The sequence below is a fragment of the Trichocoleus sp. FACHB-6 genome (assembly GCF_014695815.1).
Lineage (GTDB): Bacteria > Cyanobacteriota > Cyanobacteriia > Cyanobacteriales > FACHB-T130 > Funiculus > Funiculus sociatus.
In genome coordinates this window covers 57,672-115,342 of sequence record NZ_JACJOY010000010.1, presented here as the reverse complement: position 1 = coordinate 115,342, position 57,671 = coordinate 57,672, and the positions used below count along the sequence as shown (strand labels likewise).

The 57,671-nt window shown below is 45.2% G+C and carries 48 protein-coding genes, 1 pseudogene and 1 riboswitch (2 of these 50 cut by a window edge); of the genes and pseudogenes, 20 read left to right on the top strand and 29 right to left on the bottom strand.

The window, feature by feature from the left end:
• Positions 1-1,123, bottom strand: the 5' portion of a protein-coding gene (locus H6F66_RS01340) for a hypothetical protein (RefSeq protein WP_199295219.1). Its footprint begins 374 nt before the window's first position; the window shows 1,123 of its 1,497 coding nt (coding positions 1-1,123); its start codon is at positions 1,121-1,123; the stop codon falls past the left edge of the window.
• Positions 1,124-2,059: 936 nt separating this feature from the next.
• Positions 2,060-3,373, bottom strand: coding sequence for a ribulose bisphosphate carboxylase small subunit (locus H6F66_RS01335; RefSeq protein WP_190417474.1), 1,314 nt, complete (start codon positions 3,371-3,373; stop codon positions 2,060-2,062).
• Between H6F66_RS01335 and H6F66_RS27475 the strand changes: the two genes are divergently transcribed.
• On the top strand, positions 3,367-3,696 hold the full coding sequence (locus tag H6F66_RS27475; RefSeq protein WP_199295218.1) for a hypothetical protein: 330 nt from the start codon (positions 3,367-3,369) through the stop codon (positions 3,694-3,696). The genes H6F66_RS01335 and H6F66_RS27475 overlap by 7 nt on opposite strands.
• Before the next feature lie 181 nt (positions 3,697-3,877).
• Here the strand turns inward: H6F66_RS27475 and H6F66_RS01325 are convergent, their stop codons facing one another.
• The 7 genes and pseudogenes from H6F66_RS01325 to H6F66_RS01295 all read right to left on the bottom strand — a co-directional run bounded on the left by H6F66_RS01325 (position 3,878) and on the right by H6F66_RS01295 (position 11,097).
• Positions 3,878-5,146: a hypothetical protein gene (locus H6F66_RS01325; protein ID WP_190417472.1), complete on the bottom strand. Its 1,269-nt coding sequence runs from the start codon at positions 5,144-5,146 to the stop codon at positions 3,878-3,880.
• 10 nt (positions 5,147-5,156) lie between these two features.
• A complete protein-coding gene (locus tag H6F66_RS01320) occupies positions 5,157-6,167 on the bottom strand; it encodes a hypothetical protein (protein ID WP_190417471.1) in 1,011 nt (336 codons plus the stop codon).
• Between the two features lie 317 nt (positions 6,168-6,484).
• Positions 6,485-7,234, bottom strand: a pseudogene (locus H6F66_RS01315) (Uma2 family endonuclease).
• A 96-nt stretch (positions 7,235-7,330) separates the two neighbouring features.
• Entirely contained in the window at positions 7,331-8,437 is a 1,107-nt protein-coding gene (locus tag H6F66_RS01310; RefSeq protein WP_190417470.1) for an IS630 family transposase, read from the bottom strand.
• Positions 8,438-8,772: 335 nt separating this feature from the next.
• Positions 8,773-9,108 carry a ribulose bisphosphate carboxylase small subunit gene (locus H6F66_RS01305; protein ID WP_190417469.1) on the bottom strand — a complete coding sequence of 112 codons (336 nt, stop codon included), beginning with the start codon at positions 9,106-9,108 and terminating at the stop codon, positions 8,773-8,775.
• Positions 9,109-9,172: 64 nt separating this feature from the next.
• Positions 9,173-9,571, bottom strand: coding sequence for a chaperonin family protein RbcX (locus H6F66_RS01300; RefSeq protein WP_190417468.1), 399 nt, complete (start codon positions 9,569-9,571; stop codon positions 9,173-9,175).
• A gap of 95 nt (positions 9,572-9,666) precedes the next feature.
• The gene (locus H6F66_RS01295; RefSeq protein WP_190417467.1) at positions 9,667-11,097 is read right to left on the bottom strand and encodes a form I ribulose bisphosphate carboxylase large subunit; all 1,431 of its coding nucleotides are present in this window, start codon (positions 11,095-11,097) and stop codon (positions 9,667-9,669) included.
• Between the two features lie 400 nt (positions 11,098-11,497).
• Here H6F66_RS01295 and H6F66_RS01290 point away from each other — a divergent pair, with 400 nt between their 5' ends.
• From H6F66_RS01290 to panB, 3 genes are all read left to right on the top strand, one after another.
• Complete coding sequence (locus tag H6F66_RS01290) at positions 11,498-12,628, top strand: two-component regulator propeller domain-containing protein (RefSeq protein WP_190417506.1); 1,131 nt, start codon at positions 11,498-11,500, stop codon at positions 12,626-12,628.
• Positions 12,629-12,701: 73 nt separating this feature from the next.
• Positions 12,702-13,250, top strand: a complete 549-nt coding sequence (locus H6F66_RS01285; protein ID WP_190417466.1) for a hypothetical protein — start codon at positions 12,702-12,704, stop codon at positions 13,248-13,250.
• Positions 13,251-13,366: 116 nt separating this feature from the next.
• Complete coding sequence (gene panB, locus H6F66_RS01280) at positions 13,367-14,152, top strand: 3-methyl-2-oxobutanoate hydroxymethyltransferase (RefSeq protein ID WP_190417465.1); 786 nt, start codon at positions 13,367-13,369, stop codon at positions 14,150-14,152.
• Between the two features lie 79 nt (positions 14,153-14,231).
• Here panB and H6F66_RS01275 read toward each other — a convergent pair whose 3' ends face one another.
• The 4 genes from H6F66_RS01275 to H6F66_RS01260 form a co-directional block, all read right to left on the bottom strand.
• Complete coding sequence (locus H6F66_RS01275; protein WP_190417463.1) at positions 14,232-14,609, bottom strand: hypothetical protein; 378 nt, start codon at positions 14,607-14,609, stop codon at positions 14,232-14,234.
• 155 nt (positions 14,610-14,764) lie between these two features.
• On the bottom strand, positions 14,765-15,133 hold the full coding sequence (locus H6F66_RS01270) for a hypothetical protein (protein ID WP_190417461.1): 369 nt from the start codon (positions 15,131-15,133) through the stop codon (positions 14,765-14,767).
• A gap of 91 nt (positions 15,134-15,224) precedes the next feature.
• Complete coding sequence (locus H6F66_RS01265; protein WP_190417504.1) at positions 15,225-15,494, bottom strand: hypothetical protein; 270 nt, start codon at positions 15,492-15,494, stop codon at positions 15,225-15,227.
• A gap of 240 nt (positions 15,495-15,734) precedes the next feature.
• On the bottom strand, positions 15,735-17,390 hold the full coding sequence (locus H6F66_RS01260; RefSeq protein ID WP_190417459.1) for a mechanosensitive ion channel family protein: 1,656 nt from the start codon (positions 17,388-17,390) through the stop codon (positions 15,735-15,737).
• Between the two features lie 261 nt (positions 17,391-17,651).
• Between H6F66_RS01260 and ahcY the strand changes: the two genes are divergently transcribed.
• The 8 genes from ahcY (at position 17,652) to H6F66_RS01215 (ending at position 30,686) form a co-directional block, all read left to right on the top strand.
• Positions 17,652-18,929, top strand: coding sequence for an adenosylhomocysteinase (gene ahcY / locus H6F66_RS01255; RefSeq protein ID WP_190417457.1), 1,278 nt, complete (start codon positions 17,652-17,654; stop codon positions 18,927-18,929).
• 150 nt (positions 18,930-19,079) lie between these two features.
• Complete coding sequence (locus H6F66_RS01250; protein ID WP_190417455.1) at positions 19,080-19,685, top strand: DedA family protein; 606 nt, start codon at positions 19,080-19,082, stop codon at positions 19,683-19,685.
• Positions 19,686-19,935: 250 nt separating this feature from the next.
• Positions 19,936-21,309, top strand: a complete 1,374-nt coding sequence (locus tag H6F66_RS01245) for a DUF3370 domain-containing protein (protein WP_190417452.1) — start codon at positions 19,936-19,938, stop codon at positions 21,307-21,309.
• Between the two features lie 244 nt (positions 21,310-21,553).
• Entirely contained in the window at positions 21,554-26,971 is a 5,418-nt protein-coding gene (locus H6F66_RS27470) for a CHAT domain-containing protein (protein WP_199295216.1), read from the top strand.
• A 102-nt stretch (positions 26,972-27,073) separates the two neighbouring features.
• Positions 27,074-27,556, top strand: a complete 483-nt coding sequence (sufU, locus tag H6F66_RS01230) for a Fe-S cluster assembly sulfur transfer protein SufU (protein WP_190417450.1) — start codon at positions 27,074-27,076, stop codon at positions 27,554-27,556.
• A 6-nt stretch (positions 27,557-27,562) separates the two neighbouring features.
• Entirely contained in the window at positions 27,563-28,081 is a 519-nt protein-coding gene (locus H6F66_RS01225; protein ID WP_190417448.1) for a Ycf51 family protein, read from the top strand.
• A gap of 140 nt (positions 28,082-28,221) precedes the next feature.
• Positions 28,222-29,364 (top strand): iron-containing alcohol dehydrogenase family protein, encoded by a 1,143-nt coding sequence (locus H6F66_RS01220; RefSeq protein ID WP_190417445.1) that lies wholly within the window; start codon positions 28,222-28,224, stop codon positions 29,362-29,364.
• Positions 29,365-29,498: 134 nt separating this feature from the next.
• The gene (locus tag H6F66_RS01215) at positions 29,499-30,686 is read left to right on the top strand and encodes an aspartate aminotransferase (RefSeq protein ID WP_190417443.1); all 1,188 of its coding nucleotides are present in this window, start codon (positions 29,499-29,501) and stop codon (positions 30,684-30,686) included.
• Between the two features lie 97 nt (positions 30,687-30,783).
• On the opposite strand, the gene H6F66_RS01210 is transcribed toward H6F66_RS01215, so the two are convergent.
• The 8 genes from H6F66_RS01210 to H6F66_RS01175 form a co-directional block, all read right to left on the bottom strand.
• Positions 30,784-31,554: an ABC transporter ATP-binding protein gene (locus tag H6F66_RS01210; RefSeq protein ID WP_190417441.1), complete on the bottom strand. Its 771-nt coding sequence runs from the start codon at positions 31,552-31,554 to the stop codon at positions 30,784-30,786.
• A 64-nt stretch (positions 31,555-31,618) separates the two neighbouring features.
• Positions 31,619-32,464, bottom strand: coding sequence for an ABC transporter permease (locus H6F66_RS01205; RefSeq protein WP_190417438.1), 846 nt, complete (start codon positions 32,462-32,464; stop codon positions 31,619-31,621).
• A 151-nt stretch (positions 32,465-32,615) separates the two neighbouring features.
• A complete protein-coding gene (locus H6F66_RS01200; protein ID WP_190417436.1) occupies positions 32,616-33,677 on the bottom strand; it encodes an ABC transporter substrate-binding protein in 1,062 nt (353 codons plus the stop codon).
• Positions 33,678-33,710: 33 nt separating this feature from the next.
• Positions 33,711-34,421, bottom strand: coding sequence for a hydrogenase nickel incorporation protein HypB (hypB, locus tag H6F66_RS01195; RefSeq protein ID WP_190417435.1), 711 nt, complete (start codon positions 34,419-34,421; stop codon positions 33,711-33,713).
• Positions 34,405-34,791, bottom strand: coding sequence for a hydrogenase maturation nickel metallochaperone HypA (hypA, locus tag H6F66_RS01190; RefSeq protein WP_190417433.1), 387 nt, complete (start codon positions 34,789-34,791; stop codon positions 34,405-34,407). The genes hypB and hypA overlap by 17 nt, the downstream gene beginning before the upstream one ends.
• 3 nt (positions 34,792-34,794) lie before the next feature.
• Positions 34,795-36,000, bottom strand: a complete 1,206-nt coding sequence (speB, locus tag H6F66_RS01185) for an agmatinase (protein WP_190417431.1) — start codon at positions 35,998-36,000, stop codon at positions 34,795-34,797.
• An 88-nt stretch (positions 36,001-36,088) separates the two neighbouring features.
• Positions 36,089-36,204, bottom strand: a riboswitch (guanidine-I (ykkC/yxkD leader).
• A 210-nt stretch (positions 36,205-36,414) separates the two neighbouring features.
• Complete coding sequence (locus tag H6F66_RS01180; protein WP_190417429.1) at positions 36,415-37,845, bottom strand: DUF3370 domain-containing protein; 1,431 nt, start codon at positions 37,843-37,845, stop codon at positions 36,415-36,417.
• A 41-nt stretch (positions 37,846-37,886) separates the two neighbouring features.
• Positions 37,887-38,399: a peptidase C15 gene (locus H6F66_RS01175; RefSeq protein WP_190417427.1), complete on the bottom strand. Its 513-nt coding sequence runs from the start codon at positions 38,397-38,399 to the stop codon at positions 37,887-37,889.
• A 196-nt stretch (positions 38,400-38,595) separates the two neighbouring features.
• Here H6F66_RS01175 and hisH point away from each other — a divergent pair, with 196 nt between their 5' ends.
• Together hisH and rsmD are read left to right on the top strand one after the other, a co-directional pair.
• Positions 38,596-39,231 carry an imidazole glycerol phosphate synthase subunit HisH gene (gene hisH / locus H6F66_RS01170; protein ID WP_190417425.1) on the top strand — a complete coding sequence of 212 codons (636 nt, stop codon included), beginning with the start codon at positions 38,596-38,598 and terminating at the stop codon, positions 39,229-39,231.
• A gap of 185 nt (positions 39,232-39,416) precedes the next feature.
• The gene (gene rsmD / locus H6F66_RS01165; RefSeq protein WP_190417423.1) at positions 39,417-39,971 is read left to right on the top strand and encodes a 16S rRNA (guanine(966)-N(2))-methyltransferase RsmD; all 555 of its coding nucleotides are present in this window, start codon (positions 39,417-39,419) and stop codon (positions 39,969-39,971) included.
• Between the two features lie 36 nt (positions 39,972-40,007).
• Here the strand turns inward: rsmD and petG are convergent, their stop codons facing one another.
• Positions 40,008-40,121 carry a cytochrome b6-f complex subunit V gene (petG, locus tag H6F66_RS01160; protein WP_190417421.1) on the bottom strand — a complete coding sequence of 38 codons (114 nt, stop codon included), beginning with the start codon at positions 40,119-40,121 and terminating at the stop codon, positions 40,008-40,010.
• 288 nt (positions 40,122-40,409) lie between these two features.
• Here petG and H6F66_RS01155 point away from each other — a divergent pair, with 288 nt between their 5' ends.
• A complete protein-coding gene (locus tag H6F66_RS01155) occupies positions 40,410-40,784 on the top strand; it encodes a cytochrome c (protein WP_190417419.1) in 375 nt (124 codons plus the stop codon).
• Between the two features lie 79 nt (positions 40,785-40,863).
• Here the strand turns inward: H6F66_RS01155 and H6F66_RS01150 are convergent, their stop codons facing one another.
• From H6F66_RS01150 to H6F66_RS01140, 3 genes are read right to left on the bottom strand one after another with little or no spacing between them, the layout of a single operon-like run.
• Positions 40,864-42,633 (bottom strand): ABC transporter ATP-binding protein, encoded by a 1,770-nt coding sequence (locus tag H6F66_RS01150; RefSeq protein ID WP_190417417.1) that lies wholly within the window; start codon positions 42,631-42,633, stop codon positions 40,864-40,866.
• A gap of 39 nt (positions 42,634-42,672) precedes the next feature.
• Complete coding sequence (locus tag H6F66_RS01145) at positions 42,673-42,819, bottom strand: hypothetical protein (protein WP_190417415.1); 147 nt, start codon at positions 42,817-42,819, stop codon at positions 42,673-42,675.
• A complete protein-coding gene (locus H6F66_RS01140; protein WP_190417413.1) occupies positions 42,809-44,758 on the bottom strand; it encodes a patatin-like phospholipase family protein in 1,950 nt (649 codons plus the stop codon). The genes H6F66_RS01145 and H6F66_RS01140 overlap by 11 nt, the downstream gene beginning before the upstream one ends.
• Before the next feature lie 800 nt (positions 44,759-45,558).
• Here H6F66_RS01140 and H6F66_RS01135 point away from each other — a divergent pair.
• A complete protein-coding gene (locus H6F66_RS01135; RefSeq protein ID WP_190417412.1) occupies positions 45,559-46,569 on the top strand; it encodes a 1-acyl-sn-glycerol-3-phosphate acyltransferase in 1,011 nt (336 codons plus the stop codon).
• A 253-nt stretch (positions 46,570-46,822) separates the two neighbouring features.
• Here H6F66_RS01135 and mtnA read toward each other — a convergent pair whose 3' ends face one another.
• On the bottom strand, positions 46,823-47,881 hold the full coding sequence (mtnA, locus tag H6F66_RS01130) for an S-methyl-5-thioribose-1-phosphate isomerase (protein ID WP_190417411.1): 1,059 nt from the start codon (positions 47,879-47,881) through the stop codon (positions 46,823-46,825).
• A 127-nt stretch (positions 47,882-48,008) separates the two neighbouring features.
• On the bottom strand, positions 48,009-49,916 hold the full coding sequence (gene dxs / locus H6F66_RS01125; protein ID WP_190417410.1) for a 1-deoxy-D-xylulose-5-phosphate synthase: 1,908 nt from the start codon (positions 49,914-49,916) through the stop codon (positions 48,009-48,011).
• Positions 49,917-50,471: 555 nt separating this feature from the next.
• Between dxs and H6F66_RS29145 the strand changes: the two genes are divergently transcribed.
• From H6F66_RS29145 to H6F66_RS01105, 4 genes are all read left to right on the top strand, one after another.
• Positions 50,472-53,195 carry an ATP-binding protein gene (locus H6F66_RS29145; protein WP_190417409.1) on the top strand — a complete coding sequence of 908 codons (2,724 nt, stop codon included), beginning with the start codon at positions 50,472-50,474 and terminating at the stop codon, positions 53,193-53,195.
• Positions 53,196-53,356: 161 nt separating this feature from the next.
• Positions 53,357-54,808 carry an ATPase domain-containing protein gene (locus tag H6F66_RS01115; protein WP_190417408.1) on the top strand — a complete coding sequence of 484 codons (1,452 nt, stop codon included), beginning with the start codon at positions 53,357-53,359 and terminating at the stop codon, positions 54,806-54,808.
• A gap of 72 nt (positions 54,809-54,880) precedes the next feature.
• Complete coding sequence (locus H6F66_RS27465; RefSeq protein ID WP_199295215.1) at positions 54,881-55,039, top strand: hypothetical protein; 159 nt, start codon at positions 54,881-54,883, stop codon at positions 55,037-55,039.
• 21 nt (positions 55,040-55,060) lie between these two features.
• Entirely contained in the window at positions 55,061-56,659 is a 1,599-nt protein-coding gene (locus H6F66_RS01105) for an ATP-binding protein (protein ID WP_190417407.1), read from the top strand.
• A gap of 17 nt (positions 56,660-56,676) precedes the next feature.
• Here H6F66_RS01105 and H6F66_RS01100 read toward each other — a convergent pair whose 3' ends face one another.
• Both H6F66_RS01100 and H6F66_RS01095 read right to left on the bottom strand, forming a co-directional pair.
• Entirely contained in the window at positions 56,677-57,159 is a 483-nt protein-coding gene (locus H6F66_RS01100) for a cupin domain-containing protein (protein WP_190417405.1), read from the bottom strand.
• Positions 57,160-57,265: 106 nt separating this feature from the next.
• A protein-coding gene (locus tag H6F66_RS01095; protein WP_190417403.1) for a hypothetical protein crosses the window boundary here: on the bottom strand, positions 57,266-57,671 show its 3' portion. The gene runs 203 nt beyond the window's last position; 406 of the gene's 609 nt are visible here — the last part of the coding sequence; the start codon falls outside the window, past its right edge; it ends in the stop codon at positions 57,266-57,268.

Here is a 57,671-nt window from a genome sequence, read left to right as displayed (position 1 = left end):
AACCTTGTTGGTCTGTCTGAACGACAACCAAATCTTGGAAAAGCTTTTCCCTAGCGCCGCCAGATGTAGTGCTACTAAGATTGAGTTGTGCGAGAGTATCTTCAGCTATGGGTCGTCCCAAAATAGCCTGACTTCGTTGTGTTAGGGCAACTTTTGCTGCGTCTCGTCTGGCTCGTTCTCTAACTACTGTAGGATTGGCTGGCAAGAACTTTGATTCTAAAACAACGAGGGCAGAATTGGCTTCATTATAGGTTTGCAGATATTGCTGAAATAGCTGATCCGATTGCAGGGCAAAAGCATCAGCGGCTTGCCGAGATGATAGATTTAAATTGTTTGATAGCTGTTGCAGACGAGCATTAGCTTGCTGCTGTTGAGAGATGATTTCAGCTCGTTGCTTACGAAGCTGTTCAATGTTATTTGCAAGGCTTGTAACTTGATCGTTACCGCTCAAGCCTGAACGAGCTTTGTAGGCGGAAAGTTGCGTCTGAGCAGCATCCAGTTTTTTCCGGGATGCTGTTAGGGAGTCTTGAAAGCCTACATCTCGTTGAGAAATTTCTTGATTTCTCAACTGTTGGAGTCTTCCTTGAAGGGCTTGATAAATAGCTAAGTTTTTCTTTTGAGCTTCTTCGGCAGTGTCACCATTAAATTCAAACATCATCAGAGTGGTGTTTTGCACTAGCTTAATTCGAGGGGTGCCAAATTCTTCTAATGGTACACCGATTTTTTTAGCCGCAGATTTTACTACAATATCGCTGGAAGCAATAACTTTGTAAACTTCTCTTGGATCTGCAATAGAACTATTTGCGTAGGGTGACTGATTTTCATATGAAGCTGAGCCCAGAGTTGGTAAGGAAACTCTGGCATCTGACCCCGCTCCTGGTAAAGTAAGAGTCATCTCACTAGCATACTTGGGCTGGGCAACTTTTAAGTAAAATAAAACGGCTGCCCAAAGAGCTACATTGGTTGCTAAACCGACGATACCTAAGACTAAGTAATATCTCCAAGCTCCTTTACGTACTGCTGATTGAGGTACTGTTGTCTTGGAAGGGGCTGGGGATTTGGAGATGGTTAAAGAACCGTTTTTCTCAAAATCCTCATTTGTCGGGAAAAGGGAGCGTTTCATATGTCTTAGGCTTAGAAGTTACGCTATTGTCATCCAGATTATTTTGCCTTGTAATTACTGATTTTAAAATCAAGAAGGCAAGGCAAATTGCAGCTTATAGAACACTTTATCTGTTGGATATGTAAATGTTGGTGTCACAGATTGTTGTAGTCGGGCATACCAACAAAGTTGAGCTTTAAGGACAAATTTAACGGACAACGCTTTTAAGTACGACAGTAGCAGGTCTCGCTCGGCAATAAGTTGCAACTGGTAAAGAGGAATATTCTGAGGAAGATTATACCAGGTAGAAAGTTATTTGCCATTAGGCGATCGCAAACTTTCCTGCATTTTATCTTTTGAATCTTAAGTTCGCCTACTTGTTCCACTTACCGCCTTTTTCACAAAAAACTACTTGGGAAAAGCTTACCTTTTTGTTGGAGCTAGGAACTTTTTTGCTTCGGTGAATTGACTATTTACATCCTTTTGGTAATTATTGTACTTTTGTTCACCCAGTTTAATATATCAAACTGAGCTGTATATCAGTCTTGAGGATGATTAAATTAATTGTCAATTCTGAGAGAGGTCAGCAGCTTATTTAAATAGAGATTTTAGTAATCTGGTATACATCAATTGGGACAAGGGTTTCAGCTCTAGAGTGTTCTGTTTTAGAGGTTGATATTTTGATGTAGTGTGTGCTAATAAATGCCCAAATATATAAGTAGAGTATTGGCGTAGAAGCGATCGCAACCCAGAAAATTTCACGAAAAATTTGTACAATTAGTGGGCAACTTTACCGAAAATTCACAATAGATAAGTGTTTTTGTGAATAGTATAAACACTTGCTTTTTAATAGCGATCGCTTCAGCGCAAATGCGTGACAGCCAAGACAGCAATAATAACAAAAAGCGATCGCCTTTTTGAAGCGATCGCATACCAGCCAATATTCCACTATAGCCTTTAACTATTCGGTCGTTGTAGGATTGTCTCCGCAACGCGCCGCTTGGCTTTGGGGTCTATGCCAATCAGACGCACGTACTCCCCAGTATGCTCAGCTAAGCATTCTTCTAAAGCAGCGATCGCATCCGTCGCCTCAGTAGCCTGAATTGGGGCGCAACTTTGCCAAGATTGGGTAGAAAAGCGTCGCTTATCCGCATATTCTGCACCAATGCGATACCCTTGTGCGAGTATCTGGCGTACCTGCTGCTGAGTATCTGAACTTAGTTTGCTACTTTGTAGACCGTTGCTGGTGTGACCATTACCCAAATTAGACCCATGAGAGTGCGTTGGTTCGTTCGCTAACTCATTACGGACGACTGCCTTCCAGTTTTCTTTGGGTAGAGTTGTCACCTTATTAGCATCTGCAACCTCTTGATTAACCGGATTAGGCGATCGCCGCCCGGTATTGTACTCTTCTACCAAGCGCGTATTCTGCACTCGCTGCTGTTCGTTAACCATCACGTTGCCAAATTCGATTAAGCGAGACAGGCGGAAATCAGGTTTTATAAACGTTGGTGGCCCCTCAACGCTGTTCACCACCCTAGAGGAAACGCGGCTAATCCCTGTTTGGTGAATGAACTGGCGAATTTGTTCGTCGTAAATGCGCGATCGCACTGCGCTAAAAAAGTCAATCGATTGATGGGGAAAGCTATCTACTAACTGTTCTATCTCACTACGAGACAATCCATCTTTCTCAAAAATGCCGCCGATGATACCAATCTTGTCGTCTCGGTCGGGTTCCCAGTAGAATTTGTCCATTCTACCATCCCGAATCAACGGCGCGTATAGCGTAGATAAGTCATTGCCTGTGACAATTATGGGTACGCGGTGCAGGGGTGTTGAGTCATAACTCCCTGGAAGTTGCACATCTGTAGGGTTATCAGCAATATTCATCAAGGTGCCATTCACCAACTGCGTATTCACAGTATATTGGGTGCCTTGGTCGAAGCGTCCCGCCCCTGCATCAAGATCGTTGATCATCAGTACGCACATTTTACCGCGCACTTTAATGAATTCTGCTGCTTCCCGATAGCGCAAGCGAATTAAACGTCCGGGATCTCCAGCATCAGGACTTTCCAATTCTCCAGCTGACATATGGACAGCATCGATGCCCATCTGCTCGAATACTAACTCGCATTGAAAAGATTTGCCTTCTCCCTTGCGTCCATGAATTCCCAGAATTAGAGGAACTCGTACTCCAGGGAGGTCAAGATAATTTTTGGTGATGTGAACCGCAAGTTTATCTAAAAAGCGGGGAGAAATGTAGTATGTCATCGGTCTGTTGTTGGCGATCGCGCAAGATGCTTATTGTTAAAATTTTATTACAAAAGCTCGTTTATAAACGGGCGATCGCCTTTAAATTTGAACGACTTCCAGTTAATGGAACTAAGGCATTGAAATGGCGGGAAGATGCTGTACAAGAAGAATGGCGAGAGATGACGGAGAACCTGCTCATCGTTCGATGGGGTTCGCTGGATGAGGAACTAAGTAGCCCGATCGCGCTAATGTTACAGTTACCCATAGAAGAATTGACTCATCTGTTGCTGACTCTTTCTCGCGAGGAGTTATTGGAACCGTTTGGCGGAGGTTCTAATTAGTCGGTGAATGTGATCGCGTTTATTGAACCGCATTAGCGTTAGCCCTTTAGCCATGCGCGTTAGCCCTTTAGACGCTAAGGACGCGAAGGAAGAAGGGTAAAGGCTAAGACTTAAAATACTCAAAATAGATAGTCGAGTCACACTCTAATCTATCAAATCGCCCGATGGGAAGACTTTTAATTTATTCCCACTCTCGATGTATTTTATTGCGGTTACGAACAATTATTTCTGGTATTTTATCTTTAGTAATTGCCTGAGTTATCTTTACGCTTTCCTTAAGAAAAAGCATCCATTGAGACAGATTAATTGCTAAAGGATTACCAGAGTAAGTGAAAACTTTCATAGCGTTTCCGCTTGCTGCTATGGCATGAGCTAGAAATAACATTTTGTGAAGCTTGAGATTAGACTTAATTTGATATAGTTCTTTACTTGACACAGAAGTATGCAGAAGATATTGAAGTTCTTCTGCATTATCTAAAGATGAAAGGTAGTGATAGCCCCGCACTATAATCTCGATTACAGCAACAGGAATAGACATGGTAGCAAAGTGTCTGAAGTCATAACCATTTAGATACATCCATCTAGATATATCTGCAATAGTCAGATTGCTTGAACCAAAGGAACCAAATTGCATTAGTTGAAGAAATGCCCACCCAGGTATAGGAACTCCCATCTTAGTACACATATCTGAAACAATATGCCCTAACCAGATTAAAGGAGCGAAAACTTTGTCTGTTGATGAGACATCAAAGGTCTTCAGGATTTTGATATTTCCATCAATATCAAAAGCAGTCATTGACCCATTAAAGATATCTAGTGTCCCAAATATAAGACCAAATAATGGATCGTGACCAAGGCTCAACAATCGATGTATTTTAGGGTTAAACCCCGCAATGTTGGAGTTAATACTTTGATCGTAAGGAACTTTACAAACTTCCTCACACCACTTTAAAAAAGGATTTAGTTTGCCCCCATTTTCAACCCCAAGTGTTCTCAGCCAGCCAGTAAAGTTACTTCCTCCTTGCTGATATTTTCCCAAGTAGCTAATATCTTTAGGAATCTTTACTACTAAAAAATCAAGAACAGAAGCAACTAATCCGGCAATACCAACTATTCCATAATCTAAACCCGACAAGTGAGGAAGAGTATCCGGGTTTCTAAAAACCTTTTCTTTGACTCTAGCCTGAATAAGAGGATTATTGCTGAGGAAAAAATCGTCATCCCATTTTAACTTACTTGATTGAGTAAATAGTCCAGAATCCGCCTCTAATGTGTTTTCTAAAGAGACTCCTGTATCCTTAGCTAAATTGAGTAGCTCATAATGTAGCTGTCTTAATCTGTCTGAGCCTTGCTCCTGCTCTTTACAAATTATTTCAGAGCTTAAACAAATTTCTTTAATTCTGTGAGATGATTCTGATAGTTCCTCATTCCAAGCGGGTAATTCAGACATATTAGCCACCTCATTGATTAGATAAATCTTGATTTCTCTTCAAAGCGTTCCTTAAAAACTCAATTGACTTCTCAAGATTTTCTATTTCTTTATTATTTTTATCGTGGTTACGAGACAACTCATCTAACTTATCTTCAAGAGAGCGAATTGCTTGTCTCTGCTCTTTAATAATTTCTTGGGCTAAACGGATGTCTTTTTGAATGTAAACAATCTCCTTCATAATGACTTCTAGTTTAGCTGCTTGTGTTAGAGCCATATCTGGGGATTGAGCAAATAAATTACCGACTCCAACACCAGCGCCAGCGCCAAGAATTGCACCACCAGCAACAATTACTGCAAAACCGCCAGCCATCCCAAAGCCTCCTGCTGCGATCGCGCCTCCCCCAAGAGCAGCTAAAACGGCTGATACTGCTGCTGCTCCAGATAAACCTGGTGCTAGAATCGGTGCGAGTAAAGCAGCTATAGCAGGAGTGAAAAATGCTGCTACTACCACCAGCAGCACTGCTCCAACTACGCCTAATATCCAAGGATTGAAACCTCCTTTAATGCCTTCAATTGCTTCCTTGTAGTTAGACTGAAATCGTCCAACAACGTCTGGGTCTATATCTAGTGTTTTAGCAAAAAATCTTAGCTTTTTTTTAAGCTTTTCTTCATCATAAATTCTCAAGTCTTTGAATACTTCCGTGTTATCACCAAGCGAATAATAAGGTTTAAAAAGTGTTAACTCTAATAAAACAAGATATAAAGTTAATTTATTGGCTTTCACAACTGTCAGTTCTTTAACTGATTTTTTGAGCTGATCGAAATCTGTAAGTAAGTGAAAGGAAATATTAGTAACGGTATCTTGATCAATTTGGCTTTTTAGAAAAAGTTCTGTTGAATCTTTCCACTTAGACAACCATTTGCGCTTAAGTGATTTTTTATCAAGATTGGTTTCACACTCAATATCGGCTAGTACCAAGTGGTACTGATAGCTAAACATGATTCTAGTTTCTTCGAGAGTTAAACCAAATTCTTTCATGTTGGTGTTCCTAGAGAATAATTACGATAGCCCGTCAGTATGAGATAAGCTAAATTAAGTACAGTCTAAACGAACACATGAAGGCTGAGAAGGGTAATTATACTGAAACGAGAAAGATAGATTGCCCCTGATTTTTTAGCCGTAACATCTTCAAAAGCGCGATCGCACTTTTATAATCACTCCAAGGCGATCGCATCTTCACTCCACAACTTAAAAATAATAATATTGGGATGCGATCGCTCTCATCTTCTCATCAATAAAAAGAGCGATCGCCTCTATTTTTTTCTTGTTTAAATAAGGAATATCATCCCTATTATTTAACTCAATTGATCTGGATCAATACCCAATTCGCGTAGTTTTGCTGCTAGCAGTTCCGCTTTAGCTTGGGCGGCGGCGGCTTCAGCTTGGGCGGCTGCAAAAGAAGCGATCGCATCCTCTTCTGGAGTTAGAATCATCTCGCCGGACTGTGTAAACCAGCGCAACCAAACGCGGTTGATGCGTTCGTAACTACCTTCCCACAAACCTAAACTTAGACCTAGTTCTGGAACCGAAAAGCGATCGCTTTCTGGGGTCATGGATTCGTAGTGGCCCCCAACTAGATGAAAAGCTTGAACTTCATTCGTGTAGCGACTGAAAACAAAGTAATAAGGAACGCGGAGAATTTGTTCGTAAACTTGCCATTTAGTCGGCGGTTTTCCTGTTTGGGAAACTGTCCTACCCAAGTCTATAGCCCTTTGGGCATACGCTTCGCGATCATCTTCCGTACCGGGGGACAATAATTCAACTACGACAAACGGACTGACTTACTCTTGCGACATAACGTAACTCATCCGCAAATCGCGACCTTCGTAGAGTCGAGAAACTCCCACAACAGCAAACCAGTCGGGACGTTTGTACCAGTTGGGATGATGCCAGTCATAGTATAAGTTTAGGTCAGCACCAACAAAAACCTCCTCCGGATCGTAGTTAGACGGCTGGAAGGTTTGGCGCAGCATCGGGGGCTGAAATTCGTGATATTCGTCAGGCAAACCAGGTTCCTCTGGGTCTTCGCTAGGCAGATCGTACATCGTCGGCAAAGTTTGCCGGGGTGAAAGAGGCGGATCAGATTGAGCTATGGAGCGAGGAAAGCTAGTCACGGCTGATAAGCTGCTACGCAGCTAAATTTAATAAACAGCATTACCTTTATTTTTAATTTTTCGTTCCCATTTAATAATAAGACCTCCTTCATTTAGCAATTTATTCAGCAATCCTTCTAGCTGTTCTACTGACTCAAATAGTCTATGAGCTATATATTCTTTAGCTGAATGCCAAACTAATTCAATTAGATTATAATCTGGACTATAAGGCGGCAAAAACTCTAAGATAATGTTTGGCATCTCTGCTTCAATTTTCCCGAAAATATCTTTTCTTTTGTGGAAGCTAGCATTATCTAAAATAATGATTATTTTAGCCGAACATTTTGTGAAGCTTTCGGCTTCATTTCCTGCTTCTATCCATTCTTGTAGTAGGAAAAGATTCAAAAGTTTTATTTGTTCGTAAAAAACATCCGCCTTCCCTTTTTTAATGACAAAATTTATTCTCTTTTTATCGTGATAGCGCAATCCTCCCATAATATTTACTCTCCCTCTTCTTCTTTGTCCTGTCACTTTCTTTCTGTGACCTTTCCTTCCCCATGTTTTTCTTCTTATCACCGTTAAGCTAAAACCGCTCTCGTCCCAAAACCATACCTGTAAACGTTCTGGGTTCGTTTTAGTAATTTTTAGATATTCTGATAATTTTTCTTTAAATACCTTCCGTTTCTCAGGATTTTGTTTGTCCTCCAGGCTGTATTTTGCCCAAAGGTAAACGTACTTTTTTTTCTCTAATCTTCTCCTCACTTGAGAGCCGCTTAACTTAATTCCTGTTGCTTGTTCAAGATAGGTTGCTAGTCTTGCTGCTGTCCATCGCCCAAACTCATATCCATAGTCTGCTGGCTCTTTTTCAACAACTTCTAATAATAGGTCTTCATATTCCTGGGTGACTTTACGAAAATTACCTTCTCTTCTTCCATCTAAAAAACTATCTATATTATCTGGGTCGCCATGAACCGCCCAATATGCTACTGTTGGATATGCAATCTCTAAAAACGAACTGATTTCTTGATAAGTTTTTCCATCGTTTAATAACAATAAGATCAACACTTTCTCTCTTACATAAGGATTTTCATGCTCCTTTAGCGTTTTTAGTAGCCGCTCTCTCTGCTTTTGAGAAAGATGATTCTTTGCTGGCATGTGTAGTTTGAAATAGCTTATTTAATTATTTTAATATTATACAATCAAGCTGCGTAACAGCTTATCTGGCGCTACGCATACTTTACAGGGTATCAACTGTTGGAAGTGGGCGCGATCGCAATACGGTTTCTTATAAGATAATGCAGCCTACCCAACATATTTGTAGGGAGTCAATTCCCACAAACAACCCAAAACCCTTATATTGGAGCGCACTCCCCAATTTCCAACAAAAAGGAGAGGTAAATTTCTCTACCTCTCCTTTTCTGAATAATTTACGATCGCATTGCAAAAGCAAAAATCTAAAATGATTTTTTGCCTTTTACATGATTGCCGTATTAATAGCCTCTTTGGTTGGGCTTGGAAACGATGAAGCTGAGAACTTGGCACTGCTTCACGTTATCAAAACCTACTACTCGGATGTAGCCAGCGGAATACTCAGAACGGCAAGCTTTTACTTCATTGAGAACTTCTTGTGTGGAGCCTGCATTAAACAGAGGCAGTTTCCACAGCGTCCAGTAGTGCTGTTCTGGGTTAGACTCTTCGCTGAATTCTACTGCTGGGATATACCCTTGGTCGAGAATGTATTGAACTTGTCTGCTAATTTGGGCATCGCTGAGCGGTGGCAAGTAAGAGAGGGTTTCGTAACGACGCTCTTTAGGTAAAGTTCTCATGGTTGGTGTAAATAGTTTCCTTGTGTTTATTTCTGCTGAAAGTTCTGTCAGCTAACAATCGAGGTTATCCAGGCTCGCCTGGTGCATCGGTTTGCGGTTCGGGCTGGGAAATGGGGTCAGGTAAATTGAATTGCGTACTTCGCTCCAAATGCTGACGCCGATATTCCACATTGGACTGCTGAATGCCAGCACGAACCATCTCAGGCAAAAAGTCTGCTACTTCTTCTGCTAGATGCTGACGCACGGTCAGAATCCGCAATGCGATGTCTGGTTTCTCCCGGATTAATTCCAGTAGGTAAGCTTCTCCATCTTGGATTTTGCCCGTTGAGGAAAAGTTACTCAGCCAGATTGCCGAAGGAGGATTTGTTTCGCTCAACTGAGCGACAGTAATTTTCACTGCTTGATAAGTCAAGTAGCTAATCAGCGTCTTAGCAGTGTCTTTGGCAACTTGTTTGAGATCCATTTTTGACCCCAGCCACAGCAATTTTAGATTTTAGATTTTGGATTTTGGATTCTATTAGGTTAATCCAAAATCCAAAATCCCTAATCCAAAATTGATTACAGAGTGTCCATTGCCTCGAACTCGAACTTGATTTCCTTCCACAGTTCGCAAGCAACAGCCAACTCAGGACTCCACTTGCAAGCTTCGCGGATCACGTCGCCGCCTTCGCGCATCAAGTTGCGTCCTTCGTTACGAGCTTGGACACAAGCTTCCAAGGCAACACGGTTGGCAGTAGCGCCAGGAGCATTACCCCAAGGGTGTCCCAAGGTGCCGCCGCCGAATTGCAGGCAGGAGTCATCGCCGAAGATTTCAACCAGCGCAGGCATATGCCATACGTGGATACCACCGGAAGCTACGGGCATCACACCAGGCATAGAAGCCCAGTCTTGAGTGAAGAAGATACCCCGTGCGCGGTCTTGTTCGATGTGGTCTTCGCGCATCAAGTCTACGAAGCCCATCGTGATGCCTTTTTCGCCTTCCAGTTTACCGACAACGGTACCGGAGTGGAGGTGGTCGCCACCAGACATCCGCAAGCACTTAGCCAATACGCGGAAGTGGATACCGTGGTTCTTCTGACGGTCGATCACGGCGTGCATGGCGCGGTGAATGTGCAGCAGAATACCGTTACGGCGGCACCATTTGGCGAGGGTGGTGTTAGCGGTGAAGCCACCCGTCAGGTAGTCGTGCATGATGATCGGTGTGCCGATTTCCTTAGCGAATTCAGCCCGTTCCATCATTTCTTCGCAGGTGGGAGCAGTCACGTTTAGGTAGTGACCTTTGATTTCACCTGTTTCAGCTTGAGCTTTTTCAATGGCTTCTTGTACAAACAGGAAGCGATCGCGCCAGCGCATGAAAGGCTGGGAGTTAATGTTTTCGTCGTCTTTGGTGAAGTCCAAACCACCGCGCAGGACTTCATAGACGGCACGACCGTAGTTCTTAGCTGATAAACCGAGCTTCGGCTTAATCGTACAACCCAGCAAAGGACGACCGTACTTGTTCAGTTTGTCGCGCTCAACGGTAATCCCGTGAGGAGGGCCTTGGAAGGTTTTGAGGTACGCAACAGGAATTCTTAAGTCTTCCAAGCGCAGCGCACGTAAGGCTTTGAAACCAAACACGTTGCCCACCAGAGAGGTCAACAAGTTGGTAACAGAACCTTCTTCAAACAAATCCAGGGGATAAGCAATATAGCAAATATACTGGTTGTCTTCGCCTGGTACTGGTTCGATGTCGTAGCAACGACCTTTGTATCTATCCAGGTCTGTCAGCAGGTCTGTCCATACTGTTGTCCAGGTACCTGTGGAAGATTCAGCAGCAACAGCAGCTCCAGCTTCTTCTGGAGGAACACCAGGCTGAGGCGTAACCCGGAAAGCCGCCAAGACATCAGTATCTTTGGGGGTATAGTCTGGGGTGTAATAGGTGAGTTTGTAATCTTGAACTCCGGCCTTATACCCAGTCTTCGTCTGAGTTTTTGTTTGAGAGTAAGCCATGTCTTCCTTCCTGAGGGAATTCTGAAGGTAGTTACGGGTTTTGAGCGATCCCGTACATCTTTCTTTATTGTTTTTTAACTATACCAGGAAGGTAATAAGTTGAAATTCCAATCTTTTTCTGACTTCCATAACTTTTATTTATTAAAACAAATCGTAATATTTTTTTACACAGAAATCCTTGACATATTGGCTAAATTAATAATCTCAATATTTTTTGTGAAACAAGCGATCGCGCACCAAATATTGTATATTAACAAACTTTATTTAAAATAACCATGCTCAAAAGAGCTGAAGCATAGACACTTATCGGAACTAAAGCAAGCATTGTGTAGCTGAGGCAAGATTAAATAGAGTAAATTCAATCCTGTATATCAGCCAAATGAAGAGAGGCGCGATCGCAATGGCATTCTTGAGTAGGCGTATTGGTTTGTTTATCAGTGCCACACTGCTTTCTGTGAGCCTGCCACTGTGGGGAATCATCCAATCACAGCACACCGATAATAGCCGCGTACTGGCTCAACAACCCGTCGAGATAGACCGGGGAGACGACCTCCGCACCTATCCACCATCATCAGCACCACCTGGACGCAGACCCTTGCCCCCGGAACGCCGACGACAAGAAGCAACCCCAATGCCTGCCGATTTTCGCATCACTGCCTTGCAGCCTGGGTATACTGGCAGTCTCTGGGTTGGTTCCTGGCAGAGTTTAACGCGGATTAATCCCAGCACTGGCAACATTTTGGCGCGAATTAGTCTGCCCAACTACACCATCGGCGCGATCGCCCAAGACCGAGTAGGACGAGTTTGGGTAGGAACCTATGAAGGGCTGGTACGGGTAGACCCTCGTAGTAATGAAGTGACAGCGCAAAATTTCACCTTACCTTCTAATCGAGTATTGTCGCTGTTAATTGACCGTCGGGGCTATTTGTGGGTAGGAAGCGATCGCGGTCTTGCCATGATCAGTCCTGACCAGGGATTACTGATGACAACGTTACAAAAGTTACCTGGAGTATCTGCTAACGCCCTCACCCTAGATCGAGAAGGTCATCTGTGGGTAGGAACACTTGAAGGGTTAGTGCGAATAAATACCGCTAACGCCTTTATCCTCAAGCGAGTGAAAGATATCCCAGGCACCACAGTACAAGCCCTCACCCTAGATTCCGACGGGAAAATTTGGGCAGGAACACCCAACAGTTTGTTAGTCATTGACCCCAAAACAGGTGATGTGTTGCGTTCTGTAACCCCACTGCGGGGGCGCAACGTTACCTCTGTGCGCTTTGCACAAGATCGCAGTGTTTGGGTAGGTACAGAGAACGGTCTGCTGAGATTGAATCCCACTACTGGGGCTGTCTTGGATCAAGTTGCCAACCTGCCTTCTAGCCGGATTCTTTCCCTAGCAGCTGATGTCAGTAATAAGTTGTGGGTAGGAACCAGCGAAGGACTGGCTTGGATCAGCTTGACAACCGGGCGCGTCACACCACATTTAGCCTTTGTTCGTGGCGAGGACAACGAGCAAGTGTTCACTCCGTAGCTATACGGAATAATTCAGCAGGAAGTTGAAGTTTAATACCGATGACTTCTAGTTAATTAAGGTTGACACTTCCATGCTGAAAAAACTTGCCAAAACAATTGCCAGTGTTGCTATTGCTGCTGGTGCTGTATCTACTATCGGTCAAAGCGCGATCGCACAGGCTACCAATCCCGGAGACATTGCAATTAATACCATCCGCATCGAAAGCACCCTTGATGCCAGTGCTAGAGTGCGCCAAGGTTATTTTGAAGTTCCTAACCGAAATACTACCATTTCTGCCTTCGGTGGTCGGATGCGCCTGTATGATGCTCACATGGCGCGGATGATTGCCTTGAGTCATCAATTTTACTGCCAGCAACCCTACTCTGGTGGAATTGAAAAGGTAATGGTGTGGGACTACCGCGCCAACAACGGTAGAATCAACATGGGTACTTTTAATATGCCCTGCACGTTGGTAGAGCAGACAGTAAGCGCCTATGGTCTTGGTAGATCAGTACCAATGGAAGTAGAGCTTCCGGACGGATCTATAGGGGTTTTCAACGTGCGTACCCTAGATATTCAAGACGGCAGAGAAACTAGAGATTTCCTGAGATTTGTGCAAAGTATTAGACCAGAGCGCTGAAATAGTTTTTAGTTAGTAGTTAAGTAGGGCGGGTCATACCCACCCTACTATTAGCTAACAACATCAAACCTCAAGACGCTATAAATCGCGTCTAGAACAAAACTCCTAACTTGTTTATGGCAATCACCACCCAGCAATTAATCCAGTGGAAACAGCAACAGCGTCCAATTGTGACGCTGACAGCTTGGGATTATGCGATCGCGCAACTATTAGACGCAGCTGGGGTGGATATCATCCTAGTGGGAGATTCGCTGGGGATGGTGGCGCTAGGATATGAAACAACGCTCCCATTAACGCTAGATGAGATGATACACCATGCCTCAGCGGTGTGTCGCGGTGTCAACCGGGCGTTAGTAATGTGCGATTTACCGTTTTTGACTTATCAAGAAAGTTCCCAACAAGCGATTCACTCAGCGGGAAGAATTTTGAAGGAAACGGGCGCTCAAGCGGTGAAAATGGAGGGAGGATATCCGGCAATGGTAGAAACTATTGCTAGAGTCGTGCAAGCTGGTATTCCGGTGATGGCTCATGTAGGTTTAACGCCGCAATCGGTACATCAGCTAGGCTACCGACAACAAGGGAAAACACCAGAAGCAGGTGAGAAGATTTTACTTGAAGCGATCGCTCTTGAACAAGCTGGTGCCTTTGCCGTTTTGTTGGAACATATCCCCGCCCAGTTAGCGTTGCAGATTACTCAAAAGTTGTCGATTCCTACCATTGGGATTGGTGCTGGTGTTCACTGCGATGGACAGGTACTCGTCACCGCCGATTTATTAGGGCTTTCCTCTCGACAGCCGCCTTTTGCCAAATCTTACGCCAATCTGCAAGAAACAATTACCCAGGCAGTACAAGAGTTTAGCGGTGAAGTGCGATCGCGTCAATTTCCATCGCAGCAACCTTAAACGTAGAGTTAGGCAAAATAAAACTTTGCGTAACTTTGGACTATTCTTGGCGTTCTTTGCGTTTAAAAATAAATTTGGATCATAATAACGGGTCAAGAGGCTCGCAAAAATTGTTCACACCAAGCTGACCCACATACATCAAAACGGGCGTTACTAGGAGACTTGGGCAAAGTTTTGTTGCTGCTAAATGTCCCATCATTAAGGCAAATTGTTCATTTACCAGATCGTCGCGAAATTCTTCCTGACAGATAACAGCACGGCATTTTTTAGCTAAACCTGCGAACCATTCTGCATTAGCTATATCTGGTTGCTGTCCGACTCGAATTGCCAGCACCATCGCCGCATCTTCTAAATCTCCTTCACAGTCTTCTATCACATCCAGAGATATTAGAGCATCGGGATAATCTGCCAAATCAGAGCGAAATTTTGCAATGTCTTCGGATGTAACTGTAGTCATGGGATTGTTCTTAAAAGTAGTCTAGCTAAAACTCAGCTAGGCAATTACAACCATTGTGCCTCACCCAAAGAAAAAGGTGGGCTTTTGCCCACCTTTGTTGTTTGTAGAAACACCGATTTATTCCATCTTCTGGCAATCGGTGAAGCTTTTAGCGGTTAGACACCCACTAATTCAAGGGCTTCGGAACCAGCAAGCTGACGTGCGATCGCCATCCGCGTTTCCAGCTTGGCAACGCTAAACTGGTTGCGGAGATACTCTAGATGAGCCACGGCGTTAGCCCGTTCAGCAGTTAAGCGCATCACCGTATTCAGTGCGTGTTGGTACTCCAGATTCACCATTAACAATTCAAAGCGGCGACCTTTGCGTTGATTATCGTTTTTCAAATCAGGCTCGAATGCTACGCTTTTATCAGCACTCGCTTCCATCCGGTTAACTACCATTTCCGCTGCGGTAAGCTGAGAATCAATCTCATTAACAGTTTGTGCAGCTTGAGCGATCAGAGCTGGATATTGACTCAGTTTCATTTGCATCTTAAGCGACAAGAATACTTGTATAGAAAATTCTGTACTAGCCCGCCTGCGCGGGCTAGAGTTCGTTCGCCCTTGACTTTTGTCGTCAAGGCTTCGCCACTAATTCCTTCCGTTGCGACTTTTGCGTTGCTGACACATCCACGGAAACCCTCTCTGGCTGGGCAATGGGGGCTTTCTCCAAAACCTGAACTTCGATATGGACAGCAACCAGGTAAGAACCAGCCTCCTCTCCCACTGCATCGGCAATCAAGGCCGCCAAGTCAGGCCGTTCAGCAGTGATCGGGTTCCTCAAGGTGCAACGATCCCATTCATGCTGCGCGGAAGGATTGAGGTTGAGAATGTAGTGCTTGGTCATGGGATAAAAACTTGACTCCATATGGGGTTCAGGCATTTGCTCGACTTGATTAGCCCACCTCTTTATTATAGTATATTTGTACTAAATGTGGCTGTTATAGGGTCGATTTCTACCCATTTTTTTATGTGCTGCTACAAACAGATACCCCCTTGCCTGATCATGATTAAAGGGGCAAGGGGGTATCTGTGAAATGCTTGAGTAATCAAGAGTTGAGCGTCATGAACCAGCAATTATCAGCAACTACCGGATTAGCATTTTAGACTCGTGTCCATCCATCTGAGCTTTGGCTGGTAAAGATTGGTTAAACCAAATCTCCTGCTGAGGTAACGGAATCGGCACGCCAGCCTCATCAAAAGCTACTTTCAGGCGGCGGCGAAACTCCCGCGCTACGTCCCATTGCTTCAAAGGCTGGGTTTTAATCCAGACGCGGATAATTACGCCCCGTTCTCCAAAATTATCAACTCCCAGCACTTGGGGTGCCTCCAAAATTTGCTGTAGCCAAATCGGGTCGCGGCTCATTTGTTGGGCAACATCATCAATCAGCTTCAACGCCTGATCCACATTAGTGTCGTAAGCAACAGGAATATTTAAGTCAGCCCGCGACCAGTTGCTGGAAAGGTTGGCAACGATTTTGATTTCGCTGTTGGGAATCGTGATCAATCGCCCTTCAGCATCGCGGACTTGGGTAATTCGCAGATTGATGTATTCCACTAAGCCGCCGACATCTCCTACAGCGATCACATCGCCGACTGCATACTGATCTTCTACGATGATTAAAAAGCCGTTAATCGCATCTTTAATCAGGTTTTGGGAGGCAAGAGACACGGCAACGCCAACTAAGCCAGCACCAGCCAGCAAGGGGGCAATATTCACTCCCAACGCAGTCAGGGCAACCAAGATGCCAATCCCGATGCAGCCGAGGGTGGTAATGCTTTTGGTGACGGCAGAAATGGTAGAAACTCGCAGTTGGACGCGGCGGGAGGCTTCTGGGGTGAGTAAATAACTACTGGCTAAAGCAGCGGCGAATCGGTCAGTCAGGACGTAGGATAGACGAATTACCACGTAAGTACCCAGTCCGACAATTCCCACCAGCAAAGGAACTTGTAGGGCAGAGAGGGCTAAAACCTGGACTATACGGGTGTAGGGAAACAAACCCAGGATAATCAGCCCTCCACCACCCCAAATGCCGCCTTGAGCCAGTTGATACAGACGGCGCTGAACTTCTTGTAAATTTCCCTTTTGCTGTTGAGTCAGTTGGGTGGTAACTGGATGACCTGTTGGGGGACTAGCGGATGCTGCTAACCGTATTTGCGATCGCTTGCGCCAACGTTCTAGGCTCCAGCTAGCCACCACCATCCCCAAAATCAAACTACCAGCGATCGCGCTAGATCGAGTTATAAACTGGGGTTCTCGTTCCTGTTTCGCCCGAATCAAACCCTCTTGCAGCGATTCTCTCACCTTTTGGGCCCGTGTATCCAAATCTGCCCCTTGCAGGTTCGCATCCGGTTGTGTAACCGTCAGCACAGGTTGATCGTTGACAACAATAACTGGCAAATTATTTTGCTTTGCGATCTCAACTTGCAGTTTAGCGGCATCATCCTGCATATATTGGTTGCTAATATTTTCCAATCTCTGCTGAATATCTTGAATCCGCGCTGGTAGCTCCGATTTTGGTGCTGCGACTTGAAACAGACAGCGACCATCCAAACGGATGCAACCAGCAACTACATTGCTTTGCGAGTCATTCAGCGGCCAGCTGGGAATGGGCAGTTGCAAATTCTGCGGCAGTGGGGTTTGTGCCTGAACTGGAGATACTACCCACCCAGCGAGCAGAATTGATCCAGCTAGACTTGCCAATGCCTTTGGGCGATTCGCCCAATCAGATTTAGAACGCATTTCCAACCTCCGGAATATGCTTTTGAACACAAGTACACCAGTCTGAAGCAGACTAAGTACAGCTGCCTATGTTAGTCACGCATCTCCAGATGCGTGTGATTTTGAGTCTGAGTTTTGAATTTTCAATCAAGAAGTTCTTTTACATTCAACATTTAAAAGCATTTAGGACTTCCATCTGAGGACTGAGGCTACCGTTTTACCTGCTGAGTCGAGTAATCTAGTGAGAACTGCAAGTTTAATTTTTGTTGAGAAGCCAATCTAATGACTGCAACTGTTACTCAGCCCAAGCACGAAGTCAAAGACCTCTCCCTCGCGCCCTCTGGCAAACAACGCATTGAATGGGCAGGTAGAGAGATGCCCGTGTTGAAGCAAATACGCGATCGCTTCGCCCAAGAAAAGCCCCTCGCAGGTATTCGTTTAGTCGCCTGCTGTCACGTCACGACCGAAACAGCGCATCTAGCGATCGCCCTCAAAGCCGCTGGTGCTGATGCCCTGCTCATTGCCAGCAATCCCCTCTCCACTCAGGATGACGTGGCTGCCAGCCTCGTCGCCGATCATGGCATCCCCGTATTTGCCATGAAAGGTGAAGATGCCGAGACTTACACTCGCCACGTGCAAATCGCCCTCGACCACAAACCCAACATCATCATTGACGATGGTAGCGATGTGGTTGCTACCCTGATTCAGGAACGTCAACACCAGATTGCCGATTTGATTGGCACCACTGAAGAAACCACAACGGGCATTGTCCGCCTCCGCGCCATGTTCAAAGATGGCGTTCTCACTTTCCCCGCCATCAATGTCAACGACGCTGACACCAAGCACTTCTTCGATAACCGTTACGGCACCGGGCAATCCACCCTGGATGGCATTATCCGCGCCACCAACGTTCTCTTAGCTGGTAAAACGATTGTCGTTGCTGGCTACGGCTGGTGCGGCAAAGGCACGGCACTCCGCGCGCGGGGAATGGGTGGTAACGTGATTGTTACCGAGATTGACCCCACCAAAGCGATTGAAGCGGTGATGGATGGTTTCCGAGTGCTGCCAATGGCAGAGGCCGCCCCTGTAGGCGATTTGTTTATTACTGTCACTGGCAACAAGCACGTCATTCGCGCCGAGCATTTCGATGTCATGAAAGACGGGGCGATGGTTTGCAACTCCGGTCACTTCGACATCGAAATCGACCTAAAGTCATTGGGTGCCAAAGCGACTGAAGTCAAGGAAGCGCGGAACTTCACCCAAGAATACCGTCTCCAGAATGGTAAATCTGTTATTGTGCTAGGCGAAGGGCGTTTAATTAACCTGGCGGCTGCGGAAGGACATCCCAGCGCAGTCATGGATATGAGCTTTGCCAACCAAGCTTTAGCTTGCGAACACCTCGTCAAAAACAAAGGCAAGCTGGAACCTGGTTTGCACTCCATTCCAGTCGAGATTGACAAAGAAATTGCACGGCTGAAGTTGCAAGCAATGGGCGTTCAAATTGATAGCCTCACCCCAGATCAAATCGAGTACATTAACTCTTGGACTTCAGGCACATAAAAAGTAGTCAGTAGTCATTAGTTATTTGGGAGCCAGAGCCTGCTTTCCTTCGTTCCCAGGTTCAGCCTGGGAACGAAGATATAGAGGCTCTGCCTCAGTTTTTAGTGCAGTATCTCAGTAATAACGCCATTAATCAAAGGAATTCACTCAATGGTTGAATGGATAACCAACACAATGCAATCTCTGGGCTATGTCGGAATAGGACTGCTGATGTTTTTGGAGAACCTATTCCCTCCTATTCCCTCAGAATTGATCATGCCGCTAGCAGGTTTTACGGTGGCAAAAGGGAACATGAACTTTGTGCTGGCGGTTACAGCCGGAGTGATAGGAACTATGTTGGGCGCACTGCCCTGGTACTATGTGGGCAAACTCGTAGGCGAGGAAAATTTAAAGCGATTAGCCAACAAGTATGGCAAGTGGATTGGGCTATCCAGCAAGGATATCGATAAGGCAGATAATTGGTTTGATAAGCACGGCGGTAAAGCAGTGTTTTACGGCCGCTTGGTTCCGGGAGTTCGCACTTTAATTTCGCTTCCGGCAGGCATCAGTGGTATGCCGTTGGTGCCTTTTTTACTGTACTCAACCCTTGGCACTACATTATGGGTGGGTTTGCTGACCTATGCCGGATACGCCCTGGGAGACAACTATGAGCTTGTGGAGCAGTATCTTGGCCCGGTTTCTAAAATTGTGTTTGTGGTTCTAGTTGTTGCCTTTGTTATCTGGCTTGTGATGAAACGGAAGAAGAAACAAACTTAGAGATATAGAGGCGTTTGAAATTGAATTAAACCGGATTTTATCCTCCTAATAATATTAATTAGGAAAATGTTAAATGCTTTTTAATTTACCGTATTTGGTTTATAATACCTATGCGGTAAAAGGTAAATACTGACTTCTGATAAACTGAAATGCACCATTGTAAACAATCGAGAGGCAGAGTCTCGATTTGATAAAAATGCAAAATTTCAGTTTATAAAAAGTCGTAAATTTAATCTGTGTCGAGGTAAAATTGCTGCCATTTTTACTACTTTTTCTTCTTGCCCAAGAACCAACACCTGCACCAAAAGAAGTGGTGCAACCTCAAGAGGTTTTCCCACTACCAGGGAACCTGGATAAGGTTCCAGTTTTTAATAGCAATAGCCCGGAATTGGTGCAGACAGAGGGAATTTTGTTGTCTACATTTCCCCCTACTGGCAAAATTCCAAATGCTCACTTAAATTTGCCACTCCAGGGACGCTTTGATGTGTTTGCCCACCACATCGCTAAGGTGGCGACTCCAGAAGACTTGCGGACTCTTTATCTGGGGATAATCGTGCATAATCCCGGTACGAAGGCGGTGACGGTAGATATCTTGCAGGCGGCGAGTTATCTGAGTCAGCCGGATGCGCCCTTTGTACCGATGCCTTCTGTGCAGGAGAATCCCTTGGGTAGAGTTTACGCTGGCCCAGGCGATCGCGTAAGTAATGACATTTTGCGGGGCATTCGTCAGGCAGGTTTTCCCGCCCAGTTAGTCATTCCACCAGGGCAAAGTAAACTGTTGTTCAATCAGCCGATTCCGGTGAAGACGCTAACGCCGCCGTTGAATGGTCGCTCTACGTTGATGCGGCTGCACAGCGACGCGGATGTGTATATTGCTAGTTTAGGGATGTATGCGCGGCAAAATCCTGATGGCAGTGAAAGAGCACCAACGTTGTCAGAATGGCAGACGCTGTTAAATAGTGGTAGTTTAGCAGGGCCGCGCGATCGCGCTCCCACACCACCAGAACAAAGCAACGGTCAATTTCTCTACGGTCGTGTTGCTGGTGTTGCCCAAGGTTCTGTTTGGAAAGCTAGGCTGGTGGAAGTTCCATCTGCCCAGCATCGCAGCATTCCCCCGCGAGGATCGGCGTTTTCCTATGCTTTAAATACCCTGCCTCGTGGCACGCTAGGCACCTACCAGAGTCAAAGTGCGCCCATGAAGGTGCGTTATCCAGACACCGCCTATCGCGCTCACGGCAACTACGGCATTCAATACAGCCTGAGTTTACCGTTAATCAATGACACCAGCGATACCCAAACTGTGACTGTGGCTATCCAAACACCGATTAAACAGGATCAGCTGCAAGGGGGACTGCGTTTTTTGGAACCACCCGCACCGCAAGTCTTTTTCCGGGGTACTGTCCAGCTCCGCTACAACAATGACCGAGGTCTACCGCAAATTCGTTACGTGCATTTAGTACAGCGTCGTGGTCAACAGGGAGAACCTTTGGTAACTTTGAAGATGCCACCAGGAGATACACGTTTGGTGCAAGTAGACTTTCTCTATCCCCCAGATGCTACCCCGCCCCAGGTTTTGACTGTGAGAACGCAAGCAAATTCGTCGGAAGATGCTCTTGTTAAATGAAGCAGAACTAAACATTTACAACAAATTTAATATAATTCTTATGGGAATTTAACCATAAGTTAATTAAATTACGTATAAGTATAAGTATTGCTCGAAAAAAAGAATAAGTTTATATAAAATACTAAAAAAGTAAGAGAAAAATAGATGCAAGCTGCACAAACCCAAATTAGAGAAAAAACTTCAGGGTAATTATTGCAGCGAGAAAGGGTTTGAGTTCGGCAATAATAATTTTGGCGAGAGTTATATGAATAATTCTGAGAAAAGCCTGCGTTGTCTGCTGGTAGTTTTTCCGTTATTAGGAGTTATCAGCAGTAAATCGGTACAGGCTCAAACGTCTATTGTTCCAGCGGCTGACGGCACTGGCACTGATGTTGTGCAAAATAGCGAGCGCTTCGACATCAGCGGCGGACAGAAATCTGGGGCGAATCTTTTCCACAGCTTTGAGAAATTCGGACTCAACTCAAACCAAATTGCCAACTTTCTCTCCCAACCAGGTATTGAAAATATTTTGGGGCGCGTCGTTGGTGGCGATGCCTCGATTATTAACGGTTTGATTCAAGTTACAAATGGGAAGTCTAACCTCTTCCTGATGAATCCAGCAGGCATTGTATTTGGCGCTGGAAGCAGTCTCAACGTACCTGCTTCCTTCACAGCGACTACAGCCACCAGCATTGGCATCGGTTCGCACTGGTTCAACGCACTGGGTGACAATAACTACGCAGCACTGACGGGCAATCCCAACGCTTTTGCTTTCGCCGTCAGTCAACCTGGAGCGATTGTCAACGCTGGCAACCTCAGCGTAAGGCAGGGAAAAAACTTAACCTTACTAGGCGGCACAGTTGTCAGTACAGGGCAACTAAAGGCACCAGGAGGTAACATCACTGTAGCAGCCGTACCTGGCGATCGCGTAGCCCGCATCACTCAGCAAGGACTGCTGCTAGGTTTGGAAATCCAACCGCTGGCAACGACGGACACTGAACCTGGAAGCTGGACTTTGCCGATTCCCACATTACCCCAATTGCTGACTGGCGGGGATGCAGGCAATGCTACTGGAGTGACAGTTAACAACAACGGACAGATAGAACTCACCGGATCTGGCATTGCGGTGGAAAACGGGGATATAGTCGCTAAGAAAGTGACAGCCGAGGTAACAACGCTATCTGCCAACAACAATCTGACCTTAGTAGAAAGCCAGCTAGAGACGACAGGAAATATGCAATTGCTGGCGCAGGACACAGTACGAGTCCGAGACACCCAGGCGAATCCTGCTTTACTTCAGGCAGGGGGGGATCTACTAATTCAAGGCAATTTAGGAGTTGATATCTTTGCCTTAAATCATCCGGCAAGTGGTGTGGTTTCTGGTAAAAATACACTGTTGCGCTCTCCTAACCCAGTTATCGGTGACGCTCACTTCACAACAGGTGGCAGCTTCAAAATTGAGCAATTGGATGGAAGCGTGGGGAATCTATCGAGTCCTAACGACCCGATTATTCTGGCAGCTGGAGATGTGACTCTAGGAGACTATGAGGGAGCTTCACTCCATATTTTGGCTGGAGGTAGCGTCACGCTGGGCAGTGTCACGATTACTGGTACAGACTCAATAACAAATACGATTAATCCTAATAATCCCGATCCTTTCCTTGCCAGTTTGGCAAATGTCAAATTGTCCAATGGGACGACGGTAACAATTGATGGCAGCGCTAAACCTACGTTAGATATTCGAGCTGGGATCAATTGGGAGTTGTTAGGTGGGACACCAACAAATAGTGTTATTCCACCTTCTGCATTCGATCCATCTACAACCTCTAATTCTCAACCCGTTTTCGCTGGAACAAAAACAGATGCGAGTATTGTAATCGCTGGAGACATTAAGATGATAACTCAGCCAGATGGAGTTATTCTTTTAACAAATCGCTATGTCCCTAACACTTCATCCAGCGGAAAAATTCAAGTTAACGGTTTTATTAATAATAATGGATACTTCGGTCCTTTCGCTAAAGTTGGTGCAGTTTTACTTGACTCTCGAACCACCATATTAACGAAAGACATCAATACTGATGGTGATTCCGTAAATCTGTCTGCCATAGGAAACATAACATCAGGACATATCTTCACGGGTGGGCTGAGTGGATCTGCTAATAGTGCTGTCGTTTTGTCTTCTACAGCAGGAAATATTGTAGTTAATAGTATTGATACGGGTAGTGGTGGAATTGACATTACAGCAGCTGGTCTTTTCCAAGCTAAGAGTTATACTATTCCTGCATCTCTTTTACAAGCGCAGGTTAAACTCAAAGACGATCCAGAATTATTGAGTTTTCTTCAAAGCGAAAATCCTGCGGTTGATCCTGAAAAAGTAGTAACAGTATATAGACAAAATTTTCCATCTAGTCTGCATGCTAGACCGAATAGCAGTAAAAAGGATGGGGAAATCAATGCCCCGATTAGTATTCGGTATGGAGGTGGAGGTGCAACTACACCACTTGTATCAAAAGAGTTTAATATTAATAGTACCAAAGGTAGCATTCTGATCCGAGGTGGAGACGGAGGTTTTAATGTGGGACCAGCGATCGCAATTAATGGCGAACTTTTCACTGGTTTCACTAAAAATGAAATCTACACACCGCTTGTTTATGGTTCAAATAACTTCCCCAATAACGTTAGCGGTACGGTAGCAGCTATCACCGTAGGAGCTGGAAATAACATTTCGTTTTATGGGTCTACTCAAAATATCCCTTTTCCCCCAAGCGTCCAAAACCCCAACCCTACTACAAATCCTGGGACTAATCCTAACCCTAATCCGAATCCGGGCACTGGTATTAACACGAATACTGGGAGTGGCACTAACACAAATATTGGTACTAATATCGGCACTAACACAAATACTGACACGAACATCGTTGCCAACACGAATGCTGGCACTAATATCGGCACCAACACGAATGCTGGCACTAATATCGGCACCAACACAAATACTGGCACCAACACTAATACGAATACTAGCAATGGCACCAGCACGAATAGTAACAGCGATACGGCTACGGATAAAGCTGACAGACCAACAACAACAGATATACAGCTGATTGCGCTGAGAGATAGTGCTTCTGCCTCGCGGGAATCCGATGGTAATGATATTCTTGCCTTCGATAACAGCCTCAAAAGCAGCTCAGATGCACCTCATGCGAACCAGGTGACACGGAACAGCGACGGAACGCTGAAATTGTCAACGGCTGAAGCATCTGCTGTGTGCGCTGCACAACTGCAAGATCCGCGATCGCAAAATCTGCAACTACGAGATCCGCGTTGTTTGCAAGAACAACCCGCCGCACCAGTAGCATCAGCGTCAGCTCAAAATAGTCGTAAACTGGCGGCAGATCGACTGTTACAGCAAGGTTTTGAACAGTATCAGCCGAATAAGGTTGAATCTGCTGTCCAGTCTTGGCAACAGGCATTAAGAATTTACCAGGAACTCAAAGACGTTCCGGGGGAAGCTGCTGCTAGAGGTGTTCTGGGTGCGGCTTCTCTGGTTCAGGAAAACTACAGGGATGCGATCGCGCTCTTAGAGCCATTTTTGACTATGGGGCGGGAAAATGGCAATTCTAGTGACCGAGGACAAGCACTCTCAAATCTGGGAATTGCTTACAAAGCTTTGGGAAATTATGCAAACGCGATCGCATCCCATCAGCAAGCTTTGGCAATTATGCAGGAAACCAAAGACCGTCAGGGAGAAAGTCAGATTTTAGTAAATTTAGGTAATACTTATGAAGCTTTGGGTGAATATGACAAAGCAATTAAATCTTATCAGCAGAGTTTAACTATTGTACGGGAAATTAAAGATCGCCAAGGGGAAGGGACAGCATTAGGAAATTTGGGAGCTATTTACGCTAATTTGGGCAAGTATGAGGAAGCAGTTAAATCTTACGAACAGAGTTTAGCGATCGCCCGAAAAATTAACCACAAGGAAGGACAAGCAAGTTCCCTAAACAATCTCGGATCTGCTTACCACGTTCAAAGCGCTCATGTCAAAGCACTAGGATACTATCAGCAGAGTTTAGCGATCGCTCTCACAACTAGCAATCGCCAGTTGCAGCAGAAAGCGTTAGGAAATTTAGGAATTGCTTACGAAGATTCAGGTGACTACGCCAAAGCAATTGAACATCACGAGAAAAGTTTAGATATCGCGCGATCGCTTGGTGACAGACGCGGCGAGGGAATGGCTTTGAATAATCTAGGACATACCCTATTTACCTCTGGCAAACTCCCAGAAGCAGAAAAAAAACTCCGCGATGCAGTTGAAGTTTTGGAATCTCTGCGACCGGGATTAAATGATATCCACAATGTCTCACTTTTTGATACGCAAGTTCTTACCTACAACCTGCTGCAACAAATCCTCATCGCTCAGAAGAAAGAAGATTCTGCTTTAGAAATTTCCGAACGGGGACGAGCGCGTGCTTTTGTACAGTTACTGCAACAGCGGTTATCTCCTGAATCATCTGCTCGATCTAAAACTAATTTAAACCCTCCAACAATCGCGCAAATCAAAAAAATTGCTAAAGAACAAAATGCCACGCTGATTGAATATTCAATTGTTCCTGAAGAAGAATTCAAAGTACAAGGTAAACTCCGAGGTAAAGCCTCTGAACTCTTTATTTGGGTAGTTCAGCCTACAGGTAAAGTGGCGTTTCGCTCAGTTGACCTTAAACAGCTACGGCGGCAAAAAAATTCATTTGAAGATTTGCTGGCTAACAGTCGTATTTTACACCGCCCTAATCTTGGCCAAGGAGAAGCTGCTAGAGAGCAACTTCATCAAGTGTTGATTCAGCCGATTGCTGAATTCCTGCCCAAAGACCCAAATTCCCACGTAATATTTATTCCGCAAGGCAGGTTGTTCCTACTGCCTTTCCCGGCGCTAAAAGCTCGCAATGGCAAATACTTAGTCGAGCAACACACAATCCTAACAGCTCCATCTATTGAGGTGCTAGACTTAACGCGCCAGCAACAGCAACGTATAGAAACGTTGCATAGAACGTCTCAACATAGCAAAGATGTGCTAGTGGTGGGCAATCCGACAATGCCGACAATGCCCGCAAAACAGTCTGGGCAAACGCCTAAGCAACTAGACCCATTACCGGGTGCCGAACAGGAAGCACAGATGATTGCTAAACTTTTGAACACCACGGCGATTATAGGCGACAAGGCAACTAAGGTTGATATTGTGCCGCAGATGTCCAAGGCGCGGCTGATTCATCTAGCAACGCACGGATTACTTGATGATATTCAAGAATTAGGCGTTCCTGGCGCGATCGCTCTGGCTCCATCCAAGAATGATAATGGATTCCTCACTTCAGGAGAAATCTTTGACTTGAAGCTAAATGCTGAACTTGTGGTATTGAGTGCCTGTAATACGGGACGCGGTGAAATTACTGGAGATGGTGTCATCGGGCTATCGCGATCGCTGATTTCAGCAGGGGTACCCAGCGCGATCGTATCCTTGTGGGCGGTGCCTGACGAGGCGACTAACCTTCTAATGACAGAATTTTATCGAACTCTACAAACAAACCCTAATAAAGCCCAAGCATTGCGAAGCGCAATGTTAGCGACGATGAAACAGTATCCAGAACCGTTAGACTGGGCAGCATTTACCCTAATTGGGGAAGCCCAGTAGAAATAAGGATACATATCTGGGAGTGAGGTTTACCAGCCCTGCCAAAATGAGAGACACTGATAGGATCGAGAAGGATTCATAAATTTTAATACTTATCCACTCATGACTCTGGGCAACCTGCGGGACCTTTATCAACAGGTCATTCTCGAACACTACAAGAAGCCACGGCACAAAGGCAAAACTAATCCGGTGCATCGGTATCAGAAAGGACATAATCCTTCCTGTGGCGATACGATTGAGCTGACGTTGCATCTAAACGATGCGGGCAACACCATAGAAGAAGTAAAGTTTGAAGGAGAAGGCTGCGCGATCGCTATGGCTTCTGCTGACTTGATGGCGGATGCCTTACGAGGAAAGAGTGTAGGCGAAGCGCTGGAAATGGTTGAACGCTTCCAAAACATGATGAAAGGGCAAGCTGAGTTTCCTAAAGAACAGCGAAAGCTAAACGTCATGCAAGGCGTTTCTCAGTTCCCAGTCAGAATCAAATGCGCTAACCTTACCTGGCATACTTTAAAAGCTGCCCTGGAATTGCCCAATGGCAATTCAGGGAATGGCTTTATCAGTAATGAAAAAGAAGACGCTTGATCTGCCATGCTAACGACTGCTGCTTTTTTAAACTATGCCAAGTGGGCGGGTATCCTCACCCTAGCCTGCGGTGTTTTGGCAGGGCTGGGGTTCATTTTGCAATGGGGTATCCGGTTTCGCCTAGTCGGTGTCACTGGCTTTATGGGCGTACTGACTGGTGGTTTATTTGCCTTGGGTTTGGTGCCGTTAACCCACGCGGTGGTTCCGGGTGCGGTGCGCTATAAGCTGGTTTATGACACTGGGGGCGCGCAGACAGTAATCAAGGTTCCCCCAGAAATTACCGAAACACAATTGGACGCAACCCTGCGTCAAGCCGCCAGCAACTTGTTTTCTTATGGTCGTTTAGGTCAGATAAACAATCAACTCACTATTCGCGCACGCACCGTCATCCATCCAGAACTAGGGGTTTCTAAACCGCTTTACTTGGGTGAGGTGAAGCGGAGTCTCGTCACCCGCGATGATGACCAGTTGGCTATTAAAGTTTATCCGGAAAATATCGCCCAACTGCCAAAACCCAACGCTTGAGCGTTTGTCATTATGAAATCGAGGCGGTTGCTTCCTGATACTGGAAGCAACCGCCTCCGGAAAATTCTATTTATTCGCTGTAAATTTTTTCAAGAAAAATCTTGAGAGATACCGCTATTTAGAATAAAATAGTTCGTTCTATGCCCAACCAATCTTTGCCAGATTTGTCTACTCAAACCGCTAGTTCGTTGTTTTCACTCTGTGTGGCTCCCGGTCGGGTGCTGCGGGGTCAGAAGGCGCTCTCGCAAGCGGGAGAAGCGATCGCGCGTTTGGGGCATCGTCCCTTAATTGTGGGAGGCGATCGCACCCTTGCCGTCACACTACCCCAATTGCAAGCCGTTTTAGAGCAATTAAGCTTTGCCACAGCATCTTATAGTCCAGATTGTAGCGAAGCCAGCCTGGGATCTCTGCGACAAGCAGCCACAGATTCTCAAGCGGATCTGATTATCGGCATCGGCGGCGGAAAAGCATTAGATACCGCCAAATTACTCGCTCATCAGTGTGGGTTGCCAGTAGTCACGATTCCTACCTCAGCAGCTACCTGCGCTGCTTGGACAGCCCTATCCAACGTTTATTCTGACACCGGAGCTTTTCTGTACGATGTCAGCCTCGACCGCTGTCCAGATTTGCTGGTGCTGGATTACGATTTGATTCAGACGGCGCCGCAACGCACCCTGGTAGCTGGTATTGGAGACGCTTTGGCAAAGTGGTACGAAGCTTCTGTGAGTAGCGGTCATTCTGAGCAAAGTTTGCTAATTGCCGCAGTCCAACAGGCGAGAGTCTTGCGGGATATCTTGTTTCAAAAGAGTGCGGCCGCCCTCCTTGAACCAGGTAGTGAAGTCTGGCGCGATGTTGTCGATGCCACAATTTTACTAGCTGGGGTAATTGGTGGATTGGGCGGCGCTCAATGTCGTACAGTAGCAGCTCATGCAGTACACAATGGTTTGACTCACATCCCGGCAGCTCATGGTGCCATACATGGGGAAAAAGTCGCTTATGGTATTCTCGCACAGCTGCGTTTGGAAGAAATGGTACAAGGCAACCAATTAGCTGCTACAGCCAGACAACAGTTATTAAAGTTTTACGCTGAGATTGGACTTCCTCAAACTTTGGAGGATCTGGGTTTGGGTGACATCACTTTAGCTCAGTTGCGGCAAGCGGCTGAAATTGCCTGCGCTGCTAATTCTGATATCCATCGGCTACCCTTTAAAGTTGTGCCTGACGAACTGATGGCGGCAATGGTTTCTACGACAATTGGTCATTTGTCAATAGCTAATGGCTAATGGCTGGCGATTAATTAGCTATCTTTTAAAAATGTTTTGATTGAGTTACGAGGTGGCATTTCATGTTCCAATTCCTAATAAGGATTTAGAGCGCTGCCTCGCTGAAAATATACACCAGTTTACGGATAGGTCTGATGACGTTAGATTGGATTAGCCCAGCCGACAGGCTGCAAGCCCTGCCGCCCTATGTATTTGCCCGCCTGGATGAACTGAAAGCTAGGGCGCGGGAGCAGGGGTTGGATTTAATTGATTTGGGAATGGGGAATCCAGATGGGCCTGCACCGCAGCCAGTGATAGAGGCAGCGATCGCAGCTTTGCACAACCCCGCCAATCACGGCTATCCCCCGTTTGAAGGTACTGGCAGTTTCCGTCGCGCTATCACTAACTGGTATCGTCGTCGTTATGATGTTGACCTCGATCCGGATAGCGAAGCTTTGCCGCTATTGGGTTCTAAGGAAGGGTTGACTCATTTGGCGCTTGCTTATATCAATCCGGGAGATTTGGTTTTAGTACCTTCTCCGGCTTATCCGGCTCATTTTCGGGGGCCAGCGATCGCCGGCGGCAAAATTCACCAGCTGATTTTGAAACCAGAAAATGACTGGGTAATCGATATCGGTGCGATTCCAGATTCTGTAGCAGAACAAGCTAAGATTCTCTATTTCAATTATCCCAGTAACCCCACTGGCGCAACAGCACCCCGTGAATTTTTCAAAGATATTGTTGCCTTTGCTAAAAAGTACGAAATTTTACTCGTGCATGACTTGTGCTATGCAGAGTTAGCCTTTGATGGTTATCAGCCGACTAGCTTGTTAGAAATTCCCGGCGGCAAAGATATCGGTGTCGAGTTTCACACCATGTCAAAAACTTACAATATGGCTGGCTGGCGCGTGGGTTTTGTGGTTGGAAATAGACACATTATTCAAGGCTTACGGACGCTGAAAACTAATCTGGATTATGGCATTTTTGCCGCTTTGCAAACTGCTGCCCAAACAGCGTTGGAATTGCCAGATGAATATGTCAATCAGGTATGCGATCGCTATCGTCGTCGCCGCGATTTTCTAATTCAAGGTTTAGGCGAATTGGGTTGGAATATTCCCAAACCAAAAGCCACAATGTATCTCTGGGTTCCTTGTCCGGTGGGGATGGGTTCCACAGATTTTGCTTTGTCAGTGTTGCAGCAAACTGGTGTGGTTGTAACGCCGGGGAATGCTTTTGGTGCTGGCGGTGAAGGTTATGTGAGAGTAAGTTTGATTGCGGAATGCGATCGCTTGGGTGAAGCCTTGCGCCGCTTTAAAGAAGCGAATATCCGCTATCAACCGTGAACTGTCATCTCTGGTTAACCCTCAATACATTGAATTACCTGTAGGGCGGTCGTCTCGCCTACAGGTAATTGCGTGTTTAATTGAACCGTATGAATATCTATGCAGCCACCGCCTCCAAGGAATTTCTCCGCAGCAAGTTCATCAATTCATCCTTGTAATCGTGGAAAATAGAGTGGCGCTTAACAGCATGGGTGCGATTAGGCAGTTCGATGGGGATTTCTTTGCTCACCGTACCGGGACGCGCACTCAGGGCGTAGATCCGATTAGAAAGGAAAACTGCCTCTTCTACATCATGGGTGATCATGAAAACCGTGAGACGATTGCGTTCCCACAGTTCCAGCATAAACTGTTGCATAGATTCTTTAGTGTGAATGTCCAATGCGCCAAAAGGTTCATCCATCAACAGCACTTTCGGTTGCGAAGCAAGGGCGCGGGCGATCGCTACTCGTTGCTTCATGCCGCCAGATAGTTCCTTGGGCAGCGATCTAGCAAATTCCGTCAACCCGACTATACTCAGATAGTAACTGGCGCGATCGCGTCTTTCCTTTTTTGATATTCCCTGAAGTTTTAGTCCAAACTCTGTATTTTCTTGCACGTTCATCCACGGGTAAAGCGTGTAGTGCTGAAACACCATACCCCGATCCGGCCCTGGCCCAGCGACACGCACGCCATCAATCTTAACTTCCCCTGTCGTCGGGGTATCCAGTCCGGCAATCTGCCGTAGCAGCGTGGACTTACCAGATCCAGATGCTCCCACAGCACAAATAAATTCACCTTCCTTAATCGTCATATTAATGTCCTTGAGGACAACTAAATTTCCCTGTTTTGTATTAAAGTGCTTGTGCAGATTATTGATTTGCAAGTACATAACTTTAAAACCTCTAAATCGTTAAATGGATATTTAGGATCGACACACTCAGATAGCAGGAAATCTATCGTTTTTGGCTTGCCCAGTTACAAGAAACCCGCATTAGGTACTGAAATAACAGGTCGAATGACAGCCCGATCACCCCGATGACAATTAGCCCGACAAAAATCTCATCAGTCTTGAGAAACCTACCAGCCACGCTGATCCGACGACCCAACCCCTCCGTTGCGGCAATTAATTCTGAGACAATTACCAACTGCCAAGCCGCTGCCAAGTTAATTCGACACGCATCCATGATTCCGGGCAAGACGTGCGGAAAAATTACCTGAAACAACGTCTGCCAACGGTTCCCCCCCAGCGTGTAGGTAGCTTCAATCAATTCTTTAGGCACGAATTTCACAGTATCCATCACCATCAGGGAATTGAAGAAAAAGACACCGATGAAGATCAGGGTAATTTTCGGTGCTTCCCCGATGCCCAGATAGAGGATGAAAAGAGGAATGAAAGCGGGCGCAGGCATATAGCGCATCAACCCGAACAGCGGTTCCAGCAATGCCCGAATACTGGGAAAACTGCCCATCAGGACTCCAACGGGGATGGAAAAAATTGCCGCCAGTAAAAACCCAACACCAACCCGCCACAAGCTAGCCACTGTGTCCTTGAGGAGTTCGCGGGTACTCCACAGCCGTCCAAATGCTGCCATAACTTGGGCAGGGGAGGGCAAAAATTTGGGATCGATGTTCCCGAACATTGTCACCAGCCACCACAGCAGTAGGGGTAGTGCAATGGAAGTGGCGATCAATGCTGCATTCAGAGGTTTGGGAATGTCTTCGCCAATGCGCCAGAAAACAGTGGAAGGCAACATTTTTGATTCGGTGGAAGACTCGTGCGATTTAGGGCTTTGACTCATAAATTCCTCCGTGGCAATCCTCGGCATTGTGACTAGCTTTTAAACGAACCGCACAGGCGCAGAGGAGGAGGAAAGGGAAAAGTTCATAAAGTTAGGATTTTGAAGGAAGTTTAAGGGTTATGCAGTTTGACTGGCAAGAACTGCCGGATACCTATGCTTTTATGGTTTTTTGGGCATAAGCCTTGATGAAGCGGTCATCGAATAGCTTTCTAAGGTCTGGTTTTGTCTTCGCTAGACCCACTTCTTCCAAAAATTTAATCATTTCCTGAGATGCAAACATCAGGGAGGTCATATCGTTGCCCGGTTGAAAGGCTTTCAGGTTATCCTCCACTGAGAATATCCTCGTGCCTTCGGCATACTCTTTGTATTCCTCAACGCTGACTCCCGCCCGATTTGCCATGATTGCGATCGCAGTCTTAGGGTTTTTCTTCATGTAGTCCAGGGTGGCAAACCAGGCATCGACCATTGCCTGTACTCGTTCTGGGTGTTCGTCTGCAAATTTGTGAGTGACTACCAAATGGTCGGGAATTGCCCCTGGAAAGTCTTTGGAACTGAAAAGTTCCTTACTGCCTGCGAGTTTCAGCGCTTGGGTTGTGAAGGGAGCAAATACTGCTACCGCATCAACTTGTCCGCCTACAAATGCTGATGCTGCTTTCCCCGTTTCCAGAGGGACGAATTCAATATCTTTCTGAGTTAAGCCTGCTTTCCTCAGTCCCAACAGCAGCAGGAAGTGATCGACGGCACCTTCTTCAGCTGCGACTTTTTTACCCTTCAGGTCGGCAATGGAGTTGATGCCTTCCCGAACGATTACCTTGTCGTTGCCTGTGGAGTTGTCGTTCACTAGCACTACAACCTGATCTGCGCCACCAGATACTGCGCTAAGGGTATCGTTTAGGGTTTGGCTATTAGCATCGATTTGCTCTGCACTCAAGGTGTTGATGGATTCCAAATAGCCATCAAACCATTTCAGTTCCACTCCCACCTGCTTAGCATCGAATATCTTCTGGTCGTAGGCAATCTGCCAGGGAAACCAACCGGGCCATGCACTGAATCCCAAACGCGCCACACCTGCATTCACCGAGTCAGCCGCCACTGCGGACGAAGTAGTATCGGTAGTGGTGGTAATGTAAACTGCGGGATTAGTGCAACCCACGGCAAGGCTTAAACTAACTAAAAAGAGAGCAAAACAGGACAGTAGCGATCGCCTTTTCATGAGAATCCCCCTTTTTCCTACTCTCGCTCCTTCTTATCTGCTAGAGATCGCTGCATCTAGTAGCGGTTGATTTTGAGATGCTACCTGTGACTTTACCCAATCAAACCAAACGTCTAACCCCTCGCCTGTCTTCGCAGAAACGGGAATAATTGTGGCATAAGGATTCATCTGGCGGACATTAGCGGCAATCCGATTAATATCAACTTCCAGATAAGGAGCCAAATCCATTTTGGTAATCAGCAAGCAATCCGCCTCTTGAAACATTACTGGATACTTAAGCGGCTTATCTTCTCCTTCAGTAATACTAAGCAGAGCAATTTTTGCGTGTTCTCCAACTTCAAATTCCGCAGGACAAACTAAATTGCCGACATTTTCCACCAGCACTAAATCGAAGTCTGAAGGGTTGTATTGATGTTCCAGTTGATGGATACCCCCAGCGACCATTTTTGAATCTAAATGGCAGGAACGACCTGTATTAATTGCAAACACAGGTACTCCATACTGTCGCAACCTATCTGCATCTAATTCTGTAGTCATGTCGCCTTCAATTACGGCGATTTTTAACTCATCTTTCAAAGCAGCGAGAGTTTGTTCCAGCAGCACTGTTTTCCCAGCGCCGGGACTACTCATAACGTTGAAACAAGTAATCCCCCACTTGTCGAAATGCGCCCGGTTATGTTCTGCTCCTTTCTGATTAGCATGGAGCAAGTTAATCCCTAATGCCGCGTCAAATGTTTGGTGCATAAGCTTCTTTATTTGCCTCGTCGAAACTATATTCAATTCTGTCAATTTTCAATTCTCGTCCTGAGCGAATATCCTCCATCGGCGAGTGACACTGAGGACAAGAATATTGCAACCCAATTTCTGGGTTATATTCCTGTTGGCAAGGATGACAGAAGGCAATTAAGGGCTTTTCTTGAACTACCAACTCAACTCCTTCTAAAAAAGTGTTGTGCGCCTGTACCTCAAAAGCAAATTGCAGACTTACAGGCTCCACGCAAGTAAACTTACCAACAATCAGGTGAATTCGGGAAATCTGGGGGCGCTCAGGCTGGGATTGCCACCAGTCTTTTACTGTAAAAATGAGCGCCTTTGTCATGTCAGTTTCGTGCAAGGCTTATCTCCACTCTGCAACTAATTCTGGCTCAGCTTCTTCGTGAATGTAAGCTGGTTTTTCCTTTCTTGGTAGCTGACCTGAAACTACCAAATGTCCCATCGTGTCGCAAATTACACGAGCTGCCATTAATGCAGTCATATCGCTTATGTCGTAGGGGGGAGAAACTTCCACAACTTCCAGTCCGCAGATAGGTGCGCGTTGGACAATTTTGCCCAGCATATAGAGAGCTTCACGGGGCAATAACCCACCGGGTTCAGGCCATCCTGTTCCAGGTACGAAACCTGCATCAATGCAGTCAATATCAAAGCTGATATAAACGCAATCTGTTCCGTCTAATGCTCTTTCTAAAGCAAAGTCTACAGCGTAATCCAGACCCTTTTCTGTAATATCTGTAACCGTCAGGATATTACTTGCTCGTTCTCGATAAAATTTCACGCCTTCACGCGGAACTTGCCAACCACCAATCCCCAATTGAACTAAGTTTTTTGGAGGTGCATTCTTGATGTTGGTGGCATGAAACCAGGGACAGGTGTGCATCCGCTCATCCAGGTCGGTTTCTTGGGTATCTACGTGGCGGTCAAAGTGAATAATTCCCACTTTTTTGTCGCCTAAGTGACGACATATTCCGCGCACTGTCGGATAACCAATGGAATGATCTCCGCCTAAAATTATCGGGAAGGCACCAGAACTAAAGATATGAGCAATACCTTTAGAAATTTGGTCAAAGGACTTTTCGTTATTAGCCGGTATTGTGAAAATATCCCCAACATCGCACAGCGTGATTTGCTCTCGCAAATCTACACCTAATTCAAAGCTATAGGGAGTATAAAGTGCGGAAATACGCCGAATTCCTTGGGGGCCAAAACGAGTTCCTGGTCGATAGGTAGTACCGGAATCATGAGGTACCCCGACAACCGCAACATTGTATTCTCCAACTTTTTTTACATCTTCTAAATAAGGCGCTTTTAAGAAGGTGTTAATTCCGGCGTAGTGGGGTAATTCGCCGCGGGAGAAGGTAGGAATGGAGCGATCGCGTATACTGTCTGCTCCTTCTAACCCTAAGTCTAATCCTCTGGAAACCTCCTGTTGCCAACCGGTCAAAGGCAGTCGCGCTTCTTTTTCCAAAGCTCGTTCAGCTTCACTAGGAGGCTCTTGGGAGTGAGAATCTAAACTCTCAGAAAGGGGGCGATCGCGTTCTTCAGTCATCTTGCAAAATCCTAAAAATTGTTCAATCCCCAACGATTGCAATATCAAAGCCCAGGAAAGCACTAACAGTTAGGTAACTGTTAGATGTCTCTCCCGGGCTTTTTTCCCGCCGTGTCATCAGCTAATCCGATCACGCTGATTAGCTTCTCTTGGACCAGTCGTTTAAACCCTCAGATTCAAACCGGAACCCTAGAAGCTATGAATTTTTCTAGCAGATATTAGCAATAGTTTTCGGGGATCGCTTTTTAAAGCTTAGATATATGTTTATCAACAAATTTACCCAATAAATGTATTAAAAGCTACAATTTATCTTGTTTCCCGGTCTGGAAGGTTGCCTGCATAATGGAAGTGATCGCTATCTTGATCACAATAACTTGAGTAGGGACGCGGAACGGGCGCGCCCCTATAATCTAACTAAATTAAACGCCCAATTCCATACAACATGGGTATCGCGCTTAAAAATGCGATCGCGCCTAAATTAGCCGAGTTAGTGTCTAAAGTTCTCACAGTCAACGCCTGCGGCGCGGTGGCATCAGGAGGATAAATTAAATCAACTTGTACCTGTCGCCGAGTTTTCGGTGCCATTCTCAACGTTAGCAATGGGTCTAAAACCTGACCTGTTCTGTGCCACAAATGCACGTAGCGAGTCTGAGGCTTACCTTGGTCGTCGTTGTAACGCAACCGCACTGTTCCTCGGAAAATTGGGAAATCTTGGGGCGGTTTTCGGAAGCGTAACCCACCTTTACTCAACTTATCTTCCTTCAATGGCGTTTCCAGAGTCACGCTAACAGTTTCAGGTTGATTCGTAGAGTTCATTAAAGGTAAGCTGAGGTTGTATTCAACTCCATAGTTACCATGCGCTTCGTAAGCTGTATCGGGATAGCGTACCAGCATTTTTGCTGTTTGCACTTGACCCGTCCCTAAAGTTCCTAGTTTCAAGCTGCTGATAGGATAAGAAATGGCTTTACCTGATTCGGGAATTGTTAAATGCTGGGCATTTGGTTTATCCACCAGTCGCGCTTTCCATGCAGAACCTGCGGATACTCCCGCCACGCGACTATAGATAAATTTTCCTGTAGTTTGTTGTGGAGGACTCGGCGGTGTATCGCGGGGCCCGGCTAAACCGCCAGTATTTAGTAAAGCTTCCCATTCTAGTTGATTAGGTGCGCGATCGCTACCATCAGGATTTTTCTTAGCATACATTGCTAAACTGGCTGCATAAACCGTGCCATTACTGCGTAAGCGCATCAACGTTGAACGCCCATTTATCGGCTTTTCTAAATCCCGCACCGGAATCGGATGATTCATTAACATCCGGCTTCCCCCTGGTGGAATCGCTAACTGCGCCGGAATATCAGCCTGACGAATCCCCCGCAGGACATCATTCACAGCGCGATCGCCATGTCCTGAGTATACGTCACCTTTAGGATTTTCCACATAAGTTGGCAAGGTGACATAAGGCGCATTTTGCATTAGCTGACTTGCCGCTTGCAATACTTGCACCCTTACAACTTTTTTAGTTGGATTATGCAAAATCACTCCTATATAAAGCGTCTGCAAATCCTTGGGAGTGTGACTAAAATGGTGGGCAAATAAATCAAATCTCCCCTGAAAAGGAAAATTAAGATGAGCCCCTGGCACCTTTTTACCTGTAGGAGGAAAGGTAGAGAGTAAAATCCCCTCAAGTTTTACCCATTCTGGACTATTGCTGTTAAACATCGGCACGTTATCCAGCTGTCCAGGTAAAGGCAGAACTGGCTGGGGTTGCACGATTTCTTGGGGTGCTGGCTTAGGTGGTGGCGGCGGTGTTTGAGCAAGGGGTAAAATCGATAATAACGGCAGCATAGGATGCAAGATTATAGATAAACGCTAAGACTCTATGAGTCTCATAAAAGTGCCATGCTTTTAATAACTACTAAAAAATCTGCCATAATACCAGATAAATTATCTGGGGTCAAAACCGGAACGTGAACGAAAACGCAGCGGCTATTAAGTTGGCGTTCTTGTAAATATTCCAATACTGAATAATATAGTCCCTCGCAGACAAATTTTCCGGCATCGTGGCTGATATCAGTTGCCGCACAACCTGCTAATATTTTCTCTAAATTGACTGGTGTCAACAATCGGTTATCTCCACAATTCGCGCAAGATTCTACGCTTAATTGGGTTCTCCCCTCTGCCATGCCGCAGCAGATAATCACATCGGCTTGCAATTCGTTGATTTTGGCAATGACGCGATCGCTGGCTTGGGCAACATCAACTGGTAGCTGTCTTAAAAACTTCAAAGACAGCGGGGAAAGCTCACTTTTGGCAACTTCTAACAATAAATCATCCGAAGAATTGGATTTTTGGTGAGGTAGCCAAGTGTCAAACGAGGTCAATAAGATAATTTTACTCATTGGATATTTAGGAAACTGTAACTATTAATAAAAAAATCCTTTTTTTTGGGAAATTGTTATTTTATATATTGACTTTAGTAGGAGGTTGTTATATTATAAATATTAAAAACATACAGAGATAACGTTCTCTTATGGCATCAACGTACAATTGTACGTTGATGCGGAAAAAATAAAAAATTCAGTTATAAGATCGAGCATGACAGTCATTGCAGTTATAGACTACGACATGGGGAATCTGCACTCTGCCTGTAAGGGGTTGGAGAAAGCAGGCGCGATCGCGAAAATTACCGATTCACCGTCAGATATTGAACGGGCGGATGCGGTGGTACTGCCTGGGGTAGGATCTTTTGACCCAGCAGTGCAACAATTGCGATCGCGTCACCTAGTAGAACCGATAAAAAACGCGATCGCTTCCGGCAAACCCTTCTTAGGCATCTGTCTGGGTCTGCAAATTCTCTTCGATGGGAGTGAAGAAGGCAAAGAACCCGGTTTAGGAATTGTCCCCGGTGTCGTGCGAAGATTTAGCTCAGAACCAGGATTAACAATTCCCCACATGGGCTGGAACACTCTGGAAATTACCCAGCCAAATGCCGAACTGTGGCGACAATTACCAGAACAGCCTTGGGTGTACTTTGTCCATTCCTACTACGTCGATCCAGTTGACCCGAAAATTAGGGCAGCAACCATCACCCACGGTAGTCAAACTGTAACAGCTGCGATCGCTCGTGACAACTTAATGGCTGTCCAATTCCACCCGGAAAAATCTTCCACCAGCGGACTACAAATTTTATCCAACTTCGTCGCCCAAGTACAGGCGAAAGTGCCAGCATAAAAGATTTTTGGGTACACTCCCAATATTTCTTGGCTAGGAGATCCTCCCCTTAAAAAAGGCTGAGAAAAGCCCCCCTTGAAAAGGGGGGTTGGGGGATCAAGCCTTAACCGATTCTTGTCTTCCCTCCCTTGTCCTAAGCGCCTAAGCCCTAACGCGCAGCCTTCGCCAACGCGGTTTTTCTGACAATGACCCTAAGAATTTACGGCAATCGCCAACTCAAAACCTTACCCGGTCAAGAAACCCGACCAACACTAGGACGAGTGCGCGAAGCAGTGTTTAATATTTGGCAGGGCAGCATCAACGGCTGTCGCTGGCTGGACTTGTGCGCTGGTAGCGGATCGATGGGCGCAGAGGCATTGTGTCGCGGTGCCAACTGCGTAGTCGGAATAGAAAAATGGGGTAAAGCTGGCGCCATCGTAGAGCAAAACTGGCAGCAAGTCGCTCAAAGCGAGCAAAAATTTCAACTGCTGCGGGGAGATGTAGTAGGGCAATTGCCAACACTTGCTGGTCAGCAGTTTGACCGGATATACTTCGATCCGCCCTACGCCAGTGGACTGTATCAGCCAGTATTGGAAGCGATCGCACACTACCAAATATTAGCTCCCACTGGTGAAATGGCAGTAGAACACAGCCCCAACAACTGGACAGTTGAACCCATTCCCACCCTGGAAATCTGTCGCCAAAAGGTTTATGGCAACACAGCCCTCACCTTCTTCAGAGTTATGAGTGCTGAGTGCTGAGTGCTTTATTTTGCGCCTCAGCACTCAACACTTTTTTTACAAGCCTAAGTCATTACCGCGCTTGTACTGCATATAAGCAGCGAAAAACAGCCCAGCGAGGGTGACAAGGATTAAGCCCATCACAATTCCTGAAAGCAGAGGTTCGATCACGTCAGTTCTCCTTTGTTAAAGTTTTTTGCCTGTTTCTCATCCTACAAGGTACAGACAAAGAAAGGGTAAGGCTGGCACCAGAGAATTTCACACCATCTCATCCCTTGCGGCGGAAAGCTACGCAAAATTACGCTTGCCTCGATTAAGAGAAAAATTTAAGCTATGTATATAAATTGAAACGTTTCTCGATACACTAGCACACATATCGATATACTCGGTCATTACACACTAATCACCCTCTCCCCCTGATAAAAAACTCTGTTTGTACATCTTCGCCTTAAGAAACCATTGGATAACCAGCACACTCTACGAGAAACCTTGATGCAGCGCTTAAGCTTGACAGCTTTGGCGTTTGTGCTGGTAATCCTGTTATCAGTTGTCAGCTTTCACCTGTGGCGCGTCTCCGACCCTTATGTAAAGACTGTTTTATCCTTAAACGGCGATATAGTGCAGGGACACGCCATCTTTCAAATGAACTGCGCTGGCTGTCATGGATTGGAAGCGCAAGGCCGGGTGGGCCCCAGTCTGGAAGACATCTCAAAGCGGAAGTCTCGCGTCAGAATAATTCACCAAGTCATCAGCGGCGATACCCCACCCATGCCGCAGTTCCAGCCTAGCACCAAAGAAATGGCAGATTTGCTGCGCTATCTGGAACAACTGTGATTGGGGATTGGGGGCTAGGGACTAGGGACTAGGTAGGACTTTTTCCCAATCCCAATCCCCAATCCCTAATCCCCAATCCCTAACTAAACTGTTGGGCATAGAATCGCGCATAGCGATCGCCCTTTTCCAACAATTCTTGATGACTCCCAGATTCCAAAATCTGCCCCTGTTCCACCACTAAAATCCGATCGGCGCGGCGCACGGTGGCAAGGCGGTGGGCGATGATAAATACAGTCCGATCTTGCATGATCCGTTCTAAGGCTTCTTGCACCAAAGCTTCAGATTCCGAATCCAGCGCTGAAGTAGCTTCGTCGAGAATCAGAATTCTGGGGTTGAGTAAAACAGCACGCGCGATCGCAATCCTCTGTTTTTGCCCTCCCGACAAGTTCACCCCTCTTTCCCCCACCCAAGTGTAATAGCCTTGCGTCATTTGGCTAATAAACTGGTGGGCGTTAGCAATTTCGGCAGCAGCCTGAACATCTTTCAAATCAAACTCAGCTTGACCAAAAGCAATATTCTGCGCGATCGTGCCAGAAAATAGAATAGTTTCTTGCGGCACAATACCAATTTGTCGCCGCAAACTCCGCAGCGTCACATCCTGAATATTGATCCCATCAATCAGAATTTCACCGCCTTGAATGTCATAAAAGCGGGGTAGCAGATTCACCAAAGTAGTTTTACCCGCACCAGATGCACCCACCAAGGCAATCATTTCACCGGGTTGGACTAAAATACTCAAGTTTTTCAGAACTGGGGAATTGGGAATTGGGAAATCCCCCTTGTCCTCCAGTCGCCTGTCCGCTGAAGACGGATAAGCAAAAGTAACATTCCGATATTCCACCTTCCCAGTAACTGGCGGAAGCACAGTTGCACCACGCTTTTCCAGCACCGTCGGCTGAATTGCCATCAGTTCAAAAATCCGGTCAACCGATGCCTGACCTTGTTTAAACTCGTTGTAGTTACTTGTGAGATGGGCGATGGGGTCAATTAGCAACGCTACAGCTGCGATATAACTAACAAATTCTGCCCCAGTCAAATTGCCGATAGAAATTTGCCAGCCGCCCAGGAAAAACAGCAGCAACACGCTCATCGCGTACAGAAATCCTACCACAGGGTTCTGAATCGCCTTCAGGCGTTCGGTTGCATACTTAGCTTTCCGATTTTCTTCAGCTTCCTGGGCAAAACGAGCAATTTCATAATCTTGGGCAGCGAAAGCTTGCACCAGACGAATTCCACTAAATACCTCTGTCAGCAAAGCCGATAAATTAGATACGTGATTTTGACTGCGGCGAGAAAACTTCAGCATCTGTTCGCCAAACCAGCCAATTAAAACGCCCATTAGCGGTGCTACCAAAAAAGTTGCCAGCGTCAGCTGCCAGTTGAGATAAATCATGTAGCCCAACACGACTATTAGCTGCAACACGCAGGGAATAAAGTCATGGAAAACTTTATTCACCACCTCCCCAACCCGGTCGATATCTTCGGTAAGACGATAAGTTAAATCGCCTGTCTGTGTAGTTTCAAAATAGCCAAAGTTGAGGCGGTGTAGGTGAGTATAAACCTGTTTGCGTAAGTCAAAGGCCACGAAAAGGGCGGCTTTCGCCATCAGGGTATCCTGTCCATACATCAGAATTTTCTGGACTAGAAAAACCACTGCCAGCACTCCTGCTAACTGGGCCAGCGCCGCCATATCGCCCTGTCCAATGAAATTGGCGATTTTGCCTGCAAGTGCCGCCTGTATCGGCCAGAATACCGTAACCCCTAATGTGCAAGCAAAAGCCTGAGCAATGGTTTTCCACTGAGGGCGGATGTATGGCAGTAGATGCCAATAACTAGAGCGCGTTTTCAAGCCGTCACGTCCTGTAACAATCTTTTCCTTTGTTTGACGTTACCAGCTTTGCGGTGTTTCTGAGTAGTAGCGGTTGTACTTATAAGGCGGGCCATATGCCCACCCCACAAGATAAGCCTTATCTATTGTAGGGTTGACATCTTCCCCGCCCTTACTTTGGGCGACAACAGATTTCTCAGCTTCCACTCCCAAACATCATCTTGTGCATTCTTTCAACCATATCGGTTAAACCGATAAATAAAGTTGCCAAAATCTCCAGAATTGCCAATAATAAAATTGCTGAAAGTTTCACAACTCCCAAAACGAAAAGCCAAGCCAGACCAATAATTTTTGACTCTGTTACCACAATTCGCAGAGCGCGTAAACCCATCCTGGCAATTCTAATCTTTTGACTAAACTTCAAATCTGCGGGTTGAGGATCTTTATCAAGAAGATACTTCTGGGCATCCCTGACCAACTCCTCAACTTCTGCTTCGGAAATTTCTACATTACAGTGTTCGTGCAGCCAGGTAATACCGCAGATTCGACCTAGTATAAAATCATGATCGCGATAGCGTTTATCGAAAAATCCCCCGAAAGCACCTAGAAAATCTGAAGCTAATAATGCTGCTGCGCTTCCTTCCTGAAGCGAAACTTGAATATTGTTTGGTAGATTCGCATAGATCGGTGTCAGTCGGCTCAGATTTGGATGCTTTTCTAGTTCAGCAATTTTGCCAATAATTGCTGGCGTAATCGGGCGAAGATTAACGTGTCGATAAGGTATCGCTTCCTCCAGCTTTTCCTTAATCTGGGTTATATTCTCAACACCCTGATATTGGAGCTTTTCTAGCAATTCCTGCTTTGCTTGCACTAACTCATTCCGTTTTTGAATTTCTTTGAGCCGCATTGAGTCGTGTTCTGCTTTTGGCAATGTTAACCCCTTTATGCCAACTTCCAGCATCGGGAAGTATCCTTGTGTTAGTCTTTCGTCACTTTTTAAGTTCTCCACAGGAATTGGACGAATATAAACGTGCAACCTTTCTGTATTGCTTGAGGATTGTTGTGCCGTAAATTCCTGACGAAACTGTTGACGCGAGTTACCGTTATTATGTATCTTTCTTAAACGTAAATCATGTTCAAGGTCAATTCCTTTTAAAATTGGTAACCCATCTAAAATACCGCCGTCGGTGTACAAAAACATTAAGTCTGTATCGCTGTTTTCGGTTCTTGGTATAGCTCCTAATCCTTCTTTTTTCAGAATTTTAGGATTAAGAGTTGCAAAGTAATCATCGCTGAGATTTTTCAGATTGAGGCTAGTAATATCCGAATGATCCCAAATCGGAGGGAAAGCGAGAGGAAAAGCACCAGAAGCTCTACCACCTATGACGGCTTTCTCCCACATCTTATTCATCTTTTGTTGGTCGAGTTTAGAATGAAAAAGAAATTGACGAGTTTCAGAACTAGCGATCGCTTCTATTTCTTGCTCAACCAAACCCTGCGAGTCTGCAAGAGTTACTTTCTCCAGAAGCCCCTGTAAGTTTGTCAGCGTCATCAACAATGCTAAGGGCTTTGTATTATCTGTTATTTGCGGCGGATCTATCACAAGTTGAGCAATTTTCTTTATTGCTTCTCCAGATAGAACGCTCAAGTTTGTTCTATTGCGTTTTTGTTGGGGAGTAGATTCTGAGTATTTATTTTTTTTGAACAATTTAAAAATAGCTCTCCTAATTGGGCTAGAGCTAACTTGATATTTTTCCAAAGTAGATTCAAAGCTATTTACGAAACTTTCTATAGTAGCTTTATATCCATCTTTGAAACTAGATAGCATCACAGCAAAGCTGTCTATTTGTTCAATATCAGCTTGTTCAACCCAGGCTTGATATAACGGGCTTTTATGAGCTTCATCGGTAATTTTTTCCAAGTTTATGTATTTAGATGGTGGCGCTACGTTTCCATTTAGTAGACAGTAGGCAGCGATCGCGCCCGACATTGCCCCCGCTGAGGAGCCTGTGATAATATCAATGATGACTTTAGGTTCAGGCTTGACTGCTTCTTTGGTCAGCTCATAGAAAACTCCTGCCATATAAGCGCCTAATGATATACCACCAGAACAGTTGAGGGTGATGAGTTTGGGGGTTGTTGTCATGTTTTTATCCTTGTACTAAGTTTAAGGGTACAAAATAATGATGTTGTAAAATGCGCTCTACTTTATGGTTGCTTGGGCTTCCGGAAGAATTATTATTTCGTTATATTTGAAAATAATGTTGAGCGGCTAAAATAGCGATCGCTTAATATATTTGGTAGATTAAATTGACTTTTTTATAGAAAAACATCCCCCCAAGGGAAGAAACTCAGTAAATAAATATCTCCTCACTGCGGCAACACTAATATTTTAAATACAAACTTAGGTTGAGCCAGAGATAATCTACCCCGACACTGACGGAAAACCCATGTAAGATAACACTAAGCAGTTTCGCTAGATTGTAGTTATCTAACAGCATTGGGAATGGCTATTTGCCGATAAGCCGAATGTGTTAGTCGCTGGAAATTTGGTTTGGTATCCGTATCCATCAAACTTATCGCTAACATGGTTCTAGCACAGCTGTAAGCTGGATTGAGCTTTTAAAAATATTTTGTCAGCGATTTCGTCGCCTATTGGCGCTAGCGACAGCTTTCCTTGTCAAGCTTCTACAGACATAGTGAAAAATTCCTGCCAAGTGTACATTTACTCTAAACCTATCTATAGTCTAAATTTGTTTATTCTTAGAATTACCTGTTGTGTAAAAGGTTTTCAACTTTTTGTTGATTTACTATCTGGAATCAGATTAGTGTTGCCAAAATATAGAAAACAGAGATTGGTTGAATAGCGAATCTTCTCAACAGACGTATACTTGCTAAGAGCATGACTCGCTGCTGTATGTCGAAAAGGTCAAGATTGAGGATGGCATGGCTAAGTGTTCTCAAGATTATCGATGGAATTGGTTCGATTGGTTTTGTCTGTGGTATCCTCCAGGCTGGCTGATTTTATTCAACCGTCACTGGCAACACTATCATGTAGATCCTGATGGTTGGAATTGGTTGGAGTATGGATTATTTCTGATTCCTGGGGGATTTTATCTAGCGTTGCTGATTCGTTGGTTACGTCTTGGTTGTCGTTCTCCGCGCTTTGAAAAAGGGCAGTTCGACCCAAACTATCAGCAAGCTTTTCGAGATGAAGTTCTCGCTCCTATTGTGAAATACTATTTTCAAGGAGAGCTACAAGAACTAGAGAATTTGCCTCAGACAGGTCCATTAATTGTAGCGATGAACCATGCTGGGATGTCCTTCCCTTGGGATATCCTAGTATTAGGTACGCTCTTGAGTCAGACACGGGGATGGAGCATGCGATCGCTTGCGGGTATATCCTTATTTGAGCATCCTTGGGTGATTTGGTGGCTACCTCCCGGATGGTCAAACGTTCTAGGTGGTGTAAAAGCCCAAGCTGATGATTTTGAAGCGGCAATTGCCCAGAACACAATTTTACTTTATGCGCCGGAGGGTTTGCGCGGGCCTGGGAAAGGTTGGCGAAAACGCTATCAGCTAGAAACGTTTCATCCCAGTTTTATTAGATTGAGCGATCGCTATCAAATTCCAGTTCTGCCAGTTGTTTGTATTGGTAATGAATCCTTACATCCTTGGGCTGTTAATCTTAACAAGTTAGCCAGAGTTTTCTATCTACCTTTCTTGCCTATTTCTTTTTTAATGTTTGCCTTCATTCTCTTCCCCTCAATGGGCGTTTGGGCGATGAGAACCAAGTTACGTTATTATGTTCAACCCATGTATAAAACTTGGTCAATAGAAGATACTCCAGAGCCAGAAACTTCCGTAAGAGAAGAGAGAACAGTTGCTTATCGACAAGCACAACTATTACAAGAAAAAATGCAAAGTCAAATTAATAAACTTTTAGCAGAAGTGTAATTGTTAAAAGTAAATTTAGGTAGGGTTAACTCACATCTTGCACCAAGCCTTCAGAATGGAATTAGTAGGGCTATTGCATTCGCAGCCCACCTGTATTGCCTAACGGAAAATCAACGGTTTTTTAACCTGCTCTCGTCAGATTTCGTTTGTGTAGCTGCGGTTGCAACCGCCTGGTGCAAAATATGAGGTTAAAGTAACTAAAACCCAACCATTTAATCCCTTGGTTGGGTTGAGCGAAACCTAACATACAGCTTTAAACCAATTGCTTTTCCCGAAAATGTTTTAACTCAGCGGGGGCAACTGCACCATGTTCTGTAATAATTGCCGAAATTAATTCAGCAGGAGTGACATCAAAAGCGGGATTATAAAAATCTACGCCTGCGGGGGTGAGAATGGTATCCCCAACTTTATAAATCTCAGCCGGATCGCGCTCCTCAATAGGAATTTCCTCGCCAGAAGATAACTCAAAATCAATCGTTGAAAGAGGTGCTGCTACAAAGAAAGGAACGTTGTGAGCTTTAGCCACCAATGCCAAACTGTAGGTGCCAATTTTATTAGCCACATCACCATTAGCCGCAATTCTGTCAGCACCGACGACGACAGCATGAATTAAACCTTGTTTCATACAATGAGCCGCCATACTATCAGTAATGACAGTGACGGGGATGCCTTCTTGGACGCATTCCCAGGCGGTGAGTTTGGCACCCTGTAAACGAGGGCGAGTTTCATCGGCAAAGACTCGCATCAAACGCCCCTCGCGCCATGCAGAACGCACCACGCCCAATGCCGTGCCATAACCTGCGGTTGCCAATGCTCCGGCGTTGCAATGGGTAAGAATAGTTAGTTTATCAGGGTTGGAGGGTAAAACTTTTAAACCGTTGTCGCCAATTGCCTGACAGGTTTGCAAGTCTTCGGAATTAATCGTCTGAGCAGTTTTTAGTAAAATGGCTTTGATTTCTGCTACGGTTCCTATGGACTCGTAGGCGGTTCTCATCATTCGCGCGATCGCCCAAAATAAATTAACCGCAGTTGGACGAGTTTGACGCAACATCTGAGCAATTTGCTCTAACTTAGTCAAAAACTCATCCCGGTTTTCGGTTTGAATTTCCGTTGCTCCCAAATACATTCCATAAGCAGCAGCAACACCAATTGCAGGTGCGCCTCTGACAATCATAGTTTTAATCGCCTGCCCCATATCCTCAGAGCAGGTAATTTCCACAAATGTGTACTCGTTGGGAAGGCGATTTTGGTCGATTAATAAAACGCGGTCTTGGTTCCAAATAACCGGATAAACTTGGTTGGTGATAGACATATCAGTTGGGTAGCTAGTGTGGGATGCAAAATCAAAATTTTAACGCAAAGGGTCACTGAGGTAATCGCAAAGCTACGTCAAGAATCTTTGCCTTACTCTGCGCTTCCCTTTGCGTTAAGAAACCTTCTTAACCGCCAACTGCTGACAGTTGAGGACTAAAAGATTTTCGTACTTTTTCGGCAATTTGCGGCGGTGTCAATCCCAATTCTGCCATAGACTGATCTGGGGTGGCGTGGTCTACTAACACATCGGGTACGCCAATTCGCATCACAGGCACTACGACATTATTATCTAGGAGAGATTCCGCGATCGCGCTCCCAAAGCCGCCCATCAAGCAGCCTTCTTCCAGCGTCACAACCCGACCAATTTGCTTGGCAAGGGGCAAAATTAACTCAGTATCAAGAGGCTTAGCAAAACGGGCATTGATCACAGTGGCTTCTATCCCATGTTCGCTCAAAATTTGAGCTACCTGCATGGTTGGGTAAACCATTGAACCATAGCCTACCATCAGCACATCATCCCCTTGCCGCAAAATTTCTCCCTTACCGATGGGCAAAGCTTCCCAACCTTCTTCCATCAAGGGAACGCCGTAGCCGTTGCCGCGAGGATAGCGCATCGCAATCGGGCCATCGGTATAATTTACTCCCGTCACCACCATTTGCTGCAACTCTGCCTCATCTTTGGGTGCCATCAACACTATGTTGGGCAGGCAGCGCAAATAGGCGATGTCATACATCCCCTGGTGAGTGGGGCCATCAGCGCCGACAATTCCCGCCCGGTCGAGGCAGAAGAAGACAGGCAGGTTTTGAATGCAGACATCGTGAACAATCTGGTCGTAGCCGCGTTGCAGGAAGGTTGAGTAAATCGCAGCAACAGGGCGCATCCCTTCACAAGCCATTCCTGCCGCTAAGGTGACGGCGTGTTGTTCCGCAATGCCAACATCGATGTATTGCTGGGGCAGTTTGCTGGCGAGTTTGTCTAAACCTGTTCCTGTTGCCATTGCCGCTGTAATGCCAACAATTTTCGGGTTGTTCTCGGCAAGTTTCACCAGCGTGTGGGTAAAAACTTTCGAGTAGGCGGGAGGCTTTGGTTTGCTGGAGGGGATAGCTTTGCCAGTGGCAAGGTTAAAAGGGCTTTGGGCGTGGTAGCCTACTTGGTCTTTCTCGGCTATTTCGTACCCTTTACCTTTTACGGTTGCCACATGAACCAGCACTGGCCCTGGCATTTTGTGTGCCTGCTTGAAGGTGGCAATCAGTTCCTCCAAGTTATGACCATCCACTGGCCCCATGTAGGTAAAGCCAAGTTCTTCAAACACTGCCCCTACTTTGGGAACTGCCAGCCGCTTCATTCCTTCTTTCACCCTTTCTAGTTCTGGGGAGAGGGATTCGCCGACAAAGGGAATATGTTTGAATTGTTCCTCTAAGTTGTCTGTGAGGAATTGCATCGGTGGGCTGAGGCGCATTTTGTTGAGATAGCGGGGAATTGCGCCCACATTGGGCGAAATTGACATCTCGTTATCATTCAGCACTACCAGCAAGTTAGTTTTCGGCAAATGTCCGGCATGGTTAATGGCTTCTAATGCCATACCGCCAGTAAGTGCGCCGTCGCCAATCACGGCAACGACTTTGAAGTTATCGCCTTTGAGGTCTCGCGCTACAGCCATGCCCAAGGCAGCTGAGATACTGGTCGAAGCGTGACCTGCACCGAAGTGATCGAATTTACTTTCACATCGCTTGAGATAACCGGCAATACCGTCTTTTTGCCGCAGGGTGTGGAAGTTGTCGTACCGCCCGGTAATTATTTTGTGCGGATAGGCTTGGTGTCCGACATCCCAGACTACTTTATCTCGGTCTAAGTCGAGAGTTTGATACAGCCCTAATGTAAGTTCCACGACACCCAATCCTGGCCCCAAATGTCCACCGCTGGTGGCTACGGTTTGGAGATGCTTTTCCCGGATTTGACGCGCAATTTGCTGGAGTTGACGAATTGATAGACCGTGCAACTGGTTAGGATGGGTTATTTCACTCAGGTGCATTCCAAGTTTCCCTATAAGCTTAAGGATCGGTTTTTACTTATCTTTTTTACTGTAATGGATTTAGGGGTATTACCATTTTTGATTTTGGATTTTTGATTGTGAAATCCTAGCCTGTAGCGAGTTTGGGCAAATCAAATGCTGCAAGTATAAAACGAAATAGTCTACCCAGGCGGGTCGGTGCTTCATCCACCTTCATGTAATGCAGGTGTTCCAAGACAACAGGTGCCTTCTGGGTTGACTCTTAAGGGCTTTTTGAGGAAGCGTAGGACGGAGTCCGAGGCGAAGCGATCGCTATCAGCGTAGGTGCGTAGCGCTATTTTATTTCATCCTCAGTGTATTTACTAATGTTGCAAGCCCCTGCCATAGCCTAACCTAACAAAAGTACGTCGGCAGTTTTAAAAATATATTTAAACTTCCATAAAGCTTCGCAAACTTTAATTACTTATGTTCCTATCTCACCACAACCAAAGAGCAATAATTGCTTTTTTTATTTTGATTGCAGCAGCATATGCAGGCAATTATTTCAGCCTTCCGCTCTTTTTTGGGGTAGATTGTGTGTTCGGTAGCATTGCCGTTTTGCTCGCGGTGCGCTTTTTTGGCACCATATGGGGAACGCTGGCAGCCATTATTTCTAGCAGTTACACAATTTTACTCTGGCATAATCCCTACGCTGCAATTAGTTTGATTCTTGAAGCTATGTTTGTGGGTTGGCTGTGGCACCGCAAGCAATACAATATAGTGCTGCTGGATGGTATTTATTGGCTGCTGATTGGTATGCCCTATTTGTGGCTGACTAATTTCGGTATCATGCACGTAAATGCCACTCAAACACTGTTAATTGTGCTTAAAAGTTATGTTAATGGTGTTTTTAACGCCTTAGTTGCCAGTTTGATAATCGCTTATTTACCAATTCATAAATGGGTAGGTCGTCCAACTGTCAACAATAAAATATCTCTCCAACAAACTTTATTTAACTTGTTAGTTGCATTTGTATTTTTCCCAGCGCTGATGCTCATGGTCTTGGACGGACAGCGCGTCTACAGCGATATTGATAATAATATTCAAGTCGAACTCCAATCCACTTCGGCACACATAGCTTCTGATATTCAACATTGGCAAGACCAATATCTGAATGGGCTTAGTGAACTAGGAAAGATTGCTGTTGAGTCTGATATGGAACCATCAGATATGCTACAGCAAAGCACAATACTTATGAAGCGGATGTTTCCGGCTTTCGATAATTTGTATGTGGTTAATAGCTCTAAAACTATCATTGCCTCTTACCCAACAGCTAATCAATCTCAAAATTCAAAGATAGGTGTAGGTGTCCTTAATCAATCACTTTTGCAAAAAACGAAGGCTACTTTGCAACCCTCAAAGATTAATGTACATATCAATCCGATTTTGCTGATTCCCCATCTTGAGTTGAGCGTACCAGCGGTGATAGGCGATGTAGCTGAAGGCTTCACTTATGGTTCTCTAAATTTGAGCCACATCAGCCAACTACTTCAATTGCATGCTGCTCATAAAGATATTCAAATTACGCTGCTTGATAAGCAAGGGAATATCGTTGCCAGCACTAAGTCAGATCGGTTGCCAATGCAAGTTTTTGAGTTCAGCAAAAGGGGGGAGATCCAGTTAAAAACTGATACTATTTATCAGTGGCTACCAGTTAAGGGTAATATGCCTCTTTTGACGCGCTGGTATAAATCTTTCTACGTGCAGGGAACTATAATTAGCGGCAAGATACCCTGGACTTTAGTTGTGGAGTTACCCGCCGCACCACATGTCAGTTATCTGCAAAATTTTTATATTAAAGACCTTGCTATCATGATACTAATTTCCGGTTTAACACTGCTATTGGCAGTTAAAATCAGCCGGCGATTAGTCAGTCCGCTCCTTAATTTAGCTTATGTTACTAGCAATTTACCGGATAAATTATTAGAACAAGAAAAAATTAATTGGTCTTTTAGTTCAGTGATAGAGATAGACTTGCTTTCGCGAAATTTCAAGTTGATGGCGATCGCGCTCAAGGAGAAATTTCGCGAAATCTGTATCGCCAACGAAACCCTCGAAAAACGAGTCATTGAGCGCACAGGAGAGTTGTTGCACACGAACCAACAATTAGCGATCGCAATCGCAGAACATAAACGCACGGAAGAAGCTTTGCGGGAAAGCGAGGAACGGTTCCGTCAGATGGCGGAAAATATCCAAGAAGTATTTTGGATGAGCAACCCCGATGTGAGCGAAATCATCTATGTTAGTCCCGCTTACGAGGAGATATGGGAACGTAGCTGCGAGAGTTTGTATGCGAACCCTAAATCTTGGTTAGACAAAATTCATCCGGAAGACAGGGAAAGTGCGATCGCATCTTCGGCAACACACTCTCACACAGAATACAACATCGAGTATCGGCTGGTGCGTTCTGATGGATCAATCCGCTGGATCTGGGATCGTGGTTTTCCGATTCGCAACCAAGCTGGAGAAATTTACCGCATCGTGGGTATTGCCAAAGATATCACTCAGCGCAAAACCGCTGAACAAGAAATTCGTTATGCACTCTTAAAAGAAAGACAACTCGGCGACCTGAAATCTCGCTTTATCACCACAGCATCCCATGAGTTCCGTACCCCTCTAACCACCATCCTCATGTCTGCCAAATTGCTCGAAAGGTTCAGCCAAGTTGCAACTGAGGAGAAAAAACGCATGTATATTAATCGAATTGAAGTAGCCACCAATCAGATGACTCAGTTATTGGATGGCGTGCTGCTGATCGGCCAAGCAGAAGCCGGGAAACTAGAGTTTAACCCAGCACCAATGGATCTAGAACAATTTTGTCGGGAGTTGGTGGAAGAAATGGAACTCACTGCTGTTCATAAGTACGCGATTGTCTTTCAGACACTCTTCGCTAACGCTTTTCTCAGTCAAAGCGACTGCACTACCACCTGTCTAGATGAAAAACTGTTGCGGTACATTCTGAACAATTTGCTCTCGAATGCCATGAAGTATTCACCCCAAGGCGGCAAGGTTTATTTTGACTTAATCTGGGGACAAACAGAAGCAATTTTCCAGATAAAAGATGAAGGCATTGGCATTCCGGAAGCCGACAAAGCACAATTATTCCATTCCTTCCATCGGGGTAGCAATGTCAGGAATATCTCTGGTACAGGATTAGGATTGTCAATTGTCAAACAGTGTATAGACTTACATGGGGGGAAAATTACTTTTCACAGTGAAGTCGGAGTAGGTAGCACGTTTATCGTTACGCTGCCATTATGAAAAAGGCAATCATGCAGCGATCGCGCACGTTTAAGGGCGCATACTAACAAATCAAGACAGAGTGATTGTTCTACTGGCAGCCTAGTGTAAATTTTATATACAAAAACGGCGCGATCGCTTCTAATAGTAAATTAGTATTCTAACCCCAGAGAAATAGATCAATGCTGCAAGATCGGCTATCCACAGGCATTTCAGGTTTAGACGAGGTTCTGTATGGCGGTCTTGTTCCAGCTTGCGCCTATCTAGTGCGAGGCGGTCCCGGAAGCGGCAAGACCACACTCGGACTGCACTTTCTGACCGCTGGCGCAGCCAATGGCGAAAAAACTCTTTACATCACGCTGGGGGAATCCGCCCAGCAAATTGGCACCAATGGCGGTCGCCTTGGCTTTGATATGAACGGGATCGCTTTTTTGGATCTGAGTCCAACTTCCGACTTCTTCACGGAAATCCAGACTTACGATATATTTTCGCCAGCGGAAGTAGAACGAGAACCAACCACAAAAAAAATTATTGAATCTGTAGGAAGCCTCAAACCAAAGCGAGTGGTTCTAGATGCGATCGCTCAATTTCGCTACTTGTCAAGCGATGCCTTCCAGTTCCGCAAGCAAGTGCTTTCGTTCATCCGCTTTCTTTTAGAACAAGGTGCAACGGTAATTTTCATTTCCGAAGGCAGCGATACAGCACCCGACAACGACTTACAATTTATGAGCGATGGGGTAATTAACCTCAACCACGGCTTGAGTGATGGACGTACCCTTAACGTCACCAAATTTCGGGGTTCTAACTTCCACACTGGTTTGCACTCGATGCGACTAACCAATAAAGGGATGGAAATCTCTCCCCGTCTACAGCCGGAAGTTTACAAACGGGAATTTATCGTTCAAACCATTCCCTCCGGCGTACCGGAACTGGACGAACTGCTGCACGGCGGGATAGAGCGGGGTACTGTCACCATTTTTACTGGCTCCACTGGTGTCGGCAAAACTACCATTGGTTTACAGTTCATGAAAGAAGCGGCGGGAAGAGGTGAACGTTCTGTCGTCTACTGCTTCGAGGAACCAGAGGAAATTTTGCTGCATCGCTGTGAATCGATCAATATTCCGGTTAATGCCATGAGCGATCGCGGTACCCTTTCAGTCATTCCTGTGGAACCACTGTACTTCAACCCTGACGAGTTCGCCAACATGGTGCGTCAGGAGGTAGAGCAGAAAAAAGCCCAGATTGTGATGATTGACAGTGTTGCTGGCTATCGGCTTTCCCTGCGGGGAGAAGATTTGATTAGCCACCTGCACGCTCTGTGCAAGTATTTACAAAATATGGGCGTAACGGTGATTTTAGTCAACGAACTGGAAACAATTACCGGAGACTTCCGGGCGACGGATGTTGGCATCAGCTATATGGCAGACAATATCATTTTCCTCCGCTACATAGAGGTTCAAGGTCAGCTGCGTAAGGCAATCGGGGTGATCAAGAAACGGATGTCTGACTTTGAAAAGACGATGCGCGAAATCGAGATTACCCGTTATGGCATCAAGGTGGGTAAGCCACTGACAAATCTGCGCGGAATCTTGAGCGGTACGCCGGAGTTTATCGGTAAACAGGAAAATGAATGACGAAAAACCGTTGATGCTAACGGTACACAACCGTCGCAACACAGAACTGTTGGCTCAACTTGTGGTTAAGGAATGATAGCAGACTATCGGCGCTACAAGTGGAATCGGCAAATTCCTTTTTTGATATCGCCCAAGCAAAGCGCTGTTATTCGGCAACAGTGCATTGCCCACGGCGCGAGGAGTATGCTAGGGAAAACCACTCGCGATCAAAGAATTTTTGATATTTATTAAAAGTCTGTTGGGAGAATGATCATGAATCGGATTTTGCTGGTTGTGCAGAACAAACAGAACCGCCGCCTGCTGTCGGAGTGGCTGGCGATACGCTACCAGGTAATTTCACCGGATTTAGAAGTCGCAAAGCAAGAGCCGGATTTTCTACTAGCGCCATCTTTTGATTTATGTATTATGTGTGGGCGATCGCTCGATCAATTCTGGGAATCGGTGCAACGAATACGAGAGCTTCAGCAGCCTGTCTTTCTGCCGTTTCTCTTAATTACTTCAAGCGCTGATGTGAGGATGGTAACGCGACATTTGTGGCAAACTATTGATGATTTGATTACTAAACCTATTGAAAAGGTGGAATTGCAGGCGCGGGTAGAAATTTTGTTGCGAAGTCGTCAGTATTCACAGAATCTCAAAGCCGCGAATCAGGAACTCGAAAGTGAAATTGCCCACCGTCAGCAAGTAGAAACAGCACTGGCTGAAAGTGAAGCCAAATTCCGGGCGTTGGTGCAAAATTCTTCAGATGTAATTAAAGTTTTAGAGGCGGATGGAACCATCGCTTATGCCAGTCCTTCCAGCCAAGCGGTTTTAGGTTTTTCTAGAGAAGAACTGCAAGGAACCAATGTTTTTGATTATATTCATCCTGATGATTTAACCGAAGCGATCGCTACTTTTAAGGCAAGTTTAACTAATCCCGGTGAAACGCAAATCTCCGAATATCGGTTTCGTCACCAAGATGGAAGTTGGCATTACCTGGAATCTAAAAGTAACTTTTCAAATGCTGAAACAATTTTAACGGGGATTGTTGTCAATTCAAGAGACATAACTATTCGCAAACACGCTGAAGAAGATATGCTCAAAACTTTGGAAAAAGAACGAGAGCTGAATGAACTTAAATCCCGTTTCGTAGCAATGGTATCCCACGAGATTCGCAATCCACTAAACACCATTTTAGCTGCGACTCAAATCCTAGAAAATTATAGCGACAAATGGTCTGTAGATAAGAAACGCGAATTTTTTGAGCGAATTAAAAAAAATGTCAAAACCATGACCGCGCTATTAGATAATGTTTTGATAATCGGTCGCTCCGATCAAAGAAGATTAGAAGTCAAACCAGTACCTCTCGATCTGGAAAAATTTACCCGCAATTTAATAGAAGAAATCAAATTAAGTACAAGTTGCAAACACGTAATCACCTTTGAAAAACACACTAATGAAGCCTGTGTCAATCAAAATCAATGTATAAGCGTTTGCCTAGACGAAAACCTGCTGCGGCACATCCTGACTAATTTGCTCACCAATGCGATTAAGTATTCCCCTGAAGGCAGCACCGTTCGTTTTAAGTTGCTGTGTCAGAATGAACAGGCTATTTTCCAAATTCAAGACGAAGGTATTGGCATTTCGCCAGAAGATCAACAGCAACTTTTTGAATCATTCCAACGAGCTAGTAATGTCAGTAATATTCCCGGTACTGGACTAGGGTTAGCGATTGTCAAAAGGTGCGTCGATTTACAAGGAGGCAATATTGCCGTTACCAGTGAAATTGGAGTAGGCACTACTTTTACCGTCACTCTACCATTACAAAACTCGGTATCGATGGACGCAAATGATATTGTGTCAACGCTATAAAAAGCTATTCCAACGTCTCAAAATGGTTGCAAATCTTCCCAGTCCACAAGAGAGCGATCGCCATTAACTCGAAACAAGCGTTTCTTCAGTCGCGGGTAGTCGCAGACATCAAACTTACTTCGCTCACCACCCATCAAATAAACTAAATCTTCCTCAAACGGATTTCTCATGCAATGGGGTAAAGAAGGCGCAGTAAACTCCAGAAAATCGCCTGCTGCAACTTCAAATTCTTCCTCGCCAATTTCCGCAATTCCCCTCCCAGAAATGATATAGATAAATTCTTCTTCTTGATGAAGAAAGTGAAATTGAGTTGTTTCTTTCCCAGGTTCCACGCGAACTAAATGAACGCCTATATGCGTCATCCCCACAGCATCACTCAGGGATTGTGTATGTCTCACCGCCTGAGAATTTAAAGGATGTACTTTTATTTTTTCCGGCATCGCCTCAATGTCATTGGCTTTTAGAAGATGAGGAATAGGATTCTGGTAATTGTCTTTCATTATTTAGCAAATTTCCAGACATTTATTTTTCTGAATAGCAGAAGCATCCTTGGTAGGATAACTTCCCTGGATTAAGCGATCGCTCTTACCGCTTTCCATAACATTTTTATAACAATTCTATTTCTTCTTTAATATTTTGCCTAGCTTGTTGTTCTACGAGAAACATTTTTTCAGTAAAATATATTCTTTCTCGCTCTAAAAAACTCTGCAATACTTGTTTCCTACCCGTTCGATATTTTTCAGGCGAGAGCCATAAATATTCATTTCTAATTAATTGAGCATATATTTTGTATTTAGAAGGCGATGCTCCTAATATAGATAGGTCTGCATCCAGAAAAATTTTGCTGTCAATACTATCTATATTTTGGTGATATTTTGTTTTTATGATTAAGGAATATACCGCCTCTATGGTTGATGAGGGAATATTTAGTGCGTTTAAAATAGTTACTGCATATTCTGCACTTTTCTCCTCATTATCGTTAGCTTTAGGGTTATAAATTGCATCGTGAAAC

Bases quoted from the DNA above. Each gene is read 5' to 3' on its own strand.
- H6F66_RS27475 (WP_199295218.1), top strand. From the start codon at position 3,367: ATGTCATCGGTCTGTTGTTGGCGATCGCGCAAGATGCTTATTGTTAAA.
- H6F66_RS01335 (WP_190417474.1), bottom strand. From the start codon at position 3,373: ATGACATACTACATTTCTCCCCGCTTTTTAGATAAACTTGCGGTTCAC.
- H6F66_RS01325 (WP_190417472.1), bottom strand. From the start codon at position 5,146: ATGTCTGAATTACCCGCTTGGAATGAGGAACTATCAGAATCATCTCAC.
- H6F66_RS01320 (WP_190417471.1), bottom strand. From the start codon at position 6,167: ATGAAAGAATTTGGTTTAACTCTCGAAGAAACTAGAATCATGTTTAGC.
- H6F66_RS01310 (WP_190417470.1), bottom strand. From the start codon at position 8,437: ATGCCAGCAAAGAATCATCTTTCTCAAAAGCAGAGAGAGCGGCTACTA.
- H6F66_RS01305 (WP_190417469.1), bottom strand. From the start codon at position 9,108: ATGAGAACTTTACCTAAAGAGCGTCGTTACGAAACCCTCTCTTACTTG.
- H6F66_RS01300 (WP_190417468.1), bottom strand. From the start codon at position 9,571: ATGGATCTCAAACAAGTTGCCAAAGACACTGCTAAGACGCTGATTAGC.
- H6F66_RS01295 (WP_190417467.1), bottom strand. From the start codon at position 11,097: ATGGCTTACTCTCAAACAAAAACTCAGACGAAGACTGGGTATAAGGCC.
- H6F66_RS01290 (WP_190417506.1), top strand. From the start codon at position 11,498: ATGGCATTCTTGAGTAGGCGTATTGGTTTGTTTATCAGTGCCACACTG.
- H6F66_RS01285 (WP_190417466.1), top strand. From the start codon at position 12,702: ATGCTGAAAAAACTTGCCAAAACAATTGCCAGTGTTGCTATTGCTGCT.
- panB (WP_190417465.1), top strand. From the start codon at position 13,367: ATGGCAATCACCACCCAGCAATTAATCCAGTGGAAACAGCAACAGCGT.
- H6F66_RS01275 (WP_190417463.1), bottom strand. From the start codon at position 14,609: ATGACTACAGTTACATCCGAAGACATTGCAAAATTTCGCTCTGATTTG.
- H6F66_RS01270 (WP_190417461.1), bottom strand. From the start codon at position 15,133: ATGAAACTGAGTCAATATCCAGCTCTGATCGCTCAAGCTGCACAAACT.
- H6F66_RS01265 (WP_190417504.1), bottom strand. From the start codon at position 15,494: ATGACCAAGCACTACATTCTCAACCTCAATCCTTCCGCGCAGCATGAA.
- H6F66_RS01260 (WP_190417459.1), bottom strand. From the start codon at position 17,390: ATGCGTTCTAAATCTGATTGGGCGAATCGCCCAAAGGCATTGGCAAGT.
- ahcY (WP_190417457.1), top strand. From the start codon at position 17,652: ATGACTGCAACTGTTACTCAGCCCAAGCACGAAGTCAAAGACCTCTCC.
- H6F66_RS01250 (WP_190417455.1), top strand. From the start codon at position 19,080: ATGGTTGAATGGATAACCAACACAATGCAATCTCTGGGCTATGTCGGA.
- H6F66_RS27470 (WP_199295216.1), top strand. From the start codon at position 21,554: ATGAATAATTCTGAGAAAAGCCTGCGTTGTCTGCTGGTAGTTTTTCCG.
- sufU (WP_190417450.1), top strand. From the start codon at position 27,074: ATGACTCTGGGCAACCTGCGGGACCTTTATCAACAGGTCATTCTCGAA.
- H6F66_RS01225 (WP_190417448.1), top strand. From the start codon at position 27,563: ATGCTAACGACTGCTGCTTTTTTAAACTATGCCAAGTGGGCGGGTATC.
- H6F66_RS01220 (WP_190417445.1), top strand. From the start codon at position 28,222: ATGCCCAACCAATCTTTGCCAGATTTGTCTACTCAAACCGCTAGTTCG.
- H6F66_RS01215 (WP_190417443.1), top strand. From the start codon at position 29,499: ATGACGTTAGATTGGATTAGCCCAGCCGACAGGCTGCAAGCCCTGCCG.
- H6F66_RS01210 (WP_190417441.1), bottom strand. From the start codon at position 31,554: ATGTACTTGCAAATCAATAATCTGCACAAGCACTTTAATACAAAACAG.
- H6F66_RS01205 (WP_190417438.1), bottom strand. From the start codon at position 32,464: ATGAGTCAAAGCCCTAAATCGCACGAGTCTTCCACCGAATCAAAAATG.
- H6F66_RS01200 (WP_190417436.1), bottom strand. From the start codon at position 33,677: ATGAAAAGGCGATCGCTACTGTCCTGTTTTGCTCTCTTTTTAGTTAGT.
- hypB (WP_190417435.1), bottom strand. From the start codon at position 34,421: ATGCACCAAACATTTGACGCGGCATTAGGGATTAACTTGCTCCATGCT.
- speB (WP_190417431.1), bottom strand. From the start codon at position 36,000: ATGACTGAAGAACGCGATCGCCCCCTTTCTGAGAGTTTAGATTCTCAC.
- H6F66_RS01180 (WP_190417429.1), bottom strand. From the start codon at position 37,845: ATGCTGCCGTTATTATCGATTTTACCCCTTGCTCAAACACCGCCGCCA.
- H6F66_RS01175 (WP_190417427.1), bottom strand. From the start codon at position 38,399: ATGAGTAAAATTATCTTATTGACCTCGTTTGACACTTGGCTACCTCAC.
- hisH (WP_190417425.1), top strand. From the start codon at position 38,596: ATGACAGTCATTGCAGTTATAGACTACGACATGGGGAATCTGCACTCT.
- rsmD (WP_190417423.1), top strand. From the start codon at position 39,417: ATGACCCTAAGAATTTACGGCAATCGCCAACTCAAAACCTTACCCGGT.
- H6F66_RS01140 (WP_190417413.1), bottom strand. From the start codon at position 44,758: ATGACAACAACCCCCAAACTCATCACCCTCAACTGTTCTGGTGGTATA.
- H6F66_RS01135 (WP_190417412.1), top strand. From the start codon at position 45,559: ATGGCTAAGTGTTCTCAAGATTATCGATGGAATTGGTTCGATTGGTTT.
- mtnA (WP_190417411.1), bottom strand. From the start codon at position 47,881: ATGTCTATCACCAACCAAGTTTATCCGGTTATTTGGAACCAAGACCGC.
- dxs (WP_190417410.1), bottom strand. From the start codon at position 49,916: ATGCACCTGAGTGAAATAACCCATCCTAACCAGTTGCACGGTCTATCA.
- H6F66_RS01115 (WP_190417408.1), top strand. From the start codon at position 53,357: ATGCTGCAAGATCGGCTATCCACAGGCATTTCAGGTTTAGACGAGGTT.
- H6F66_RS27465 (WP_199295215.1), top strand. From the start codon at position 54,881: ATGATAGCAGACTATCGGCGCTACAAGTGGAATCGGCAAATTCCTTTT.
- H6F66_RS01105 (WP_190417407.1), top strand. From the start codon at position 55,061: ATGAATCGGATTTTGCTGGTTGTGCAGAACAAACAGAACCGCCGCCTG.
- H6F66_RS01100 (WP_190417405.1), bottom strand. From the start codon at position 57,159: ATGAAAGACAATTACCAGAATCCTATTCCTCATCTTCTAAAAGCCAAT.